The organism is Janthinobacterium sp. PSPC1-1 (genome assembly GCF_049897625.1).
GTDB lineage: Bacteria > Pseudomonadota > Gammaproteobacteria > Burkholderiales > Burkholderiaceae_D > Janthinobacterium > Janthinobacterium tructae.
Genome location: NZ_JAFCWP010000006.1, coordinates 166035 through 223705 on the forward strand (window position 1 = coordinate 166035; position 57671 = coordinate 223705).

A 57671-nucleotide genomic window follows, 5' to 3' on the forward strand; every position below is an offset into this window, starting at 1 on the left:
TTTCAAGCCGAAGGCGGCCCGCTTGCCGTGGTCGCCCGGCTGCATGCCGATGCCGTTGTCGCTGATGCGCAGGACGATGGCGTCCGCATCTTGCGCCAGCGCCACTTCCACTTCGCTGGCCTGGGCGTGGCGCACGATATTCGACAGCGATTCCTGCAGCACGCGGAAGATGGCCGACGTCTGGCGCTGGTCCAGGCCCAGGTCGGGCGCCTCGCTGTCGAGCGTGAGCCGGTAGCGGATGGCGCCACGGCTCTCCATCTGGCGGATCAGCCATTCGGCCGCCGGGCCCAGTCCCAGCTCCAGGGTACTGGGATGCAAGTCATTGATGATGGTGCGCACGGAGCGGATGGTGGCGTCGATGGTGTCGAGCACGCGCTGTGCGTGGCGATGCAGGTGCGGGTGGGTGGTGGCCGTGCGCGCGTGCAGCAGCGACACATCGATGCGCAGCACCATCAGATTCTGGCCCAGGTCGTCATGAATATCGAGCGCGATGCGGCGTCTTTCCTGTTCCTTGATGGTTTGCTGGTGGTCGCTCAGTTCGCGTAATTGCGCCAGGGTGCGCTCCAGGTTTTCCTCGTTGCGCTTGCTGTCGGTGATGTCGACGGCCATGGCGATGATCATCTGCGGCCGTCCTTGCGCGTCAAACACGGGTTTCTTGTGCGTCTGCACCAGACGATTTTCCTGCAACTGCGCGTTCCATACCAGTTCTTCGCGGATCACCACCTGGCGGCTGGCAAACGCTTCCTGGTCGGCCGCGTGGAAGCCCGTGTTCTGATCGCTGGGAAAGTGTTGCAGGTCGCGCCCTTCGGCGATGTCTTGGTGGAGCACGCCCCATTGCTGCTCGCAGGCCTGGTTCATCAGCACGATGCGCGAATCGGCATCTTTCAGGAATAGCGACAGGGGCATCATGGAAATGATGTCCTGCAGCCGCTCTTCGCTGCGCGCCAGGGCCGCTTCCGTTTGTGCGCGCATGGCGATTTCCGCGGAGAGCTGGAGATTGACATCGAGCAATTGGGCCGTGCGCAGGGCCACGCGGCTTTCCAGCTCCGCATGGGCCAGGCTCAACGCGTGTTCGGCTCGCTTGTGTTCGGTGATGTCGCTGGCCAGCACCAGTGCGCCCGTCACAGTGCCGTGCTGGTCGTACAGGCGCCGTCCGCTGAGCATGGCCCAGCGCTGTGTACCGTCGCCATGCTGGTACTGCAATTCGCCCATGCAGCTATCGCTCGCCGTCTGGCGAAGCGGACACAGGCGCAGCAAGGTGGCCTCGTCGTGGAATTCCTCCATGGTGTGGTACAGCAGCTGCCCGGCGGGGACGCCCAGCATGTCGCACAGGCGCTGGTTGACGTACAGGATACGGCCTTGCGCATCCGTTTGCCACATGCCGTCCTGCGCCGTTTCGCTCAGGTGATGGTAGCGCAGGAGGCTGGCGTCCAGTTGCGAACGCGTGCTGGCGAGGTGGGCGCGCAGCCTGCGCATCAGCCACGTGGCCGTGCCGGCGGCGGTCGCCAGCAGCAGGGTCAGCCAGACATGCTCCCAGAAGTCGAGCGCCGGCCAGGCCGCGCCCGCCAGCCAGCCCAGCATGAGCAGGATGAGGGCGGCGCAGGCCGCACTCAGCGTTTCAATCGACCATTTGCTCATCCGCGTCCCTGGCGTCATGGTTGGCCGCTGCGGTATGCATGGGGCCGAAGTGAGGAAGGTGTCAGCCGCTAGTGTAATACCAATTGTTGTTTTATTGAGAATATTTTGCAATTGGGCAAGCAAAAGGGCCGGACCTTGCGGTGCCGGCCCTTGTCTGCCGATGGCAGCCTGGCGCGATCAGCCCGTGTTGCGCAGACCGGCCGCCACGCCGTTGATCGACAGCTGGATGCCGCGGTGGACCCTTTCGTCGATCTTGCTTTCCGCCGACAGGGCGCGGTTGCGCTTGATCAATTCCACCTGCAAGTGGTTCAGCGGGTCGAGATAGGCGAAGCGGTTCTGGATCGAGCGGGCCAGCAGCGGATTGCCCGCCAGGCGCTCCGTGTTGCCGGTGATAAGCTCCAGGCAGCGCAAGGTGTTGCCATGCTCGTCCGTGATGCGCTTGTAGATGCGTTCGCGCAATTCCTGGTCCGCCACCAGTTCCGCATAGCGCGAGGCAATCGCCAGGTCCGTCTTGGCCAGCACCATGTCCATGTTCGACAGCAAGGTGGCAAAGAACGGCCATTCGGCGTACATGGCGCGCAGGGTGGCGATTTTTTCATCTTTCGACGCGCCGTCAGCCTGGTTGATCCATGCCTCGATGGCGCTGCCGAAACCGAACCAGCCCGGCAGCAGCAAGCGGCATTGGCCCCAGGAAAAGCCCCAGGGAATGGCGCGCAAGTCTTCGATGCGCTGGTTGGCCTTGCGCGAGGCGGGGCGCGAACCGAGGTTCAGCTCGGCGATTTCCGCAATCGGCGTGGCCGAGAAGAAATACTCCGTAAAACCCGGCGTTTCATACACGAGGTGGCGGTAGGCGTGATAGGCCAGGTCCGACAGCTGCGCCATGACGGCTTCGAACTGCGCCAACTGGCCGTTGCGGGCCGGATTGGCTTCCTGCGGCGCCAGGCTCGCTTCGAGGGTGGCAGCGACCAGCAATTCCAGGTTGCGCCGGCCGATTTCCGCGTTGGAAAACTTCGAGGCGATGATTTCGCCCTGTTCCGTCAGACGGATCTGGCCGTTGACGGTGCCTGGCGGCTGGGCCAGGATGGCTTCGTAGCTGGGTCCGCCGCCACGACCTACCGTGCCGCCGCGGCCATGGAACAGGCGCAGCTTGACGCCGGCCTTCTGGAAGTCGGACACCAGCGCCAGTTCCGCCTTGTACAGTTCCCAGTTGGACGTCAGGAAGCCGCCATCCTTGTTCGAATCGGAATAGCCGAGCATGACTTCCTGCAACTGTCCCTGCTTGGCGATCAATTGCTTGACCAAGGGCAAGGCCATGACCTCGCTCATGATGCCGGCCGCACGCTGCAGGTCGGGGATCGTCTCGAACAGGGGGATGGCCATCAGCTCGCACGTGCTCTCGCCAGCTTGCCAATCGGTGCGCAGCAAGCCCGTTTCCTTTTGCAGCAGCAACACTTCCAGCAGGTCGGACACGGTTTCCGTGTGCGAAATGATGTAGTTGCGGATGGCCCGCGCGCCGTAGCGCTGGCGGATGTCGCGCGCCGCGCGCAGGATCGCCAGCTCGGAATCCGTTTCCGTGGCGTAGGCGATGTAGGGCGAGTACAGCAAACGCGGCTGGCCCAGTTCGCTCAGCAGCAGTGCCTGCTTGTCTTCCTCGGACAGGGACGTGTAATCGGCGGCCACGCCGCTTTGCGCGAACAGGTCGGCCAGCACGCGCTCGTGCACGTCGGACGTCTGGCGCATGTCCAGCGACGCCAGGTGGAAACCGAAGATGTCGGCCGCGCGCGCCAGCGTGGCCAGGCGCGGACGCACGAGGGCCGCGCCGTGGTGCGACTCGAGCGAGGCGACGATGGTGCGCAGGTCGGCGACAAACGCGGCCGCGTCCGGATAGGCGGCGGCCGGCCCCACTTCCTTGCGCAGGATGTTGGTGGCGCCCAGCGCGCGGGCGGTGGCGGCCAGGCGCGCATAGATGCCGATCAGGGCGCGGCGGTACGGTTCGTCGCTGCGGTGCGGCGAGGCGTCCGGCGACTGGTCGGCCAGTGCCTGCAGTTCGGCGCTCACGCCTATCATCAGGGTCGAGACGGACAATTCCGCGCCCAGCGCGTGCGCTTCGTCGAGGTAAAAATCGAGGATGGTGGTGGCGTGGCGCGCCAGCGCGTGCTGCATGGTGCCGGCGTTGACGTTCGGGTTGCCGTCGCGGTCGCCGCCGATCCAGCTACCCATCTGCACGTAGGCGGCATTGATCGGTTCGATGGTGCCGTCGCCGTTCGGGTACTCGGCGGCGATATCGTCCTCGATGTCGTCATACAGGCCCGGCAGTTCGCGCAAAAAGGTGATGCGGTAGTAGGACAGGGCGTTTTCGATTTCGTCGGCCACCGTCAGCTTCGAGTAGCGCAGCATGCGCGTCTGCCACAGGGTGGCGACGCGCGAGCGCAGCAGCTGCATGTTGGCGTGCCGCTCTTTCGGCGTCTGCGGCAGGTCGCGCTCGGCCAGCAGGCGGGCGATGTCGTGCTCGGCGTCGAGGATGCTCTTGCGCTGCACTTCCGTCGGGTGGGCCGTCAACACGGGGGCGATCAGCGCCTCCTGGAAGAAGGTGTCGACCGTCTTGCGCGGCACGCCGGCGGCGCGCAGTTTTTTCAGCGCGAAGCTGATGCTGCCCTTTTGCGCTGGCGAGCCGGCCAGCAGGTGGGCGCGGCGGCGGCGGATGTGGTGTTGATCTTCCGCAATGTTGGCCAGGTGTGAAAAATAGGAAAAGGCGCGCACCACGGAAATCGTCTGTTCGCGGCTCAGTTCTTTCAGCATGGCGTCGAGTTCCAGCGCGGCGCCGGCGTCCGCTTCGCGGCGGAAGCGCACGGACGTCTGGCGTATGGTTTCCACCACATTGAAGACGGCGTCGCCTTCCTGTTCGCGCAACACGTCGCCCAGCAGGCGGCCCAGCAGGCGGATGTCTTCTTTCAGTGGCGCGTCCTTGTCGGAGCCGGCCGCTGGAACTATTTCTGGTGCTACTGCGTCATTGAGCATAATAAAGAACCAAAGTAAGTGTAAAAGCAAGGGAATGTGGATCGCACCGGGCGTTTGGCCGCAGAGGGGAGGGGGCGCATGATAAAATTTGTGGTCTTCAACATGGACGCTAGCCTGACTTGGCCTTCTAGGCCAAGGGATAACGATTATAGCGACGCCGGGTGCCTTTTCGATATAAATTGATATCGGACGGGCGAATTGGCAACGATAATGACAACGACAGCCACAGCGAAAGAACTTGTTTTGAAAGCATCCGAATTGACCCCGAACGAATTGACTATTCCCGCCCGCCTGGTGATCGCCACGCGCGAGAGCCGTCTTGCCATGTGGCAAGCTGAACATGTGCGCGCGCGCCTGGCCGCCCTGTATCCGCAGTGTAGCGTTGAAATTCTCGGCATGACCACACGCGGCGACCAGATTCTGGACCGCGCCCTGTCCAAGGTAGGCGGCAAGGGCCTGTTCGTCAAGGAGCTGGAAGTGGCGATGGAAGAAGGCCGCGCCGACCTGGCCGTGCATTCGCTGAAAGACGTGCCGATGGAGTTGCCAGAAGGCTACAGCCTGGCCGCCATCCTCGAGCGCGAAGACCCGCGCGACGCGTTTGTATCGAACGATTACGCCAGCCTGGCCGAGCTGCCGCACGGCGCCGTGGTCGGCACCAGCAGCTTGCGCCGCCAGTCGCTGATCGCCGCGCGCTACCCGCACCTGACGATCTTGCCCCTGCGCGGCAACCTCGATACGCGTTTGGGCAAGCTGGACCGTGGCGATTACGCGGCCATCATCCTCGCCGCCGCCGGCCTGAAACGCCTGGGCCTGGCATCGCGCATCCGCGCCGTGCTGGCGCCGGAAGACAGCCTGCCGGCCGCTGGCCAGGGCGCCATGGCGATCGAGATCCGCAGCGGCCGCGTCGACGGCGCCGACCTGGTGCGCCTGCTGGCGCCGCTGAACCACACGGCCACGGCGCAAGCCGTCACGGCCGAGCGCAAGGTGTCGAAGATTTTCGGCGGCAGCTGCCAGATTCCGCTGGCCGCGTTTGCCACCGTCGAGGGCGAACAGATGCGCTTGCGCGCCATGGTCGCCACGCCGGACGGCGCGCGCATGGCCAGCGCCGAGCTCGAAGGCCCGGCCAGCGCACCGGAACAGCTGGGCGAGCAAGTGGCCGAATTGCTGCGCGGCCAGGACGCCGCCGGCATCCTCGCCTCGTGCGCGGTTACACCCGACAACCATGAAGGCCTGGCGCCGCATGCCTGACAGCGTGGTGATCACGCGGCCCGCGGCGCAGGCGGGGCCACTGGCCGCCAAAATTGCGGCGCTGGGCTGGCGCGTGACCCTGCTGCCGCTGCTGGAAATCCACGCGCTTGACGGCGATGACGAATGCGCGCAGCTGCAAGCCGTGCTGGCGCGCCTGATGGAATACGACCTGGTGGCGTTCGTTTCGCCCAACGCCATCGATTGCGTCTTTGCGCACCTGCCCGCCTGGCCGCCAGGCGTGCCGCTGGCCGTGGTGGGCGAGGGCAGCAAGATGGCCTTGGCCGCGCATGGCGTCACGCACGCCAACGCCAGCATCACCAGCCCGTTTGACACGGCGCGCAGCGATTCCGAACATCTGTTGCTGGCGCTGGACTTGCCGGCCCTGCGCGGCAAGCGCGTGCTGATCGTGCGCGGCGACGGCGGACGCGACTACCTGGCTGACGGCTTGCGCGCGGCCGGCGCCGAAGTCGAGTTCGTCACGGCTTACCGCCGCAAGGTGCCAACGCTGACGCCAGCCTTGCGCGCGACCCTGGAAAACCTGTTGCAGCATAATAATGACTGGATCATCACCAGCTCGGAAGCGCTGCGCGGTTTGCTGGCGCTGCTGGGCGAAATGGGCGATGAAAAGATGGCTGTTGCAAAAATGCAACAGCAGCATTTGATCGTGCCGCACGCGCGCATTGCACAAACGGCGGCGGCTCTGGGTTTTGCCCGTGTCACCTTGACAGGATCAGGCGACGCAGGAGTGCTCGCCGCGTTACAATCACGACCATGAACGAAATGCCTACACTCTCCGAACCGAATGCAACGCCTGGCAGCGCCGTGAAGACGGCGCCGCAGGCGGCCGACCAACCTGCTGGCCGCGCGCCGACCTTGCTCGAACAGCTGCAAAAGCCCATGAGCATCGCCGTCATCGTGCTGGCCGTGCTGCTGGCTGCGCAAAGCTGGTCGACCAGCAAGCAGATCCGCAACCTGCGCGAAGAAGTGGCCAAGCGCCTGCAAAAGGGCGATGTCAGCAATGCCGAAACGGGCGTGCTGGCGCGCAACGTGCAAGAAGGCACGAAAGAGCTGCAAATCAAGGTGGGCGCGCTGGAAAACCGCCAGAGCGAAACGCAAAGCCAGCAACTGGCGCTGGAACAACTGTATAACGACTTGTCGAAGAACCGCGACGAGTGGGCGCTGACGGAAATCGAGCAAGTGCTGTCGACGGCCAGCCAGCAGCTGCAACTGGCCGGCAACGTGCCCGGTGCACTGATCGCCCTGCAAAACGCCGACCGCAGCCTGTCGCGTTCCGACAAGCCGCAATTCATCACCATCCGCCGCGCCATTGGCCGCGACATGGAAAAACTCAAGGCCCTGCCCAGCGTCGATTCGACAGGCGTGGCCCTGCGCCTCGATGCCGTGATCGCGCAGATCGACGCCTTGCCGATGCTGTCCGACGAAACGCCGGCTTTGCCGGCCGCGCCGGAAAAGCCGGGCAAGGCCAAGGCCGGAGCCAAGCCCGTGCGCGATGCCAGCGGCAAGCTGGTCGGACCGCCGGCGCCGGAACCGCTGCTGCAAACAGTGCGCGACGGCTTCAATACCTGGAGCGGCGACATGTGGAATGACGTGCGTCAATTGATCCGCATCCGCAGAGTCGATACGCCGGAAGCGCTGATGCTGTCGCCGACGCAATCGTATTTCTTGCGGGAAAACGTCAAGCTGCGCCTGCTGAATGCCCGCATGGCCTTGTTGTCGCGCAATGAAACGGCTTTCCGTAACGACTTGATCGCCGCCCAGGATGCGCTGGCCAAGTATTTCGACACCCGCGCCAAGAGCACGCAGACGGCGCAAGCCTTGCTGCGCCAGGTGCAGGGCAGCAACCTGGCCATCGAAATGCCAACCTTGTCCGACAGCCTGACGGCTGTGCGCAACTACAAAGCGAAGTCCTGAGCCCATGCGTCTATTTCTCTGGTTACTCGCCCTGATGGCCGCGGCGATCGGTATCGCCGTGACGGCCCGTTTCAACCCCGGCAACGTGGTGCTGTTCTATCCGCCGTACCGCATCGATTTGTCGCTCAACTTCTTCCTGCTGCTGCAGGTCGTGCTGTTCGTGCTGCTGTACCTGCTGGTACGCGCCGTGCGCGCCACCGTGCGCATGCCGGCGCAAGTGGCGGCCTACCGCCAGCGCAAGCGTGAGCGCGATGGCAACAAGGGCTTGCGCGAAGCCTTGAAAGCCCTGTTTGAAGGCCGTTTCGGGCATGCCGAGAAGGCTGCCCTGCGCGCCGCCGAGCTGGAAGAAAATGCCGGCCTGGCCGCGCTGATCGGCGCACGCGCCGCGCACCGCATGCGCCAGTCCGAGCGCCGCGACAGCTGGCTGGCCCGTGTCGAAGGCGATGCCAGCCTGAAAACGGCGCGTTTGATGACGGTGACGGAATTGCTGGTCGATGATCACCAGCCGGAAGCTGCCCTGGCCGCCGTGCGCGAACTCAATGCCAGCGGCACGCGCCATATCCACGCGCTGCAATGGTCGCTGAAGGCCGAGCAGCAGGCGAAGAACTGGCCGGAAGTGCTGCGTCTCGTGCGTTCGCTCGACAAGCACCGCGCCCTGCATCCGGCCCTGTCGTCGCGCCTGCGTGAGCTGGCCTACGACCATTTGCTGTCCGACCCATCGCATGATGCCGAATCGCTGATGCGCGTCTGGTCCACCGTGCCCAGCAGCGACCGGGTCAAGCCGTATATCGCCTGCCGCGCCGCCACGGCCCTGAATGCGCGCAGCCTGCACGATGAAGCGCGCCTCGTGTGCGAAGAGTCGCTGGCCGCCGACTGGGACGAGCGCGTCGTGCGCGCCTACCGCGAAGCGGCGGCGCCCGCCGGCACGCCGGCCTTGCTGCTGCAGATCGAGCATTGCGAGCAATGGATGAAACAGCGTCCGCTGGATGCGGAACTGGCGCTGACCCTGGGCACCCTGTGCCTCAAGCAAAAACTGTGGGGCAAGGCCCAGCGCCACCTGGAGCAGGCTTTGTCGGATGCGAACGAGCCGCAAATGGTGCGCGACGCCCACCTGAAGCTGGCGCAGATGCACGATGCCTTGCAGCAGACGGAACAGGCCGCCGCGCATTACCGGCAGTGCGCGCTGGCTACCATCCTGTAAACCATTTCATCAGACGTAAAAAAGCCGTTCAGTGCAGACTGAACGGCTTTTTTTTGCGCTGCTACCTTGCTAATTTACTTCTTAGGTACGGCAGTGCCTTCCGGCAAGGCATACGCGATCAGGGTGTCGCTCATCTTCGTGCCCAGCGAACCGTGGCCGCCAGCCATGACGACGACGAACTGGCGTCCCGACTTGTTCGACACATAGCTCATCGGCGTAGCCTGGCCACCTGCCGGCAAGCGGGCTTTCCAGAGTACTTTACCGTTGCTGACGTCGTAGCCGCGGATGTAGTAGTCGAGCGTGCTGCTGAGGAAGGTCACGCCGCCACCGGTGGTGACCATGCCGCCCAGGCTGGGCACGCCCAGTGGCAAGGGAATCGGCACGGGGCCGCTGTCGCGCGTGGTACCGTTCTTGTGCATCCACACTTTTTTCATGGTGCGCAGGTCGACGGCGGCCACGTAGCCCCACGGCGGTGCCTGGCATGGGAAGCCCAGCGGCGAAAGGAAGGCCTTGATTTCCACGGCGAACGGTACGCCCGTCTGTGGCTGCAAGCCCATTTCGCCGCCCGTGCCGCCCTTGGCCGTCGTTTCGGCGCGTGGCACGAGTTTTTCCAGGAAGCCCATGTAGTCAGGGTTGACGATCAGCAACTGGCGCACGGGATCGATGGCCGCGCCGCCCCATTCGAAGATGCCCAATGGGCCCGGCGAGATGACGGCGCCCTTGCCAGCCGTTTGCGGCGTGAACGGGCCTTCATAGCGGCGTTCCTTGAAGATGATGCGGCAGGCGAGCTGGTCGAACGGCGTGGTGCCCCACATGTCCGCTTCGCTGATATTGCGCTCAGGCAAGAAGGTCAGGGCCGAGAACGGCTGCGTGGGCGACAAGGTGTCGCCAGCGGCAGGATTGCTCGTCGGCACAGGTTTTTCCGGCGCCGGCACGACCAGGCTGCCATCGCGGCGGTCGATCACATAGATGTCGCCCCGTTTTGTCGTGGCAACAACCGAGGGAATTTTGCCTTTTGGCGTGTCGATGTCGACCAGCGAAGGTTGTCCACCGATATCCATGTCCCAGATGTCGTGGTGCACGGTCTGGTACACCCAGCGTACTTTACCCGTCGCCAGGTCCAGCGCGACGATGGCGCTGTTGAATTTCTCGCCATTCTTGTTGCGGTTGCCGCCCCAGGTATCGGGGGTTTCATTGCCCATCGGAATGTACACCATGCCCAGCTTTTCATCGATGCTGGCCACGCCCCACGAGTTGGGCGAGTTGTTGGTGTAGTTCTTGCCTTCAGGGAAGGGCTTGGTGTCTTCCGGCGTGGCCGGGTCCCAGTTCCACAGCAGCTTGCCGGTGACGGGATCGTAACCGCGGATCACGCCCGATGGCTCTTCCGTCGAATGGTTGTCCGTCACGCTGGCGGCGATCACGGCCACGTTTTGCGCCACGGCCGGTGGGGACGTGGGCATGAGGAAACCGCGCTTGATCATGGCCATGTTTTTATACAGGTTGACGACGCCGTTGTTGCCAAAGCTCTTGCACGACTCGCCCGTATCGGCATTCACGGCGATCATGGTGCCGTCCATGGTCGGCGCCAGGATGCGGCGCGGGCATTCCATGCTGGCAGCTTCAGGGGCAGGGTTGTTTTTCGCGCGGCCCGCGTTGACGTCCCAGTACGCCACGCCACGGCAGATCATGTGCTGGTAGCTGGCCGCATCGCGGTTGATCTTCGGATCGTGGCGCCAGATTTCCTTGCCCGTGTCCGGGTTCAGGGCGATGACGATATTGTGCGGCGTGCACAGGTACAGCATGTCATTGACCTTCAGCGGCGTGACTTCGTTGGCGATCTCGCCCGGGTCGCTCAAGCCCTTGAAGTCGCCCGTGTGGTAGGTCCAGGCTTCTTTCAGGCCGGAAATATTCGCGGGCGTGATTTGCGCGGCCGGCGCATAGCGGTCGCCATAGCCGGAGCGGCCGTACGCGGACCAGTCGTTGTGCTCGACGCCGGGCGCCAGGTCGCCGCTGGCGGTGGCGGCCATGTTTTCGACCGGCACCTCGCCATGCAGGTCATGGTAGTCCTGGAACAGGGCGATGACGCCGGCGATGACGGTCAGGGCCACGGCGGCGGAGAGGGCCGTCTTGCCCGCTTGCGGCTGTTTCTCGGCGGCGGGCGGGGCCAGGCGGCGGCTGACGAAGGGCAGCAGCAGCCAGACGGCGGCGGCAAACCAGATGTCCAGGCGCGGCAGCAATTGCCACCAGTCGAATTTCACTTCAATCACGGACCAGATGAGGGTGGCGATCAGCAGCAGCGCCATGAACGCTTGCGCGCTGCGCTTGCCTTTGAAGAGGAGCACGCCTGCGATCAGCATGCCGATGCCGGCCAGCAAGTAGTACCAGGAGCCGCCGAGGGTGGCCAGCCAGATGCCGCCGCCCAGCAGGGCGAGGCCGAACAGAACGAAAATAACGCCGGTGACCTTTAATAAAGGACCGGGCCGGAAAGAGGGAATCATCATATTCCTTTTTGCAAGGATTTATCGGTGGCGCGTTGATGCGCCATATTGAATTCAGGGAGAGCGTCGATTGCAGAATATACAAAGTTTTGAATCACCAGAATGTGACAGTTTATCAGAATTGATGATTGTCTTCTGGTCGCGCCCTTTTTTGGCTGGGCCGCTATTTGAATCAAATACATGCTTCAAATAAGCGCAAATATTATGCTGGAAGATTGGATTGCCGGGCTGCGCAAGCGTTCGGCGTAGCATAGTGAAGCGCCTGCGTCATTATGCGAAGACATCGCGGGATGAATGATAATGAATTTGTTGTTATAAACTGCTGCAATAAATGCAATTCCGAATATAATAACCATGCCTGCTGCATGGGGATATTGAAATGAAAATACACAGGTATTCAAGGTATTATCTCTGGGGTGGTCGTAGTATTACTTAAGTGTTTCTACTTATTGTTGTCGATGGTCTGTTTATTCTTTCGCTGGCAGGCTGCGGGGAGCAGCGGAGCGTGCATGCCACTGTTGTTGGCTTGTTGCGCAAAACGCCGGCGGGCCGCTGCTGCATCGCACAAGCCGCCTGTACTTCGCTATAATTACGCGGTTAAAACACCATCCGCTAATGAGGAACCCCATGAGTTTGAATAAAGTCTCTTCCGGCCGCGACCTGCCGAACGATTTCAACGTCATCATCGAAATCCCGATGAATGCCGATCCGATCAAGTACGAAGTCGACAAGGAAAGCGGCGCGATCTTCGTCGATCGCTTCATGGGTACCGCCATGCATTACCCGTGCAACTACGGCTACGTGCCGAACACCCTGTCGCCGGATGGCGACCCGGTCGACGTGCTGGTCATCACCCCGTTCCCGCTGATTCCAGGCGTGGTCGTGCGCTGCCGTCCTATCGGCGTGCTGAAAATGACCGACGAGTCGGGCGAAGACGCGAAAGTGCTGGCCGTGCCAGTCGACAAGGTCCTGTCGATCTACAGCCACTGGCAAAAGCCGGAAGATCTGAACGAACTGCGCTTGCGCCAGATCCAGCATTTCTTTGAGCACTACAAAGATCTGGAAAAAGGCAAATGGGTCAAGATCGACGGCTGGTATGGTCCTGATGTGGCCAAGGAAGAAATCCTGAATGGCGTCGCTGCCTACAAGGCAGATGCTGCAAAAGCATAAATAACGGGGCGCTTCGCTGCCGCCCACCGTTCAAAACGCTCCCCGCCAGCGATGGCCGGGAGCGTTTTTTTATGCGCGAAACGGGCTGTGCTCGTTCAATTCATCGAGGTAGGCGTCGATGCCGCCCCGTTCGCGCTCGAGGAAGCGCTGCACGGCGTCGGCAAAGGCCGGGTGCGCCAGCCAGTGGGCGGACCAGGTCTTTTGCGGCAGGAAGCCGCGCGCCATCTTGTGCTCGCCCTGGGCGCCCCCTTCGAAGGTGGCGATGCCGTTGGCGATGCAGAATTCCAGCGGCTGGTAGTAGGCCGTCTCGAAATGCAGACAGGGTACGTGCTCGAGCGCGCCCCAGTAGCGGCCATACAGGGTGTCCTTTGTATAGATCACCAGCGAGGCGGCAATGGCCCGGCCTTCGCGTTCGGCGATCACCAATAAAATGTTCTGCGGCATGCTGGCACCGATGCGCTGGAAGAACTCCAGGCTTAAGTACGGCGACGAGCGGTGTTCCGCATAGGTATTGCTGTAGCAGCGGTGGAACAGCTTCCAGTCGGCCTCAACAGCATCCACCCCGCGCACCTGGCGCAGGGTCACGCCTGCTTCCTGTACCTTGCGCCGTTCGGCGCGGATATTCTTGCGTTTCTTGTGTTCCAGGGTGGCGAGGAATTGCTCGAAATCCGTGTAGCCGGGATTGATCCAGTGAAACTGCACGCCACTACGCATCAGATAGCCGGCTTCTTCCAGCTGGCGCGCTTCGCTTTCCGGCGGGAACAGGATGTGGCAGGACGACACCTTGCTGGCTTGCTGCTGCGTCTGCAGGAAGGCCAGCAGGGCCGCGCGGGCTTCCCCATCGCGGGCCAGCAAGCGCGTGCCGCTCACAGGCGTAAAGGGAATAGCGGACAACAGTTTCGGGTAATATTCCAGGCCATGCTGCTGATACGCGTCGGCCCAGGCCCAGTCGAACACGTATTCGCCATACGAGTGCAGCTTCAGGTACAGGGGCAGGGCGGCGGCCAGGGTCTCGCCTTGCCACAGCACCAGGTAATTTGGCTGCCAGCCTGTGTCCGCACTGGCGCAGCCGGACTCGTGCAGCGCGTGCAGGAAGGCGTAGGAGAGGAAGGGCGTGGCGTCCGCCTGGCTGGCCAGCAGTTCAGACCAGGCCGCTTCGCCAATTTCAGCCAGGGTAGTGACGATAGCCGTGCGATAATTCATTGTTGTAGTGTGCATTCATCACTCTCGGGGCGCCGCCATCGGCCTGCGCGCCCCTGTCTTGTTTAATAGAACGAAAATATCCATCATCATCATGACAGTCAAAGTCGCAATTGCTCAAATGAATAGTACGGTCGGCGATCTGGCCGGCAACCGTGCCAAGATCTTCGACCTATCCCGCCGCGCCTTTGAAGCGGGCGCCGATATCGTGCTCACGCCGGAACTGTCGCTGGTCGGCTATCCACCCGAGGACTTATTGCTGCGCAATGCATTCTACGCAAAAACGCAGGAAGCGTTTGCGGGGTTGGCCGCGGACCTGGCCCAGTTCACCGATTTGCACGTGGTGGTGGGCTTGCCCCTGCAGGACGAGAAGGGCGTGCGCCACAATGCCGCCTCCGTGCTGCTGAACGGTGAAGTGCTGGGCACCTATCGCAAGCACGATTTGCCGAATACCACCGTTTTCGATGAAAAGCGTTATTTCACCTCGGCGGACCTGGCTTTCGTGTTTGGCGTGAAGGGTGTGCGTTTCGGCATCAATATCTGCGAAGACACGTGGTTCGAGCACGCGCCGATGCGCGCCCGCGCGGCCGGCGCGCAAGTGCTGCTGGTGCCGAACGGCTCGCCGTATCACATGAACAAGCAGCATCTGCGCTATGAAACCATGCGCAAGAACGTCAGCGCACAAGGCATGGCCCTGGTGTACGCCAACCTGGTCGGTGGCCAGGATGAGCTGATTTTTGACGGCGACTCGTTTGTCATGGACGCGGCCGGCACGATTTGCGCCCAGTTGCGCCACTTCGAGGAAGACTTGCAGCTGGTCGAGTTCGACGGCGCCACGCCCGTGCCGCAGGCCCTGGCCGCCCCGTTGACGACAGAGGCGCAGGTGTACCAGGCGCTGGTGCTGGGCGTGCGCGACTACATCGGCAAAAACGGTTTCCCTGGCGTGCTGATCGGCATGTCGGGCGGCGTCGATTCCGCGCTGACCTTGGCCATCGCCGTCGATGCGCTGGGCGCCGACAAGGTGCGCGCCGTGATGATGCCGTCGCAATTTACGGCCGATATCTCGTGGATCGATTCGCGCGACATGGTAAAACGCCTCAATGTGCGCTACGATGAAATTCCGATCAAGCAAACCTTCGACGCCTTCCGCGCCACTTTGGCTACGGAATTTGCGGGGCTGGCGGAAGACGCGACGGAAGAAAACATCCAGGCGCGCATCCGCGGCACCTTGCTGATGGCCCTGTCGAACAAGCATGGCAGTATTGTGCTGACGACGGGTAACAAGAGCGAGATGGCGGTCGGCTATTGCACCCTGTACGGCGACATGGCGGGCGGCTTTGCCGTCATCAAGGATATCGCCAAGACCCTGGTGTACCGCCTGTGCGCCTGGCGCAACAGCATCTCAAACGTGATTCCCGAGCGCATCCTGACGCGCGGACCGTCGGCCGAGTTGCGCGCCGACCAGCTGGACCAGGATTCCTTGCCGCCGTATGACGTACTCGACGGCATCATGCAGCTGTACATGGAAGAAAACCGGCCGATCGCCGAGATTATCGAGGCTGGCTACCCGCCGGCCGATGTGGCCCGGGTCACACGCCTGATCAAGATCAATGAATACAAGCGGCGCCAGTCGCCGGTGGGCATCCGCGTCACGCACCGTGGCTTCGGCCGCGACTGGCGTTATCCGATTACCTCGAAATTCTACGAATAAGCAGCCATCTGTCCACAATCCAACAATTTTAAGGAGTAGCCATGAAACAGATTACCGCCATCATCAAACCATTCAAGCTCGACGAAGTACGCGAGGCTCTGGCCGATGTGAACGTGACGGGCTTGACCGTGACGGAAGTGAAGGGCTTTGGCCGCCAGAAGGGGCATACCGAGCTGTACCGTGGCGCCGAGTACGTGGTCGACTTCTTGCCGAAAGTCAAAGTCGAAGTGGTGGTGGATGACAGCGTGTCGGAACTGGTGGTCGACGCCATCATCAAGGCTGCCCGCACGGGCAAGATTGGCGATGGCAAGATCTTCGTGCGCGACGTGGAGCAGGTCATCCGCATCCGCACGGGTGAAACGGGTCCGGACGCGGTGTAAGTCTGGGTCAATAATGTTGTCGGATTACGGCTCTTCGAGCCTAATCCGACCTACGCGATGTATCGCTTATCTGGCCGTAGGTCGGGTTAGCGCGCCAGCGCGTAAGCCGACGCTGCTGAGTCACCCAAGCTACCGGATTGCGCAACAGCGCTTCACCGCCCCAAACGCATGTCGAATTTCCAGCATATCAGGCGCAGAATCGTGATGCCGCTGGCGCTGGTCCACAGCGCAAAGTCGTGCTGGGCGCCGAAATGCATTTGCAATAAATAAGCCCAGCAGCCGAAAAAGGCGCAGATGGCGTACGGTTTGCCGTCACGAAACACCATCGGCACTTCGTTGCAGACGATGTCGCGCATCACACCGCCAAAAATCCCCGTAATCACCCCCATCATCGAGGCGATAAAGATCGGCATGCCGGCGCGCATCGCTTCAGCCACGCCGGCGATGGCGAACATGCCCAGGCCAATGGCGTCGGCGATGACGATCAGGCGTTCCGAGACGATTTGCCGCAAATGCTGGATCAATGGCGCGGCCGTCAGGGCCAGCACGAAGATGAGAATCGCGTATTCCTGGTGCGAAACCCAGAACAGGGGCCGCTTGTCGAGCAGGATGTCGCGCAGGGTGCCGCCGCCGAACGCCGTGATGAAGGCCACGACGAATACGCCGACCAGGTCCATGCGCTTGCGGCGCGCTTCGATGAAGCCGGAAAATGCGCCCACCAGGATGGCGATGACCTCGATGATCTTGATCAGCGAGCCAGGCGGTAGTTGGGGTGGCATCATGGGTGGAGCGCTTGAGCAGGAAATAATTGTCACAGGTTAACATGACACGGCCCCGAATGGTGACAAACGGGGCCGTGTGCAGTGCGGAACTTGTTATTGAATTGTGATCTTGCTGTCAAGCCTAACGAATGGGCTGCAGCGCGGAAGAAAGCAAGACCACCAGCGCTCCATCGCCCCCTTCGGAACGGCGCGCCTGGCAAAAGGCGATGACTTCATCCTTTTGCACGAGCCAGCTGTGCACCATCGATTTCAAGACCGGTTCCTGGCCTTTCGAGCCAAAACCCTTGCCGTGGATCACGCGCACGCAGCGCAGCTTGCGCCGCGTCGCCTGGTTCAAAAAGGCGCCGATGCCGTCGCGCGCCTCGTCGCGGCGCAAGCCGTGCAAGTCCAGCTCATCCTGGATAGGCCAGTGGCCCTTGCGCATCTTTTTGACCACGTCCGGTCCCACGCCGGGGCGGGCGTAGTTCAGGGCCGGATCGTTTTCCAGATAATGGTCGACCTCGAACAAGTCCGACAGCGACTCGCGCAGCACGGCCGCATGATCCTCTTCCGGCGTCAGCTTGCGTGCCGGCTGCTGGGCCGCCATGGCGCCCGCCTTGGGTACGCTGGGCACGTAGCGGTCCGACTCGGGCAGGCGCTTGACGCCGCCGATGCTGGCCTTGAACAGATTGCTTTCCACGGCTTGCACCTTGACCTGCTGGGCGCGTTCAGCCGCGGCTTGCGCGCGCGCATCGGCCTGCTCCTTGAGCTGCTTGCTGACCGCTTTCAGGTCGGCAAAGTCTTTCATCGACGCCATGCGACGCTTACTCCTGGCCTTCCAGGTAGCGCTGGGCGTCCAGTGCTGCCATGCAACCCGTGCCGGCGCTGGTGATGGCCTGGCGGTAGATATGGTCTTGCACGTCGCCGGCGGCAAACACGCCCGGTGCGCTGGTGGCGGTGGCCATGCCTTCCAGGCCCGTCTTGGTCTTGATGTAGCCGTTGTGCATTTCCAGCTGGCCTTCGAAGATGCCCGTGTTCGGCTTGTGGCCGATGGCGATGAACACGCCGTGCACGCTCAATGCTTCGACCTTGCCGTCGATGGTCGATTTGATGTTCAGGCCCGTCACGCCGCTGTCGTTGCCCGTCACTTCGTCCAGGGTGTGGTTATATTTCAACACGATCTTGCCTTCGGCCACCTTGGCGTTCAGGCGGTCGATCAAAATCGCTTCGGCGCGGAACTTGTCGCGGCGGTGGATCAGCGTGACTTTATTGGCGATGTTCGACAGGTACAGCGCTTCTTCGACGGCCGTGTTGCCGCCGCCGACAACGGCCACTTCCTGGTTGCGGTAGAAGAAGCCGTCGCAGGTGGCGCAGGCGGACACGCCCTTGCCCATGAAGTGCGCTTCCGATGGCAGGCCCAGGTATTGCGCGGACGCGCCCGTGGCGATGATCAGGGTGTCGCACGTGTATTCGTGGCTGTCGCCCTTCAGGCGGATCGGCTTTTCGTTGAGGAAGGTGGTGTGGATATGGTCAAACACGATTTCCGTATTGAAACGCTCGGCGTGCTGCAGCAAGCGCTGCATCAGGTCCGGGCCTTGCACGCCCATCGGGTCGCCGGGCCAGTTTTCCACGTCCGTGGTGGTCATCAACTGGCCGCCTTGTTCCACGCCGGTGACCAGCATCGGGTTCAGGTTGGCGCGGGCGGCGTAGACGGCGGCGCTGTAGCCGGCTGGGCCGGAGCCGAGGATCAAAACGCGGGCGTGTTTGGTAGTGGTCATGGGAGGCTTCTCTATGAGTGGGGTCTATCCGAATTGGGGACATACGCGCGAAGAACAAGGGCGTATTGCGCTTGCGCAATCAATCCACGATTATAGACCAAGCCGCCTATGGCGACGAATCGTGGGGCCGTCCGGGGCATATATGGCTTAGAATACTTCCTTATTATGGGAAATTCCCTTTCAGAAACATTTATCACCTTGCAGCGCTTCCCAGAATGACTAAACCAGCCCAGGCCAATCAAAATAGCTACACCCGTAAACCGGTCGAACGCCGGCCTCTGCCGAACCGGCTGGTGCGGCTGCTGTCCGAGGCGCGCTGGTTCGCGCTGGCCGCGTTTGCCCTGTATTTCGTGCTGATCCTGGCCAGCTTCAACAAGCTCGATCCGGGCTGGTCGCATGCGACCTCCGTCGACAAGGTGGCCAACCTGGGCGGCAAGCTGGGGGCGACCTTCTCCGATTTGTTGCTGTATATCTTCGGCTTTTCCGCCTGGTGGTGGTGCGTCTGGCTGCTGCGCACGGTATGGAATGGCTATCGCCGCCTGAGCAAGCGCTTCCTGCTGGAAGAGGAAGAGGTGGAGCGCGAACACCATGTCGAGATGCTGATCCGTATCGTCGGTTTCTCCATCATGCTAATCGGCAGCATGGGCCTGGAATACCTGCGCATGGCGAAAAGCCTGCACGTGCAGCTGCCGCGCGAGCCGGGCGGCGTGCTGGGCCAGCTGGTGGGCCACTCGGCCCACGTGGCCTTCGGTTTCACGGGCGCTACTTTATTACTGTTGCTGCTGTTCGGCCTGGGTTTCAGCCTGTTCTTCCATGTCTCCTGGTTGCAAGTGGCCGAGCGCATCGGCGGCACCATCGAAGACGCCTTCAACTGGTTCGTGCTGCGCTACCAGGACCGCGAAGACCGCCGCCAGGGCGAAGTGGCCGCCGTGCGCCGCGACGAAGTGGTGGTCATCGAACGCGCCAAGCATGTGGAAAAACACGTGGCCGCGCCGCCCGTCAAGATCGAGCCGCAGGTGGTGACCGTGGTGAAATCGGAGCGCGTGGAAAAGGAGCGCCAGGCGCATCTGTTTGAAACCCCCGGCGATGGCAAGTTGCCGCCGCTGTCGCTGCTCGATGAAGCGCCGCCCGTGGTGGAAACGGTGTCCGTGGAAACGCTGGAATTTACGAGCCGCCTGATCGAAAAGAAATTGTCCGACTTTGGCGTCGATGCCAAGGTAGTGGTCGCTTACCCCGGCCCTGTGGTCACGCGCTATGAAATCGAGCCGGCCACGGGCGTCAAAGGCAGCCAGATCGTGGGCCTGGCGCGCGACCTGGCCCGTTCATTGTCCCTGACGTCGATTCGTGTGGTGGAAACCATTCCCGGCAAGAATTATATGGCCCTGGAACTGCCGAATAGTAAACGCCAGATCGTGCGCCTGACGGAAATCCTCGGCTCCAAGGTCTACAACGACGGCGTGTCCAGCCTGACGATTGCGCTGGGCAAGGATATCGCCGGCAAGCCCGTCGTGGCCGATCTCGCCAAGATGCCCCACTTGCTGGTGGCCGGCACCACCGGTTCCGGTAAATCCGTGGGCATCAATGCGACGATTTTGTCGCTGCTGTACAAATCCGACCCGCTCGACGTGCGCCTGATCCTGATCGATCCGAAGATGCTGGAAATGTCCGTCTACGAAGGCATTCCGCACTTGCTGGCGCCCGTGGTGACCGACATGCGCCAGGCGGGCCACGCGCTGAACTGGGCCGTGAACGAGATGGAGCGCCGCTACAAGCTGATGAGCAAGATGGGCGTGCGTAACCTGGCTGGCTACAACGCGAAGATCGCCGACGCGAAGAAGCGCGAAGAACACATCCCGAATCCGTTCAGCCTGACGCCGGACTCGCCGGAACCGCTGGATAAACTGCCGACCATCGTCATCATCATCGACGAGCTGGCCGACTTGATGATGGTAGTGGGCAAAAAAGTCGAGGAATTGATCGCGCGTATCGCGCAAAAGGCGCGCGCCGCCGGTTTGCACTTGATTCTGGCCACGCAGCGCCCATCTGTAGACGTGATCACGGGGCTGATCAAGGCCAACATCCCCACGCGTATCGCCTTCCAGGTATCGTCGAAGATCGACTCGCGCACGATTCTGGACCAGATGGGGGCGGAAGCGTTGCTGGGCATGGGCGACATGCTGTACATGCCGCCCGGCACGGGCTTGCCGATGCGCGTGCACGGCGCGTTTGTGTCCGATGAGGAAGTCCACCGCGTTGTCAGCTATTTGAAGCTGCAGGGCGAACCGAATTACATCGAGGGCATCCTCGAAGGCGGCACCCTGGAAGGCGACGGCGCCGAAGGCGGCGCGCCGGGCGAAGGTGGCGGCGAGGCCGATGCCCTGTACGACCAGGCGGTGGCGGTGGTGCTGAAAAACCGCCGCGCCTCGATTTCGCTGGTGCAGCGTCATTTGCGCATCGGCTACAACCGCGCCGCCCGTCTGCTTGAGCAGATGGAGCAGAGCGGGGTGGTATCAACCATGCAATCCAATGGCAACCGGGAAATCCTGGTGCCGGCGGCCAGTGCCGAACAAGGGTAAAAACAGAATGAAGAATACGACTTTCGCAACAAAAATGATCATCGGCGCGGCCAGTGTCGCCTGCAGCCTGCTGTTCGCCGCCAGCGCATCGGCCAGTGCGCTGGAGCAATTCAAGAGCTTTGCGGCCGGCACCAAGTCGGCCAAGGGCGAGTTCGTGCAACGGCAAGTCAAGAAGGCGGACGCCAGCGGCAAGGCGAAAGTGTCGACCCCCGCCAGCGGCACGTTTGAGTTCGCCCGCCCGGGCAAGTTCATCTGGACTTATCTGAAACCGTACGAGCAATTGTTGCAAGCGGACGGCGACAAGCTGTATATCTACGACAAGGACTTGAGCCAGGTGACGGTCAAGAAACTGGGCGACGCGCTCGGTTCCTCGCCAGCCGCCATCTTGTTCGGCAGCAACGACCTGGAAAAGAATTTTACGTTGGCCGAAGCGGGCACGCGTGATGGCCTGGAATGGCTGAAGGCCACGCCGAAAGCCAAGGACACGACCTTCGATGAAATCACCATTGGCCTGCGCAATGGCGTACCGGAAGCGATGGAATTGCGCGATTCGTTCGGGCAGACATCGGTGCTGGCGTTCAAGAATTTCCAGAAAAATCCGGCTTTGTCTGCCAATCACTTTAAATTTGTCATGCCCAAGGGCGCGGATGTGATTAATAATTAATTTTTCGCATACTGTTATTGACCGGCCTCGCACTATGCGGGGCCTTTGCATTCTTACCCGGTAAATATTATGGCGGATCTCTTTTCCACCGCACCGCGCCAGCCCTTGGCCGAAGCCTTGCGGCCTGCTACCCTCAACGAAGTCATCGGCCAGACGCATTTGCTGGGCGTGGGCAAGCCGCTGCGTCTCGCTTTCGAGGCGGGCAAGGCCCATTCGATGATCTTGTGGGGGCCGCCCGGCGTGGGCAAGACCACCCTGGCGCGCCTGATGGCGAATGCTTTCGACAGCGAATTCATCGCCCTGTCGGCCGTGTTTGCGGGCGTGAAAGATATCCGCGCAGCCATGGACCAGGCGCGCCACAGCCTGGACCAGTTCGGCAAGCACACCTTGTTGTTCGTCGACGAGATCCACAGGTTCAACAAGTCGCAACAGGATGCCTTGTTGCCCTTCGTCGAGTCGGGCCTGGTGACGTTCATCGGCGCGACGACGGAAAACCCCAGCTTCGAAGTCAATTCGGCGCTGTTGTCGCGCGCGCAAGTGTATGTATTGAAATCGCTCAACGAAGACGAGATGAAGCTGCTGCTGGCCAAGGCGCAGTCCTCGGCCTTGACGCACCTGACGTTTGACGAGGCGGCCGCTGACACCCTGATCGGCTACGCCGATGGCGATGCGCGCCGCTTTTTGAATTTGCTGGAACAGGCCGAGACGGCCGCCAGCTCGACGGGCACGACCAAGATCGACGCGGCCTTCGTTGACAATGCGCTGACCCTCAATTCGCGCCGCTTCGACAAGGGCGGCGACAATTTCTATGACCAGATTTCCGCCCTGCACAAGTCCGTGCGCGGCTCGAACCCGGACGCGGCCCTGTACTGGTTTTGCCGCATGATCGATGGCGGCGCCGACCCGCGCTATTTGTCGCGGCGCATCGTGCGCATGGCGTGGGAAGACATCGGCCTGGCCGACCCGCGCGCCTTGACCATGGCCAACGACGCAGCGGCAACCTATGAACGGCTCGGTTCGCCCGAAGGCGAGCTGGCGCTGGGCCAGGCCGTGATTTACCTGGCGATTGCCGCGAAAAGCAATGCCGGCTACAACGCATTCAACACGGCGATGGCGTTCGTCAAGAAAGACAAGTCGAAGGAAGTGCCCGTGCATTTGCGCAATGCGCCGACGAAATTGATGAAGGAACTCGGTTACGGCCACGCCTACCGCTATGCGCATGACGAGCCCGATGCGTATGCGGCTGGCGAAACCTATTTCCCGGACGGCATGGCCGAGCCGGGCTGGTACCAGCCCGTGCCGCGTGGTCTGGAAAGCAAGATCGCCGACAAATTGGCCTGGCTGCGCGAACTTGACCGCAAGGCCGGGAAGGGCTGAGGCTACAGGCCCAGCAAGCTAAAACCGTCGTCCTGCGGCGCGTAGCCGACCAGCTGGCGCGTCGCCGTAATCGACAGCCGTTTATAGCGGTTGTCCGACACGCCATGCACGACGTGGTAGCCGGCCGGTACGTCCGCCGCCACGCAGCAAGCCAGCAGCTGCACCACGTCGCGCTCGCTGATGAAGGCGGCGATGTCGCGCGCGCTGTGCTGTTGACCTGGCGCAAAGTCGGCCACGTTGGCGATGCGCACGGCGATCGCCGTCATGCCATGCTGGTGCGCGAAGGCCGAAGCTACGCCTTCACCGAATGCCTTGCTGGCGCCATACATATTGGCGGGCCGGGCCGGCATGTGCTCATGCACTTGCATATCCAGCGGATAGCCCTCGATGGCTTGCGCGCTGCTGGCAAACACCACTCTTTTCACACCTTGCGCCTGTGCCGCGCGGAAGATGTTATGCGTGCCGACAATGTTCGGCTGCAGCAATTGCGCATCGAAATCGGCGCTGGCGTGCGGCACGCCGGCCAGGTGCAGCACGACATCGGTATCCATGCAGGCGGCCAGGCAGGCGGCGTAGTCGCCCACGTCGAGCTGCATGGACGGGCAGGGCGCTTCGGCCAGCTTGCCTGTGTGCAGGTCGGCCAGGCGCAGGGAGAATTCCCCGTGCCGGCGCTTCCAGAAAGCGGTGCCGATGATGCCGGCGGCGCCCGTGACGAGGACGCGCAGTGGTTTTTGAATCATGTATTCCTTGTGATTAATGTTTGAGGGCGGTGCCGATGCAGCCAGCGCAGCAGGGCGGGGCGCGGTGCGGCGGTCCCGTGCACGCGGATGCGTCCGCTACCCACGGCTTCGACCAGCACCAGGCCGTCATTCGGTATCGTGTAGCGCTCGCCGCTGCGCAGCACGCAATCCTCGAACTGGGCGTAGGCCGTGATCCACGCCATGCCGGACAGGCATTCGATGACCCTGGCGTGCGCTTTTTCCAGGCGCAGGGGGAGTTCGCTGCGTAATTCGTGGTCGGTATGCATGGCATCGCTCCTGTTGTGCTGACAGGAACAGCTTAGGCGCTTGCGGTGAACCATGACAGATGCAGGAAAACGAAATTGTGATGCATACAGTACATTTCGTCGTAGACTGTGCTTGTCAAAAAATCGGGCAACTGTATCTGTGCGTGCCGCGCGCGGCAGCCGCATACTGAAGGGATGAACATGAGCGCGCATTTGAATCTGTACGAGCACTTGGCCAACGAGCTGGGCGCCCTGATCGACTCGCGCGTGTTCGCGCCAGGCGACCGCCTGCCGTCGATCCGCCACCTGGCGCAGCAAAAGCGTATTTCCGTCAGCACGGTGATGCAAGCCTTGCGCCTGATGGAAGACCGGGGGCAGGTCGATGCGCGGCCCCAGTCCGGCTATTTCGTGCGCCACCGGGCGCCGCGCCGCCCGTGCAGTGCCGACGCTCAGCATTTGAAGGAGCCGGCCTTTGTCGGCATCAACAATCTGTTGATGCGCGTGCTGAAGGACAACGAAACATCCGATATCGTGCAGCTGGGTACGGCCTGGCCGCCCGATGAAATATTGCCGATCAAGCGCATGCAGCGCACCATCAGCGCGGTGGCGCGGCGCGAGCCCGCTTTGTTGAGCAAGGTCAGCTGCTACGACGTCAGCGAAGGCAATTTCTTGCGCCAGGTGACGCGCCGCGCGCTGGACTGGGGCAAGCTGGACCCGCACGAGATCGTCGTGACGAATTCCTGCACGGAAGCGATCAGCCTGTGCCTGCGCGCCGTCGCCAAGCCGGGCGACACCATCGCCATCGAGTCGGCCACGTATTTCGTGCTGCTGCAGATGATCGAAAGCCTGGGCATGAAGGCGCTGGAAATCCCCACCGACCCGAAGACGGGACCGTCGCTCGATGCGCTCGAGCTGGCCCTGCGCGCCGGCCTCGTGCAAGCGTGCCTGTTCGTGCCGAACGCGAATAATCCGCTCGGTTGCGTCATGCCGGAAGCCAACAAGAAGCGGCTCGCTGGCCTGCTGTCGGAATTCAATATTCCGCTGGTGGAAGATGATGTATATGGCGACCTGTGCTTTGCGCCGCAGCGTCCCTGGCCCGTGAAAGCCTACGATACGAGCGGCAACGTCTTGCTGTGCTCCTCGTTTTCCAAGGCGATTACGCCCGCCTCGCGCGTGGGCTACGTGCTGGCCGGGCGTTTCGCGCAGGAAGTGGCCTTGCTGAAAACCGTGTCGAGCGGCGCCACCAGCCATTTCTTCCAGGCCGTGCTGGCCGATTTTTTGGAAGGCAGCAGCTACGACCAGCAGCTGCGCAAGATGCGGCGCACCCTGGTGCAGCGCATCGCCCGTATGTCCGACGCGGTGGCGGCCAGCTTTCCGGCGGACTGCATGCTGTCCGAGCCGCAGGGCGGTTTCGTGCTGTGGGTGCAGATGCCGCCGCAAGTCGATGCGCTGGCCCTGCATGGCCAGGCCATCGCGGACGGCGTGGCGTATATGCCAGGCCAGCTGTTCTCAGCCTCGGGCAAGTTCAGCAATTATCTGCGCCTCAATTGCGGCAATGCGTGGACGCCGCGCATCGAGCAGGCGATTGGGCGCCTGGGCCGCCTGGTGCATGAGGCCTTGTAACTATTCTTTGCGTTTCAGTGCCTGTTTTTCACCGTTCGCTCCCTGTTTTTCGCCGCTGGTCGCAAGCCGGTGGCGTTGTTTGTCGCCGTTGGCTAAAGTACCACCATACCAGCAGCAGTCAACGACGCAAACCAACCAGGAGTCACATCATGAACGCACTGAAAAACATGGAAATCACCTTTGTCGCCGCCGCCATCATCGCCATCGGCGCCAGCTTCGCCAGCGCCGGCGCGAATACGGTGGAAGTGAGCGCCAGCAGCACCGTGATCGCCCAGGCTGCCAACAGCACCATGCCCGTCGTTACCGTCAGCGCCCGCCGCCTGACCGCTGCCGAAAAAGCCGCCTTTATCTGAACACAAGTTGTAAAGCGGGCGCGAGTGCCCAGCCATGCCGCCATGACGATGGCCAACCATGTGCAAAACTCATAAAGAACTGAACGGGTCTTGGTACAATGAGTGCTTTCGATACATCGGCACCGCCATCCACCCATGATAGATATCCAACTTCTCCGTAAAGACATCGCCACCGTCGCAGAACGCCTGGCGACGCGCAAATTCCAGCTCGACGTGGCAGGTTTCAATGCCCTCGAAGCCGAACGCAAGGCGATCCAGACGCGCACCGAAGAGCTGCAGGGCAAGCGCAATGCGCTGTCCAAGCAAATCGGCATGTTGAAAGGCAAGGGGGAAGACACCTCGGCCGTGATGGCGCAAGTGGCTGGCCTGGGCGATGAATTGAAAGCCGATGAAGCGGCGCTGACCGTGGTACAAGCCAAGCTGAGCGACTTCATCATGGCCGTGCCGAATTTGCCGCACGAATCGTCGCCTGTGGGCACGGACGAGTCGGGCAACGTGGAAGTGCGCAAGGTCGGCACGCCACGCACGTTTGATTTTGAAGTCAAGGACCACGTCGATGTGGGCGCCCCGCTGGGCCTCGACTTTGAAGTGGCCACCAAGCTGACCGGTTCGCGCTTCTCCGTCATGAAGGGCGGCATCGCCCGTTTGCACCGCGCACTGGCGCAGTTCATGCTCAACACGCACGTGGACGAGCATGGCTACACGGAATGCTATACCCCGTACATGGTCAACGCCGACTCGCTGCGCGGCACGGGCCAGTTGCCGAAATTCGAAGCCGATCTGTTCTCGGTGAAAAAAGGCGGCGCGGAAGGCGAGGGCGAGATCTTCTACCTGATCCCTACCTCGGAGGTGACGCTGACCAATATCGCGCGCGATGAAATCCTGGCGCTCGATCAATTGCCACTGAAAATGACGGCCCACACGCCATGCTTCCGCTCGGAAGCGGGCAGCTACGGCCGCGACACGCGCGGCATGATCCGCCAGCACCAGTTCGACAAGGTGGAAATGGTGCAAGTGGTGCATCCGGACACGTCGTACCAGGTGCTCGATGACATGGTCGGCCATGCGGAAGCGATCTTGCAACGCCTGGGCCTGCCATACCGCGTGATGTCGCTGTGCACGGGCGACATGGGTTTCGGCGCCACCAAGACCTTCGACCTGGAAGTGTGGTTGCCGGCGCAAAACACCTATCGCGAAATCTCGTCCCTGTCGAATTGCGAAGCCTTCCAGGCCCGCCGCATGCAGGCGCGTTTCCGCAACGCCGCCGGCAAGCCCGAACTGGTGCACACCTTGAACGGCTCCGGCCTGGCAGTGGGCCGCACCCTGGTCGCCGTTCTGGAAAACTACCAGCAAGCAGACGGCAGCGTCGAGATCCCGGCCGTGCTGCGTCCGTATATGGGTGGCCTGACGCATCTGAAGGCTTAAAAATAGTCCTTTTCTTTTTGTTGCGGGCTGCTATAATCTTGCCTTCCCGCAGCAATGCAGGAAAAGACCGCAGTAAATGGAGAGGTGGCAGAGTGGTCGAATGTACTTGACTCGAAATCAAGCGTACGTTAAATCGTACCGTGGGTTCGAATCCCACCCTCTCCGCCAGAACAAATAGAGAAAGCTCCCGCAAGGGAGCTTTTTTTATTTGTGCCGGCGGAAAGGAGTACGCCCCCTGCGGGGCGTACGCGTGGGATTCGAAGACGAGCGCGTATTCGCGCGAGGCTCCCCGAATCGTCCAATTGGTTTTCACGCGTGCGCCAAGGCGGCGTCTACAAAGACGAGCCGCGTCTTGCGCGAGGCTCCCCGAATCGCCCAAATGGTTTTTGCTTTTCCAAAGCAGGATCAGCAACAAACCCCTACCCAACCCAACAACACCCATGCTAAAATAGCGCCTCGTTCAAACCGGCACGCCAGTTTGAATGAATAGACCGCAGTAAACGGAGAGGTGGCAGAGTGGTCGAATGTACTTGACTCGAAATCAAGCGTACGTTAAATCGTACCGTGGGTTCGAATCCCACCCTCTCCGCCAGAATACATAAAGGAAGCTCCCGCAAGGGAGCTTTTTTTATACCCGCCACATATGCAAGCCACCAGCGCAACAAAGCAGGTAGAAAAACCGCCCAAAGCGCGCAGCGCAAGGCGTTTTTTCCTCCATTCAGGCTTTGAAAGCCAGCGCCGCCACGAACGAAACAAGCTAGTGCACCAGCCGCGCCACCGCGTCTCCTCGTTGCCCACTCCATGCTCCGCGCTTTTTTCAGCGCTGTCAAACCGTGTCCCGAGGGTATCGTGCACGGTCGGCTATTGCGCTGTTGCATATCTGACTTCGACACCTCCGCCCACCTTGACCCCGCTCAGCCTATGGTAATCTACCGTATCCCCATCCTGCCCCCATACCAACGCAAAACAATGAGCCGATTCTGGAGCAACATCGTCAGCGAGCTGACCCCCTACATCCCCGGCGAGCAGCCGAAACTGCCCGACCTGGTCAAACTCAATACCAACGAAAATCCCTACGGCCCGTCGCCGCAGGTGCTGGCCGCGCTGCACGAAGCAGTCAACGACAGCCTGCGCCTGTACCCGGACCCGTCCGCCAGCGAATTGAAGCAAACCCTGGCCGACTACCACGGCTTGAAGAGCGCGCAAGTGTTCGTCGGCAATGGTTCCGACGAAGTGCTGGCGCTGGCCTTCATGGCCTTGCTCAAGCACGATGCGCCGCTGCTGTTCCCCGACATTAGCTACAGCTTCTATCCCGTGTATTGCAAACTGTATGGCATCGATTACCGCACGGTAGCGCTCGACGACGCCATGCGCATCCGCCCGGAAGACTATCAGGGGCCGTGCGGCGCCATCATCTTCCCCAATCCCAACGCGCCCACGGGCGTGGACTTGCCGCTGGCTGGCGTGGAAGCGATGTTGCGCGCCCATCCCGACGCCGTGGTGGTGGTCGATGAAGCGTACGTGGATTTCGGCGGGGAAAGCGCCGTGGCCCTGGTCGAGCGCTATCCGAACTTGCTGGTGGTGCAGACGTTCTCGAAATCGCGCTCCTTGGCCGGCTTGCGCGTGGGTTGCGCCTTCGGGCATGCGGACCTGATCGAGGCGCTGGAAAGAGTCAAGAACAGTTTCAACTCGTATCCGCTGGACCGGCTGGCGCTGGCCGGCGCCGTGGCCTCGTTGCACGACGAAGCGTATTTCCAGCAAACGCGCCAGGCCGTCATCGCCAGCCGCGAGCAGCTGACGGCGGATCTGGCGGCGCTGGGCTTCGAGGTGCTGCCTTCGGTGGCCAATTTCGTCTTTGCCCGCCATCCGCAGCATGACGCGGCGCAACTGGCGGCCGGCTTGCGCGCTCGCTGCGTCATCGTGCGCCATTTCAATGCACCGCGCATCAGCCAGTATTTGCGCATCAGCATCGGCAACCCGGCCGAGTGTGCAGCCTTGATGGCCGCATTGCGCGCCCTGCTGTAATTGCTTCCTCCGAGCGGCCACCGCCCAAGGCGGCGGTGGCGCTGTTTTTCCCGAGCTTATCAAAAAGTGTAGACATGCCGGATTGGCATGTTACTATAGCGCAAGTCGATATATCATTTGACGATATACCGATCTACGCTATATCGGCTATCGCCTTACTGGAGGAATATGGATGCATCGATAGACAAGCTGCTGCCCTTGTCTGAAGCCACCTACTACATTTTGCTGGCCTTGAACGAGCCTGCGCATGGCTACGCCATCATGCAGCAGGTCGAGGCCATCAGCGAAGGTGCCGTGAAGATCGGGCCGGGCACCCTGTATGGGGCGTTTGCCAACCTGGAAAAACAGGGCTTGATCGTGATGGTGAGGGAAGCCGAGCGGCGCAAGGTCTACACCATGACGGACATGGGACGCCATGTGCTGCTGGCGCAATTGCGGCGCCTGCGGGTGATGGTGCGCGTCGGCGAGGCGAGTGCGCCCTTTTTATCAAAATACTGAGGTGAAACAGGATGAGTGAGCAACGGTCGCATGTCTATAAATGGTTCATCGAGCTCGATGACGGCGAGATCGAGCAATGGCTGCGCGCGCAAGCCCTGGCTGGATGGCACTTGCAGCGCTTTCTCGCGCCTTGCCGGTTTAGCTTTGTGCGGGGCGAGCCTGCCGACGAAGTCTACCGCTTCGATTCTTTTCCCGCATGGAAGCGCAGCAGCGATTATGAGCAGCTTTGCCAGGATGCCGGCTGGGAGCTGGTGTTTTGCTGGTGGGGCAGCTATTGCTGGCGCAAGCCTGCGGCAGACGGCAAGCCGAATGACATCTATACGGATACGCCATCGAAGATCGCCAGGCAGCGACGCCTGCTGACGTACTTCGGCCTGACCGGTTTGTTGTTGATGTACAACCTGATGGGCAGCAGCGAGCGCGAGATGGACACGCTGCGGATGGTGCTGACGGGGGTGCAGCTGGCCTTGGTCGTGCCCATGTCCTACCTGATCTGGCGCACCATCAGCCGCTTGCGCCGTCTGCGCCGACACGCGCTCTAGGAGTTTCGGGCCGCTGACTGCTGTCATGCCCGGCCATTTGTGCAACAATAATCGGATTCATACCTCGACAGGACGGACAATATGGCAAAAGTGGCATTCATCGGTTTGGGCGTCATGGGTTTCCCCATGGCAGGTCACTTGGCGGCGGGCGGGCATGACGTCACCGTGTACAACCGCAACCCGGCCCGCGCGGCCGCCTGGCTGGAGCAGCACAAGGGCAGCAGCGCCGCCACGCCGGCCGCCGCTGCCGCGGGCGCCGAGTTCGTGTTTACCTGCATCGGCAACGATAACGACCTGTACCAGGTGATCCTGGAAGAGGGCGGCTTGCTGTCTGCCATGGCGCCGGGCAGCGTCCTGATCGACCATACGACTGCTTCCGCCGAAGCGGCGCGCACCATTCACGCGGCGGCGCAAGAGCAGGGCGTGTTCTTCCTCGACGCGCCCGTGTCCGGCGGCCAGGCGGGCGCGGAAAACGGCAAGCTGACGGTGATGGTGGGTGGCGATGCGGAGGCGTATGCACGCGCCGAGCCTGTCATCGCCCTGTTTGCGCGCGCCGTCACCTACATGGGTGCTTCCGGTTCCGGCCAGCTGACGAAGATGGTCAACCAGATCTGCATCGCCGGCCTGGTGCAAGCCTTGAGCGAAGGCATTGCCTTCGCGGAAAACGCGGGCCTCGATGCGGCGCTGGTGGTGGACGTGATTTCCAAGGGCGCGGCGCAGTCGTGGCAGCTGGAAAACCGCGGCAAGACCATGATCGAACGCAAGTTCGATTTCGGTTTTGCCGTCGACCTGATGCGCAAGGACCTGGGCATCTGCCTCGCCGAAGCCAAGCGCAACGGCAGCGACTTGCCCGTGACGACCTTAACGGACCAGTTCTATGCCGAAGTGCAGCAGGCGGGCGGCAACCGTTACGACACGTCCAGCCTGATTACCCGTTTGAACAAAAAGTAATCTTTCAAGCACCAGCAACGGCGGCGCGTCCCTGCAAAGGGCCGCGCCGCTTGTCGTTTACGGGGGGTGAAAATAAAAAAACGTCAGTTTCCGGAACATCCGGTTTCGATTTTCATGGAAAATCATGGACTTCGCTAGCTCATCGTGTATTATTAAAAAACGAGATGAAATGTCCCAATTTTTAAAACATTATGAGCGGACCCGCATGAAAACCAACTCCTCAGCGATAACACGCGTTGTCGACAAGAACATTCCCTACCTGTCTTCCGCCGTCGCCATCTGGCGTCCCCGCGCCGTGCTGCGCAGCTGGCCCGGCGTGGCCATCGCGCTGGTGATCGCCCTGTCGGCCACCTTTATTTCCAGCAATTACGGCGGCCCGCAATTGCTGTATGCCTTGTTTTTCGGCCTGGCCTTCCACTTCCTCGCATCCGATCCCACCTGCAAGCCCGGCATCGAATTTTGCAGCAAGGTGCTGCTGCGTACGGGCGTGGCCCTGCTGGGTGCGCGCATCACCTTCAATCAGATCGCATCCGTAGGCGTAACGCCACTCTTGATCGTCGTCGGCGGCCTGGTGGCGACTTTAGGCTTCGGCTACCTGCTGGCCAAGTGGCTGAAACGCCCCATCACGGAAGGCATTCTGTCGGGCGGCTCGGTCGCCATCTGCGGCGCCTCGGCCGCGCTGGCCATCTCGGCCGTGCTGCCGCAAACCAAGGAAAACGAAAAGTTCACGCTGCTGACGGTGGTGGGCGTGACGTCGCTGTCGACCCTGGCCATGATCGTCTACCCGCTGCTGGTCAAGCTGCTGGGCTTTGACCCCACGGAAGCGGGCGTGTTCATCGGTGGCACCATCCACGACGTGGCGCAAGTGGTGGGCGCCGGCTATCTGGTGAGCAACCATACGGGCGACGTGGCCACCTTCGTGAAACTGACGCGCGTGGCTTGCCTCGTGCCCGTCGTGCTGGGCCTGTCGATCATGTTCAAGCGCAAGGATGGCAAGAGCGAAGTGGATGCGCCGCCACTGGTGCCGTTTTTCCTGATCGGCTTTGTCTGGCTGGTGATTACCAACAGCCTGGGCCTGATTCCGCAGGAAGTGAATGGCTGGATCAACAATGCCTCGCGCGCCTGTCTGGTCATTGCGATTGCCGCGCTGGGCGTGAAAACCTCGTTCCAGTCGCTGGCCTCGCTGGGCTGGCGTCCCGTCATCATGTTGGTGATGGAAACGGTGTGGATCGCCGCCTTCGTCGCCATCGCCGTCCTGCTGACGCGCTAAGCGAGCCGGGCCCGCCATGAAGATCCTTGTCCTCGGCGCCGGCGTGGTCGGCACGGCATCGGCCTGGTACTTGCGCCAGGCGGGCCACGATGTGCGCGTGCTGGAACGCCAGGCGGGCGCCGCGCAGGAAACTAGTTTTGCCAACGGCGGGCAGATTTCCGTCTCGCATGCGGAACCGTGGGCCAATCCCGCGACCCTGCGCAAGGTGCTCACGTGGCTGGGCAAGGACGATGCGCCGCTGCTGTTCCGTCCCCGCCTGGACCCGCTGCAATGGCAGTGGGCCTTGCACTACCTGCGCGAATGTCTGCCGGCCAGGGTGTCGCGCAATATGCGCCAGATCGTCGCCCTGGCCGAGTACAGCCGGCAGAGTTTGCAGGCGCTGCGGCGCGAGACGGGCATAGCCTACGACCACCTGGAGCGGGGCATCTTGCATTTCTATACGGACGAGCAGGAGTTTGACAAATCGCAAGCGGGTGCCGCGCTCTTGCGTGAGCTGGGTTGCCCGCGTAACACCGTCAGCGCCGATGAAGTGATACGGCTGGAACCGGCTCTGCGCAACGCGCGCAGCCGCATCGTCGGTGGCGATTTTACGGCCAGCGACGAGTCGGGCGACGTGCATCTGTTTACCACGGCCTTGGCCGCGCGCGCCGCCAAGGCCGGCGTGGATTTTCAGTTCAGCACGACGGTGACGCGCTTGCTGTCCGATGGCGAGCGCATCACGGGCGTGGAATGCATCGATGCGCAAGGGCGCCACCGCCTGGAGCACGCGGATGCCGTGGTGGTGGCCATGGGCAGCTTTTCCGCACCGCTGCTGCAGCCGCTGGGCATCCGCTTGATGCTGTATCCGGGCAAAGGTTATTCCGCTACCTATCCGATCATCGACCCCGTCAGCGCGCCGTCCGTATCGCTGACGGACGATGGCCATAAATTGGTCTTTTCGCGCCTGGGCGAGCGCCTGCGCGTGGCGGGTACGTGCGAGCTGAACGGCTACACGCGCGAACTCAATCCCGTGCGCTGCGCCGCCATCACGCGCCGCGTGCAGGCGCTGTTTCCCCACGCCTGCGATTACAGCGCCCCCGTCTACTGGGCCGGCCTGCGCCCGCTCACGCCGTCGAACGTGCCGTATATCGGTGCCACGCGCTACCGCCAGCTGTTCCTCAACACGGGCCACGGCACCCTGGGCTGGACCATGGGCTGCGGCGCGGGCAGGGCGATCGCCGACCTGGTGTCGGGACGGCGGCCCGACGTCGATTTTGCGTTTTGCGGGGATCGCCTGGCGCCGCAGTCTGCGGCAGAGGAGTTCCGGGGTCAGACCCGCCGGGGAAATGTCCCCCAATGGGGCACATTTCGATCCCGACGGGACTGACCCCAGCTTTATAAATGAATTGCACAGGAGATCAAGATGAGAGACGACGCCCCACCCAGCCAACCACCGGCCGGCCTGACCCTGGCCGGCACCACCTACCAGTCGCGCCTGCTGGTAGGCACGGGCAAATACAAGGATTTCGAAGAAACCCGCCTCGCCATTGAAGAGAGCGGCGCCGAGATCGTCACCGTCACGATCCGCAGGGTCAACATTGGCCAGGAGAAGGGCGAGCCGAATCTGCTCGACTTCATTCCACCGTCGAAATACACGATTCTGCCCAACACGGGCGGCTGCTACAACGCGCGCGACGCCGTCTACACCCTGCAACTGGCGCGCGAACTGCTGGGCGGGCACCCGCTGTGCAAGCTGGAAGTGCTCGGTGACGAAAAGACGCTGTTTCCGAACATGCCGGAAACGTTAAAAGCGGCCGGGGAGCTGGTGCGCGACGGCTTCCAGGTGATGGTGTATTGCAGTGACGACCCCATCCAGGCGCGCATGCTGGAAGATCTCGGCTGCATCGCCGTCATGCCGCTGGCGTCCCTGATCGGCTCGGGCATGGGCATTCTGAATCCGTGGAATCTATCCTTGATCATCGAGCAAGCCCGCGTGCCGGTGCTGGTCGATGCGGGTGTCGGCACGGCGTCGGACGCGGCCATCGCCATGGAACTCGGCTGTGACGGCATCCTGATGAATACCGCCATCGCGGCGGCGCGCGAACCGATCCGCATGGCGCGCGCCATGAAACTGGCAGTGCAGGGCGGACGCGAGGCTTACCTGGCCGGACGCATGCCCCGGAGAGCGAACGCCATGAGCGCCTCGCCCTCGTCGCCGATGGTCGGGCTGATCGCCTGAGCCAGATTTGTAGCAAGGTAGTTGATTATCGTTTCAATCGTTTATAAAAACCACAATACCTGGAGATGACATGAAACACACACTCGTAGCGGCAGCCATCCTGGCTTCCTTCTTCGCCGGCAGCGCCAGCGCCCAATCGTCCGTCACCGTGTACGGCTTGCTGGACGCGGGCCTGACGTCCGAACACGGCGGCACGGAAGGTTCCGTCACCAAGCTGGCCACCGGCGTGCAGTCGGGTAGCCGCATCGGCTTCAAGGGCACGGAAGACCTGGGCAACAATCTGAAGGTCAACTTCTTGCTGGAAAATGGCCTGGACCTCGATACGGGCGCCAACCGCCAGGGAGCGCTGTTTGGCCGCAAGGCCTATGTGGGCCTGTCCGGCGACTTCGGCACCGTCAACCTGGGCTTGCAACACAACCCGCTGTTCACTGCGCTGGACAATATTGACCCCTTCGAGACGGGCCTGACGGGCGCCTCGCTCAACCTGATGAGCGTGGCCAGCCTGCGCACGAAAAACTCCATCATGTACGAAACGCCCAAGGTGAAGGGCTTGTCGGCTGCCATCATGGTTGGCCTTGGTGAAAAGCCGGACAGTGCCAGCCTGGGCCGCACCATCGACTTTTCCATCGACTACGCCAACGGCCCGCTGGTGCTGACCCTGGCGCACGACAACCGCAAGGATAGCGAGCTGAACACAGCCAAGGTGACTTTGCTGGGCGGCACCTACGACTTCGGCCCCGCCAAGCTGCACGCCGCATATGAGACGGACAAGGATGATGCGGGCACGGATTTCCGCAACTACATGCTGGGCGTGTCCGCGCCGGTCAGCGCGGCGGGCAGCGTGATGGCGTCGTACATCAAGAAGGATGACCGCACGAATGCGCGCCGCGGCGGGCGCCAGCTGGCCATCGGCTACACGTATGCCTTGTCCAAGCGCACCAATCTGTACACCTCGTACGGGCGCATCAGCAACGATGGCGCGGGCACCAACTTCGTTGGTGACGCTTCCAGCGGCGGCAGCGTGCCCTTGCCTGGGCATGACTCCAGCGCCTTCACGGCGGGCATGCGCCTGAAGTTCTAAGCCGCAGCGCAGCAGGTATCGATGGCGGGCTGTCTGTTGCGGATAGTCCGCCATTGTTGTTTCAGAAATGGGGCAAAGTCACGAATTCCGGATTCAGGAATGAAACAGTCCGATTTTTCATGAATTTTCATTGACAGCGCATTTCGCAACCGTTAAATTGAACACGTATTTCAAATATCGGAACAAAATATACCGATTTTTTATAAAACCGTGAGGAGACTGAGCCATGACTGATTTGTCCGACCAAAAAGCCGCCGCAGCCGCGACCACCGCAGCAACCCCGGTAGGCCCGCAAAAGATGACGCCTTCCGAAGCGTTCGTGGAAACCCTGGCCGCCAATGGCGTGACCGACATGTTCGGCATCATGGGCTCGGCCTTTATGGACCCGATGGATATCTTTGCCCCGGCCGGCATCCGCCTGATCCCTGTCGTGCACGAACAGGGCGCCGGCCACATGGCCGACGGCTATGCCCGCGTCTCGGGCCGCCACGGCGTGGTCATCGGCCAGAATGGCCCCGGCATCAGCAATTGCGTCACGGCGATTGCCGCCGCCTACTGGGCGCACACCCCCGTCGTCATCATCACGCCGGAAACGGGCACGATGAGCATGGGCCTGGGCGGCTTCCAGGAAGCGAACCAGTTGCCCATGTTCGAGGAATTTACGAAGTATCAAGGCCACGTGACCAATCCGGCCCGCATGGCGGAATTTACGGGCCGCTGCTTCGACCGCGCCATGTCGGAAATGGGTCCGACGCAACTGAACATCCCGCGCGACTATTTCTATGGCGAAATCAAGGCCGAAATCCCCAAACCGAACCGCCTGGACCGTGGCGCCGGCGGAGAACACAGCCTCAATGAGGCGGCGGAACTGCTGGCCAAAGCCAAGTTCCCCGTCATCATCTCGGGCGGCGGCGTGGTCATGGGCGAAGCGATCGAGGAATGCAAGGCGCTGGCCGAACGCCTCGGCGCGCCAGTCGTCAACAGCTACCTGCACAACGATTCCTTCCCCGCCAGCCACCCGCTGTGGTGCGGCCCATTGGGTTATCAAGGCTCGAAAGCGGCCATGAAACTGATCGCCCAGGCCGACGTCGTCGTCGCCCTCGGTTCGCGGTTGGGACCGTTCGGCACCTTGCCGCAGCACGGCATGGATTACTGGCCGAAAAACGCCAAGATCATCCAGATCGATGCGGACAACAAGATGCTGGGCCTGGTGAAAAAGATTTCGGTGGGCATCTGCGGCGATGCCAAGGCGGCCGCCAAAGCGATTCTTTCGCGCCTGGATGGCAAGACGCTCGATTGCGACGCGACGCGCGAGGAGCGCTTTGCCACCGTGCAAGCAGAAAAAGCCGCGTGGGAAAACGAACTGGACAACTGGACGCACGAAAAAGATGCGTACAGCCTGGACATGATCGAAGAGCAAAAGAAAGAGCCGGGCAATTACTTGCACCCGCGCCAGGTCTTGCGCGAGCTGGAAAAAGCCATGCCGGAAGACGTGATGGTGTCGACCGACATCGGCAACATCAACTCGGTGGCCAACAGCTATCTGCGCTTTGAAAAACCGCGCAGCTTCTTTGCGGCGATGAGCTTTGGCAACTGCGGCTACGCGTTTCCGACCATCATCGGCGCGAAAGTGGCCGCACCGCACCGTCCGGCCGTGTCGTATGCGGGTGACGGCGCCTGGGGCATGAGCTTGATGGAAACCATGACCTGCGTGCGCCACAATATTCCCGTCACGGCCGTGGTGTTCCACAACCGCCAGTGGGGCGCGGAAAAGAAAAACCAGGTGGATTTCTACAACCGCCGCTTCGTCGCCGGTGAACTCGACAACCAGAGCTTCGCGGAAATTGCACGCGCCATGGGCGCCGAAGGCATCACGGTCGACAAGCTGGAAGACGTGGGGCCGGCCTTGAAGAAGGCCATCGACATGCAGATGAATGAAGGCAAGACGACCATCATCGAAATCATGTGCACGCGCGAGCTGGGCGACCCGTTCCGCCGCGATGCGCTGAGCAAACCTGTGCGGCATCTGGATAAATATAAAGACTACGTTTGATTTGCTGCTGGAGTGTTGGATTACGCCTTTCAGGCTAATCCAACCTACCCAACCTACCCAACCTACGCGTGGTGCTGGCGTAATCCGACACCACCCTGACCGATCCTTGTATGACCCCGGCAATCGCGCCGGGTTTTATGTGCCGGAACCATTGCTTTATATTTCCTACCTGATGCTGCCATGGTTCCGGCACTTTTTTTACCGAATTGGAGTACCCATGAAAGCCCTGCACCGCATCATCGAGCAAGCCCGCGCCGTGCCGAAAAACATCGTCTTGTGCGAGGGCGACGATGCGCGCGTATTGCAGGCGGCCGCGCGGGCGGCAAACGAAGGCCTGGCGCATATCACCCTCGTCGGCAAGCCGGCCGCCATCCTGGCCCTGGCGCGCGAACACGCGCTGGACCTCGATGCCGTGCGCCTGGTCGATCCGGCCACTTCCGAAGAGTCGGAGCACTATGCCCAGCAATTGTTCGTGCTGCGTCAAGCCAAGGGCATGACGGTGGAGCAGGCGCGTATCGCCGTGCAAGACCCGCTGTGCTACGCCAACCTGATGGTGCGCCTGGGCGACGCGGACGGCTGCGTGGCGGGGGCCGTGCACACGACGGCCGACGTGGTGCGCAGCGCCATCCAGATCATCGGCGTCGATCCCGCCTTCAAGCTCGTGTCCAGCTTTTTCCTGATGATGCTGTGCGAGCCGTTTCACAGCCTGAAGGGCGGCTTCATCTTTTCCGATTGCGCCCTGGTGGTCGACCCGAAGGCGGAAGAGCTGGCCGACATCGCCATGGCCGCCGCCGACAGCGCGCAAGCGTTGTTGATGGAAGAGCCGCGCGTGGCCATGCTGTCGTTTTCTACCAGTGGCAGCGCCCATCACGCGGCCGTCGACAAGGTGCATGCGGCCACGGACCGGGTCAAGGCCCAGCGTCCGCTGCTGGCCATCGATGGCGACGTGCAGCTCGACGCGGCCATCGTGGCCGAAATTTCGCAGAGAAAAGTCAAGGATTCCGTCGTCAACGGCCGCGCGAACGTGCTGGTGTTCCCGAACCTGGATGCGGGCAATATCGGCTACAAGCTGGCCGAGCGCATGGGCGGCGCCGTCGCCATCGGCCCGCTGCTGCAAGGCTTGAACAAGCCAGCCAACGATTTGTCGCGCGGTTGCTGCGCCGACGATGTGTATAACGTCATTGCGGTCACGGCCGTGCAGGCCCAGGGTGGACGCTGACTTCCTGTTCAGCTTGCCCGTGCTGGCGCTGCTGGGCGTGGTGGCGGCGGGCACGTATTTCCAGACCGTCACGGGTTTTGGCCTGGGCATGATCGTCATGGGCGTGGCCAGCGGACTGGGCCTGGCGCCCGTGCCCGCGCTGGCGGCCCTCGTCAGTTTGTTGTCGCTGGCCAATTGCCTGGTGGCCTTGCCGGGCGCCTTGCATCACCTGGACTGGCGCGCCATCCGCGCGGCCAGCATCGGCTTGCTGCCGGCCATGGCGGCCGGCGTATTGCTATTGGGATACCTGGACCAGGCGTATGCACCCGTCTTGAAACTCTTGCTGGGCGCGGCCATCGTGTACGGCGGCGTCAGTATTTTGCTGCAGGCGCCGCCGGGACCGGGCGCGGCGGACAAGCGCAGCTTTTTCATCAGCGGCGTGTGCGGCGGCCTGTTCTCGGGCCTGTTTTCGCTGGCGGGCCCGCCGCTCGTATACCAGTTCTACCGCCAGGAAATGAGTTTAAAGACCATCCGCTACAGCTTGATCTTTTTGTTTGCCATCAGCGCGGGCGGGCGCTCCCTGATGGCGGGCAGCCAGGGCCAGCTCGATGCGAAAGTGTTACTTTTGTGCATGCTGGCCCTGCCCGTCGGCGTGCTGGCCACCATGGCCGGCAAGCGCTATCCGCCACCGATCGCCCAGCGCGGCATGCGCCGCATCGCGTTTGCCGTGCTGAGCGCCATTGGCCTTTCCTTGATGGCGGCGGCTGTGCCGCAATTGCTGGGTTAATCGTGCGGCGCTTGCAAAATATGCAAACAGCCTTTATATTCCCCGTTCTTTCTCGAACCTCTTCCTTATTGGAGCCAAAAGTGCCTCGCTTCTTCGCCATCACCTGCTAACGCTGACGAAATGCTCTTGCAGCATCGTTCGGCGCGTTGACGCCCCCGATTGCTGCGGCACTGCTCTTTCTGCACACGTATCCAGGACCACTGTCCTGATCGTCCACGCCCGAACACGTCGTCAGCACCCCTGACCCTGTATGGACACGCCCCGGTGAACGCGGCGTGGGACGCTATGTTTTTACAATCTTTGCCTTTATTTAAATACCCGCGCACGCCGCACCTGGAAGGCTCGCGCCTGCAGGACGGCGACGACGGCTCCGACCAGATGCCCCTGAAAAAGCTGGCCGGCCAGTACGTCGTCATCGAGGAAAAAATCGATGGCGCCAACTCCGCCGTGTCGTTCAGCGATGCGGGCGAGGTGCTGCTGCAGTCGCGCGGCCACTACCTGGCGGGCGGCGGCAGCGAACGCCAGTTCAACCTCTTGAAACCGTGGGCGCAGGCGCATGAATACGCCTTGCTGCATCTGCTGGAAGACCAGTATGTGCTGTTTGGCGAATGGTCGTACAGCAAGCATTCCGTGTTTTACGACCGCCTGCCCCATTACTTCAACGAGTTCGACGTGTACTGCCGCCGTACGCAAATGTTCCTGTCCACGGCGCGCCGCCACGCCATGCTGGCCGGCTCGCCCGTGTTATCGGTCCCCGTGCTGTATGCGGGCGCCATGCCCGCGTCGCCGAAGCAGCTGTGGCAGCTGCTGCGCCATTCGCTGGCCAAGTCCCGCCTGTGGCGCGACGCTTTCGAGGGTGTGGTGGCGCGCGAACGCTTGCCGCTGGACCTGTGCTGGAAGCAGACGGACAAGTCCGACCACGCCGAAGGCCTGTACCTGAAAGTGGAAGACGACGCGCAAGTGCTGGCCCGCTACAAGCTGGTGCGGCATGACTTTACGCAAACCATCCTCGACAGCGGCTCGCACCACAGCACGCGTCCTCTGATCCCGAATCTGCTGGCCGAGGGCGTGGACTTGTACGCGCCGCAGCCGCTGGTCACGTGGGAAAGCCTGGGCTTGCACACTTGCCGATCGCTCGACGAACTGGCAGCTTACTCAAGGAGTATGAAATGATGAATTGGAAAACCCTGCAACAACTGGTGCCGGCAGCGGGCCAGTCGCCCGATTTCAATGCCTGCCTGGCCGCCTTCCCGCAGCTGGAACTGGCCAAGACGACGCCGCAAAACCCCGTGTATCACGCGGAAGGCGACGTGTGGACGCATACGATGATGGTGGTGGAATCCTTGCTGGGCATGCCCGACTACCAGCAAGCCACGCGCGCGGAACAGGAAATCGTCTTTCTGGCCGCCTTGCTGCACGATGTGGCCAAGTGCAGCACCACGGTGATCGACCCGGTCACGGGCGCCATCGGCCAGCCTGGCCATTCGCGCAAGGGCGCGCTCGATGCGCGCATTGCCTTGTGGGATTGCGACGTGCCGTTTGCCGTGCGCGAGGAAATCTGCCGCCTGATTAACGTGCACCAAGTGCCGTTCTTTGCGCTGGAACAATCGCGGCGCGGCGTCACGCCGGAATTCACCGTGCGCGAACTGTCGTGGCAGGTCGATATCCGCCTGCTGGCCATGCTGGCCGAGGCCGACATCCGAGGCAGGATTTGCCCCGATCCGCAGCGCATCCTTGACGCCATCGAGCTGTTCCGCGAATTGGCGCGCGAGGAGGGCTGCTATGGCCAGCGGCGCGCCTTTGTCGACGACCACACGCGCGTGAAATACTTTCGCGGCGCCGAGGCGCATCCCGATTATTCCCTGTTCCAGGAGCCGGGTTCGCACGTGATCGTCATGTCGGGTTTGCCCGCCTCCGGTAAAAACACGTGGGTGGACAAGCACCATCCGCGCCTGCCCGTCGTGTCCTTCGACGACGCGCGCACGGCCCTGGGCTTGAAGCATGGCAAGAACGAGGGGCAGGTGGGCGATTATGCGGAAGAGCGGGCACGCGAACTGTTGCGCAAGAGCGAGCCGTTCGTATGGAACGCCACGCATCTGTCCAAGCTGATGCGCGAAAAGACGCTCAACCTGCTGTATAAATACCATGCGCAGGTGGAGTTGGTGTACCTGGAGCAGCCGCGCAAGGAATTACTGCGGCGCAATGGCCAGCGCGACACCTCGCTCAGTAACAAGAAGCTGCAGGGAATGCTGTGGAACTGGGAAATCCCGCTGCCGATGGAAGCGCACACCGTGCGTTACTGTGTGGATTAGCCCCGCAGCGCTCAAGCGCCGTTGAAAGCGCTTGACCGGGTGAGCGCCACGGGCCATGCTGGGCGCATGACACTTGTTTTCCCTTCTTTCCTGTAAGCCAGCCGCAGCGCCGCCCCGCAGGGGGCGGGCCGCCGCATGGCCATCTTTGATCTCATCACATCATCTGCGAGCGATGCCGCCCCGGCATGGGGCTTGCCTGCGCTCGCCACAAGGAAAAGAACATGAAAACAATGCATCTCGCCGTCGCCGGCGCCTCCGGCCAACTGGGCTCCCTCGTCGTCAATGAACTCATCGAGCTGCGCGCCAGCCGACCCGGCATGACGCTCACCGCCATCACCCGCACACCCGACCGCCACCAGGCTTGGCTGGAGCAGGGCATCTGCGTGCGCTTCGGCGATTACGACCAGCCGCAGGATCTGGCTGCAGCCTTTCACGGCGTCGAGCGTCTGTTGCTGATCAGCACGAATACCATCGACGGCACGGGTCGGCGGCTGGAACAGCACCGCCATGCCATCGAAGCGGCGCGCCAGGCCGGTGTCGGGCATATCGTCTACACCTCGTTCCTGCAGCCGGAAGAGGGCAAGAGCTCGCTGCTGAACGACGACCACCGGGCCACGGAAGCGTTGCTGAAAGAGGGCGGCATCGGCCACACGATCTTGCGCAATGCGTTTTACCAGGACTTGCTGCTGGTAGTGCTCGGCACCGCGGCCGCGGATGGCCAGTTGTGCACGGCCATGGGACAAGGCCATGTGTCGTACGTGGCGCGCGAGGATTGCGCCCATGCGGCTGCCGCGGCGCTATCGGATGGCTACCTTGGCAGCCGCATCCTGGACATTACCGGTCCCGCCGCCCTCGATGTGCAGGCGCTGGCCGCCATCGCCGCCCAGGTATTCGGCAGGTCCGTCCAGGTCGTGGCTCTCGATGCGGAAGAGCGCGTGCGCCATTTCATTGCCGGCGGCATGCCGGCGCCGATGGCGCAGATGCTGGCGGGCATCGAGCGCTGGCTGGCCACCGATGCGATGCACATCGTCAGTGACGACTATGGCGCGTTGACGCGCAGGCAGGCATCATCCGTGCAAGCCTTCCTGCAGGCACTTCCGCCGGCATAACGATTACTTTTTCCGCCCACCGAGCAACTGCGCGATCTCGCTGAACAACTCATTGTTCAGCGAGGCGGGCAGGGTGGTGGCCAGGCTGCGGCTGTAGTAGGCGCCCAGGTCCAGGCCCAGGCCCAGCCCGCAGATTTCCACGGCGCCCTGCGCTTCGCGGCGCGCCACCACTTGTTTTAAATGCTGGGCCAGGTAAAAATCGTCGTTGGCCAGATTCGTGGCCGTATCCATCGGGCAACCGTCGGAGACGACGAGCAGGATGCGCCGCCGCTCCGGGCGCGCCAGCATGCGCGTGCAGGCCCAGTCCACGGCTTCGCCATCGATGCCTTCGCGGTACAAGTCCGCTTTCAGCAGGGCTGCGATATCGGGCCGCGCGCGGCGCCAGCGCGTGTCGCCATCCTTGAACACCATGTGCACGAGTTCATTTAAACGCCCCGGATTCGCCGGCGAGCGGGCGCGCATCCAGTCGCGTTTTACTCTTCCCCCGTTCCACGCGCCCGTCGTAAAGCCCAGCAACTCCGTGGTGATCCCCGCCTGGTCCAGCGCGCGCAGCAGAATATCGAGCAGTACGGCCACGGATTCCGCATGCGTCTTCATGGAGCCGGAGCAGTCGACGAGAAAGGTGACCAGGCAATCGGCCTGGGGCAGGAATTGTTCCTTGCGGAATAGCCTGCGCTCCGAAGGCGAGCTGATCAGCTGTGCCAGGCGCCGGCCATCGATGTATCCCTCTTCCTCGCCAAACGACCAGCCATCGCGCCGGGGCACGGCCAGCAATTGCGTGAAACGCCGCGCCAGGCGGGCCGTGTTGATGCCCAGGCTGGCGATGCGACCATCCATGCGCTCGCGGTATTCGAGCAGCAGGGCGCGGCGCACCAGTTCGTCCGCTTTTTCTTCGCGGTCGTAGGCCGTGGAGTAAGCGTGGTAGGCGCCATCGCCGTCGCTGAAGGCGCGGCTCTCGCCCAGCGGGGCGGCATCGGGAAGGTGGTCGTTGTCGCTGTCGAAATCGAGCAGCAGCTTGAACGCTGCCTGCGCTTTCGCGTCCCCGGCCTCGCCCTGGCTACCGTCGCGCGCCGCCTGCGCCTCTTTCAGCATGGCGTCGACGGCGTGGGCGATGGCCAGCGCGTGGCGCGCAAAGGCGGCTTGATCCAGGCGGTGGCGGCGCAATCCCGCCAGGTCGCCGCTCAATTGTGAAGAGACTGACCAGCGCGTGGCTTCGATAAAATCTTCCGTCTTTTCCAGCACGGGCCTGGCCGTCAGGCGTGACCAGCTCATCTGGAACACTGTATACAAGAGCAAGCCCGAAGCGCCTTCGGCCAGGCCGGAATCATAAAACGCGTGCGACCATGCCGTAAAACGGTGGCGCAGGTTGGCGATGACGCCAGCGTGCTGATCTGGCGCAAGCGTTTCCACCCTTAACTGTTCCAGCAGCTCGAAGACGAGGCGCGCCACGGCTTCGGGCGGACACAGCGACTTGTGCAGGGCCGCATCCGTATGCAGCAGGCGCAGGGCCACGCTGTCGGCCGCGCCGCGCAGCGAGGGCAAATCCTGCAGCGCCGCATCGGGCTGCAGATGGGCGGCGTGGATGGGCAGGGGGCGGTGGCCGTCGTGCAGGCGCCGGCCCCGGTAGCGTATCGAGGGAGAACCACTGAGCGCGCGGATGGCGCCCGCGCACAGTTCCTCCGTTTCCTGCTGCTCGCGCGTGTAGGCGGCAGGAACAGTTGCTTCGGCGCTCATGCCTGGCTCGCCAGCAATTCCTCGTTAAAACAGCGCTGGTAATACTCGGCCACCATGGGCCGCTCGGCCTCGTCGCATTTGTTGAGGAAGGACAGGCGGAAGGCCAGCGCCGGGTCGCGGAAGATCTGGCAATTTTCCGCCCAGGTGATCACCGTGCGCGGCGACATCAGACACGCCAGGTCGCCTGCCGCATAACCGTGGCGCGTGAGGCTGGCCACGGCCACCATGGCGGCCGCCAGCTGGCGGCCCGCTGCATCGTTCATGGCAGGGACTCTGGCCAGCACGATTTCCGTTTCTTCCGCCTGCGGCAAATAGTTCAAGGTGGCAACGATGTTCCAGCGGTCGATCTGCGCGTGATTCAGCACTTGCGTGCCGTGGTACATGCCGTTCAGGTTGCCCAGGCCCACCGTGTTCGAGGTGGCGAACAAACGGAAGTGCGGGTGCGGCGTGATGACCCGGTTCTGGTCGAGCAAAGTGAACTTGCCGTCGCGCTCGAGGATGCGCTGGATGACGAACATCACGTCGGGGCGGCCCGCGTCGTACTCGTCGAAGATCAGGGCCACAGGGCGCTGCAATGACCAGGGCACGATGCCTTCCTGGAATTCGGTGACTTGCTGCTGTTCGCGCAGCACGATGGTGTCCTTGCCGACCAGGTCCAGGCGGCTGATGTGTCCGTCCAGATTGACGCGCACGCAAGGCCAGTTCAGGCGCGCCGCCACTTGCTCGATATGCGTGGACTTGCCCGTGCCATGCAAGCCCTGCACCATCACGCGGCGGTTATGCGTGAAGCCGGCCAGGATCGCCAGGGTCACATCCTGGTTGAAGCGGTAGGCGGGATCGATGTCGGGCACGTGCGCGTCGCGCTCCGTGAAGACGGGCACGAGCAGGTCGCTGTCGATATGGAACAGGCTGCGCACGGACTGCATGGTTTGAGCCGCTGCGGCGGGGGGATGTTGGCGTGAATCTGGCACCTTGTTCTCCTGTGAAACCGCAGCGGGGACGCTACGGCGGTTATGAATGACCGGTTTGTAATGCGGCGTCGTCGTCCCCGCCCGTCGTCGGCATGGTTTCCGATTCGATGGCGGCCAGGGCTTGCGCGGCGCGTTGTAATGCTGGCAAGAAATGTAAAGCCTTGTCGTGCGTCAAACGGATGATGGGCGCCTGGATCGCCACGGCCAGGTTCGAGCGGCCGTTCGGGTTCGGCACCAGCACGGCCACGCACAGCAGGCCGGGCAGGAATTCCTCGTCGTCCAGCGCGTAGCCGTTGCGGCGCACCAGTTCCAGTTCGCGTTCCAGCTTGACGGGGTCCGTTTCCGTCTTGTCCGTAAAGCGCGTCAATTCCATGTGGCCCAGCAGGCGGCGCCGTTGCACGGGCGTCATTTGCGCCAGGAACAGCTTGCCGCTCGACGAGCAGTGGGCCGGCACCCTCGAACCTGGGTGCAGATAGAAGCGCAGCGGCGCCGCCGTTTCTACCCGGTCCAGGTACACCACTTCGCTGCCGCTGAAGGCCGTCAGGTTGCAGCTTTCGCCTACTTCCTCGACCAGCTGGCGCAAGACCATGCGGCGGGCGCCATGGAACGTGTTGTTAATCAAGAGGTTCGACGCCAGGCGGCGCAAGCGCACGCCCGTGCTGTAGTGGCGGCCATCGCTTTCGCGCTGCAGCACGCCCACGCTTTCCAGCTGTTGCAGCATGCGGTGCAGGGTGGGTTTTGGTAGCCCCGTTTCTTCCACCAGCGCTTGCAGCGACAGCAACTGGTCTTTCTCGGCAATCACTTCCAGCAAGGCAAACAAACGCATCGTGGGCGTGTCGCCTTCCAGTTTTTCCGGCTCAAGTTTTGGGGATGAAATCATGTCCATGGTGGCCTCGGTGTGGTGTCTGTCGTGTTATTTCATTTTCGAACTCAAATTGTACCGTTTCCTTGAAAATCTGTTTGACTTTTGAATCCTCAGCGCTTAAATTGAATTGTATATCAATTTTCGGAACAAAATATACCGTTTTTTAGTAAATAAGTGCCACATCATTCAATGACAGACCAGGAGACACCCATGAACGACCTGACAGACCAAAAAGCAGCCGCCGCACTGAAAGTACATATTGATATCCCCACCGGCCCGCAAAAGATGACGCCGTCCGAAGCGTTCGTGGAAACCCTGGCCGCCAATGGCGTGACCGACATGTTCGGCATCATGGGCTCGGCCTTCATGGATCCGATGGACATTTTTGCGCCCGCCGGCATCCGTTTGATTCCCGTCGTGCACGAGCAGGGCGCCGGCCACATGGCCGACGGCTATGCCCGCGTCTCGGGCCGCCACGGCGTGGTCATCGGCCAGAACGGCCCCGGCATCAGCAATTGCGTCACCGCCATCGCCGCCGCCTACTGGGCGCACACCCCCGTCGTCATCATTACGCCGGAAACGGGCACGATGAGCATGGGCCTGGGCGGCTTCCAGGAAGCGAACCAGTTGCCCATGTTCGAGGAATTTACGAAATATCAAGGTCATGTGACCAATCCGGCCCGCATGGCGGAATTTACGGGCCGCTGCTTCGACCGCGCCATGTCGGAAATGGGCCCGACGCAACTGAACATCCCGCGCGACTATTTCTATGGCGAAATCAAGGCCGAAATCCCCAAACCGAACCGCCTGGACCGTGGCGCCGGCGGCGAACACAGCCTCAATGAGGCGGCGGAACTGCTGGCCAAAGCCAAGTTCCCCGTCATCATCTCGGGCGGCGGCGTGGTCATGGGCGAAGCGATCGAGGAATGCAAGGCGCTGGCCGAACGCCTCGGCGCGCCAGTCGTCAACAGCTACCTGCACAACGATTCCTTCCCCGCCAGCCACCCGCTGTGGTGCGGCCCATTGGGTTATCAAGGCTCGAAAGCGGCCATGAAACTGATCGCCCAGGCCGACGTCGTCGTCGCCCTCGGTTCGCGGTTGGGACCGTTCGGCACCTTGCCGCAGCACGGCATGGATTACTGGCCAAAGAATGCCAAGATCATCCAGATCGACGCGGACAACAAGATGCTGGGTCTGGTGAAAAAGATTTCGGTGGGCATCTGCGGCGACGCCAAGGCGGCGGCGAAGGCGATTCTTGCACGCCTGGATGGCAAGACGCTCGATTGCGACGCCACGCGCGACGCGCGCTTTGCCACGGTGCAAGCAGAAAAAGCCGCGTGGGAAAACGAACTGGACAACTGGACGCACGAAAAAGATGCGTACAGCCTGGACATGATCGAAGAGCAAAAGAAAGAGCCGGGCAATTACTTGCACCCTCGCCAGGTCTTGCGCGAGCTGGAAAAAGCCATGCCGGAAGACGTGATGGTGTCGACCGACATCGGCAACATCAACTCGGTGGCCAACAGCTATCTGCGCTTTGAAAAACCGCGCAGCTTCTTTGCGGCGATGAGCTTCGGCAACTGCGGCTATGCATTTCCGACCATCATCGGCGCGAAAGTGGCCGCACCGCACCGTCCGGCCGTGTCGTATGCGGGTGACGGCGCCTGGGGCATGAGCCTGATGGAAACCATGACCTGCGTGCGCCACAACATTCCCGTGACAGCCGTGGTGTTCCACAACCGCCAGTGGGGCGCGGAAAAGAAAAACCAGGTGGATTTCTACAACCGCCGCTTCGTCGCCGGTGAGCTCGACAACCAGAGCTTTGCCGAGATTGCGCGCGCCATGGGCGCCGAAGGCATCACGGTCGACAAGCTGGAAGACGTGGGGCCGGCCTTGAAGAAGGCCATCGACATGCAGATGAATGAAGGCAAGACGACCATCATCGAAATCATGTGCACGCGCGAGCTGGGCGACCCGTTCCGCCGCGATGCGCTGAGTAAACCTGTGCGGCATCTGGATAAATATAAAGACTACGTCTGATGTAGCGGGTGTTGTTGGATTACGCCCTCTGGGCTAATCCAACCTACCCAACCTACCCAACCTACGCGTGGTGCTGGCGTAGGTCGGATTAGCCGGGCCTCGGCCCGGCGTAATCCGACAAAGCGCTGTGACCAAATTCTCACAGATTGTCACCAAAACATCACAGTTTCATTAAAGAATACAAGGCGTCCCGTTTTTTGGATTATTTGATTTGACAAGGCCATGCTTAAGGCTTAAATTCAATAAAAGACAAAAAACGGAACGTAGCGTATCAAAAACGATTTACGGAGACCACCATGAACCACCCTGTACCGCACACCGACGCCGTCACTACCGCTGTTACTACGGATTTCCTGCAAGCGTTCGGCGATGCCTGGAACCGCCACGATATCGAGGCCCTGATGGCCGCCATGGCCGACGATTGCGAATTTCACGCCGTAGCCGGTCCTGACTTGCTGGGCAAGAGTTTCATTGGCCGCGACGCCGTGCGCGCCGGCTTCGAGCTGGCCTGGCAAACTTTCCCCGACGCGGCCTGGCTCAATCCCCAGCACTTCGTCAGCGGCGAGCGCGGCGTGACTGAATCGACGTTTGCCGGCACCAAGGCGGATGGCACGCGCATCGAGGCGCGCATGGTCGACATCTTCACTTTCCGCGATGGCAAGATCGCCGTGAAGAATGCCTTCCGCAAGGATCGCCCACCGGTCGCTACCGGCAACAAAGCCTGAGCCAGCACGTTCACCGGGAATGATCATGAACAAACCTGTCGACACTCCATCTGACGTACTGGGCAACGGCACCGCAGCCCGCACGCCTTACGATCCCGCCTTCGATCCGCTGGTGGCCCAGCGTCCCGGCCACGGCAATGCCTACGCGCCCACCTACTGGATCGGCACGGCCGGCGAGCCGCCCGCCGACGACGGCCCCATCACGCATGACATCGACGTCGACGTGGCCATCATCGGCTCGGGTTTTACCGGTCTCTCCTGCGCCATCTTTCTGGCCCAGGAACACGGCATCAAGGCCACCGTGCTGGAAGCGAACCGGGTCAGCTGGGGTTGCAGCACGCGCAACGGCGGCCAGGCACAATGCACGACGGGCCGCCTGAAGCGTTCGCAGTGGATCGACCGCTATGGGCTGGACACGGCCCTGAAACTGCACACGGAAGTGTGCGACGCGATGCAAACGTTCAAGAAGATCACGGCCGACATCGATTGCGAGCCGCAGCCGGGCGGCCACCTGTACATCGCCCACAAGGCGAAAGCCATGCCCGCCCTGGTCAAGGAAGCAAAGCTCATGCGCGATGTCTTCAAGTACGACGCCCGCATCCTCGACGCCGACACCGTCAAGCGCGAATTCGTTGACGACAAGGAAGCGGCCGGCGCGCTGCACGAGCCGGAAGGCATCGGCATCCACGCGGGCAAGCTGGCTTTCGGCTACCTGCGCAAGGCGCGCGCGCTGGGCGCCAAGGTGCATCCGTCCAGCCCAGTGATGGGCTGGGAAACGCGCAACGGCGTGCATTATCTGCAAACGCCGGGCGGCGTGGTGCGTGCCCGTGCCGTGGCCGTGGCCACGGGCGGCTACACCTCGCCCCATCTGCATCCGCAAGTAAAAAACCGCTTGTTGCCGATTTTGTCGAATTCGCTCGTCACGCGTCCGTTGACCCCGGCGGAAATCGAGGCGTGCAACTTCCGCACCCACCAGGTGATCACGGATACGCGTATTTTGCGCCACTACTACCGCTTGATGCCGGACAACCGCGTGCAGATCGGCAGCCGCAGCGCCATCACAGGCGCCGACGCGCCGGACGACAAATACAAACAGTTTTTGATCAACGATTTGCACCGCAAGTTCCCTGCGCTGACCGGTATTCCCATCGATTACTCGTGGTGGGGCTGGGTCGACGTCAGCCACGACATGATGCCGCGCATCGTGCAACCAGACCCGAAGCAATCGATCTTCTATTCGCTCGGTTACGGCGGCAACGGCGTCATGTACTCGGCGCAGGCAGGGCGGCGCATGGCCGAGCGCATCGCGGGCAAGGCCAGCGACACGGGCTTGCCGATCTTCAATTCGAAACTGCCGTATCCCAACATGATGGAACTGGTCGAGTCGCAAGCCTTCGCCCCATTCCGCCGCCTGGGCCAGCGCTTTCTGTATCGCTGGTATCACTTGAAGGATGAAGTGTTTTAAATAGCAGTAGCCGTACTAAGCCGCCGGATGGTTGACAAAGAGCAACCAGCGGCGCCTCCCGCAAGGGATGAGAATGCCCGCACGTTCACACATAACAATAAACTTGGAGTGAGACATGAACACAAATACGAGCAAAACCCCGAGCAAAACGGTTTTTTCAACGATGCGCCGCGCCGTCCTCGGCACCCTGGTGCTGGGCGTGGCCCTTGCCTCCAGCGGTACGGTCTTTGCGCAAGGCAAGGAAGTGACGATTGCCTACCAGGAAATCAACGGTCCCTTCCTGGTGGCGATTGCCAGCGGCGAAGTGGAAAAAACCACCGGCTATAAAATCAACTGGCGCAAGTTCGATTCGGGCGCCAAGGTGGCCACCGGTATGGCGTCGGGCGACGTGCAGATCGGCGTCATCGGTTCCAGCCCCCTGACGGCGGCCGTCAGCCGCGGCGTCGATCTGCAGCTGTTCTGGATCATCGACGACATCAACGAAGCCGAAGCGATGGTGGCCCGCAATGGCGCCGGCATCAGCAAGCCCACGGACTTGCGCGGCAAGAAGATCGCCGTGCCGTTTGTTTCCACCACACACTTCCATACCATGTTCGCGCTGGAAACCTGGGGCATCAAGCCCACGGAAGTGAAATTGCTCAACATGCAGCCGAACCAGATCGCCGCCGCCTGGGAACGGGGCGACATCGATGCGGCCTTCGTGTGGGACCCGGCCTTGAGCAAGCTCAAGCAAAACGGCAAAGTGCTGGTGACCTCCGGCGAACTGAGCAAGAAGGGCAAGGCCACGTTTGACGGCATGGCCGTCGAGCGCGCCTGGGGCGAAGCGAACGCCGACTTCATGGCCAAGTTCGTCAAGGTGATGGCCGCTTTTGATGCCGACTACCGCGCCAATCCGAAGGCGTGGACCGTCGATTCGCCGCAAGTCAAAGCCAATGTCAAGCATTCCGGCGCGGCTGCCAAGGACGTGGCCGCTTCCGTGGCCCTGTACGCCTACCCATCGTTGCAGGAGCAGGCCTCGCCTGCCTGGCTCGGTGGCGGCGCGAAGGGTGGCGTGGCGCAAGCCTTGCTGGCCACGGCACAGTTTTTGAAGACGGAAGGCAAGATCGACACCCTGGCAAGCGATTACGCCAAGTATGTGACACCCAAATATGCACAGGCCGCCGGCCTGCTGAAGTAAACGTTGTGCGATGGCGCGCCTGCGGGCGCGCTGAATGAACAGAATGCGTTGAACTGAAGTACTACATATGCGGGGACATCATGGAAAATCTGTACGTCAAGGATGTCAGCGTGATTTATCCGGGCAAGACGGCCGGTGAACGCGTACATGCCTTAAATAACATCAACCTGACCATCAATAGCGGCGACTTCGTCGTCGCGCTCGGTGCTTCCGGTTGCGGCAAGACAACCTTGCTGAGCCTGATGGCGGGCTTTATTGCCCCGTCCAAGGGCGAAATCATGCTTGGTGAGAATAAAGTGGAAGGGCCGGGCGCCGACCGTGGTGTCGTATTCCAGAAACATGCCTTGCTGCCGTGGCTGAACGTGATGGAAAACGTGGAATTCGGCCTGAAGCTGCAAGGCGTGGCGAAAGCCGTGCGGCGCGAACAGGCGGCGAAGAACCTGGCGCTGGTGGGCTTGAAGGACTTTCACGACAATATGATTTATCAATTGTCGGGCGGCATGCAGCAAAGGGTGGGCATCGCCCGTGCCCTGACCAGCAATCCCGCCATGCTGCTGATGGATGAACCGATGGCGGCGCTCGACGCGCTGACCCGTGAAACCATCCAGGAATTGCTGCTCGATATCTGGGCCAAGTCCAGCACCATGTTCTTCTTCATTACCCACAGCGTCGACGAGGCGCTGTTCCTAGCGAACCGGCTGATCGTCATGTCGCCCCGTCCGGGCCGCATCACGCACACGTATGAACTCGATTTCAACAAGCGCTTCCTCGAATGCCGCGATGCGCGTGCCGTGAAATCGAGCCCGGACTTCATCAAGATGCGCGAAACCGTGCTCAACATCATTTATGGCGACGAGCGCGCGGTCAACAAAGAGCTGGAGGTGTCCCATGCATAGCCCATCCGTCGTGGGATTTCCTCCCGCCCGCGCCAAGCGCGCCGGTTTCTTTGGACGCCTGTTCGCTCCCCGCTGCGCCATGCCCGGCGAAGCGTTCGGCGCGCCGGGGCAGGGCAATTCCAGCCGCATCGCCAGCGTCACCGTCATCGTCGTGCTGTTGCTGTGGTTTGGCGTGACGGCCAGCGGCATGGTGAAACCGCTGTTCCTGCCGTCGCCGCAAGCCGTGTACGAGAAATTCATCATGGCGGCCACGACCGGTTTCGGCGGCGCCACTTTGTGGGAACACACGGTCGCCAGCCTGGTGCGCGTCTTCGGCGCCTTCGGCCTGGCTTGCGTGCTGGCCATTCCCATTGGCGTGATGATGGGCGTCAATCGCGTGGCACGCGGCATCTTCGATCCCTTGATCGAGTTCTACCGTCCGCTGCCGCCGCTCGCTTACTTGCCACTGGTTATCATCTGGTTCGGCATCGGCGAATTCTCGAAGGTTTACCTAATCTTCCTGGCCATCTTCGCGCCGATGGCGATCGCTGCCCGCGCCGGCGTCAGTTCGGTGTCGCTGGAGCAGATCCACGCGGCCTATTCGATGGGTGCCACGCGCTTCCAGGTCATCGTGCATGTGATTCTGCGTGCCGCCATCCCGGAAATTCTCACCGGCATGCGCATCGGCATCGGCGTGGGCTGGACCACGCTGGTGGCGGGCGAGATGGTGGCGGCCACGCGCGGCCTCGGCTACATGGTGCTGAGCGCCTCCGAGTTCCTCGCCAGCGATGTGGTGATCATGGGCATTATCGTGATCGGTTTCTTTGCTTTCCTGTTTGATTTGATGATGCGCTACCTCGAACGTACCCTCGTGCCATGGAAGGGCAAGGTGTAAGACGTTCCCGGGAGTGGCGCGCATGCCACAAGTGTTGCCGCCGCTCCCTCTTTTCAACCGCCATACCCCGTACGTATTCTCCAGCGCGCTTGCCCTACGGCTGCCGCGCCGGGCCGCTGCATTTCCAGATTGACTTATGGCATGCAGCCAACCAGACTGATTTGATGATGTATCGATGCTGCTTGACGGTGTTGCTCAAATAAAACAAAGCCGCGCGGCAGGAACAAGTCGCAGCAGGCGAGGGCGCACCGAGCTTCAGATATTACTAGGAGACACACATGATTAGCGACAACCACAATAATACCGGCTTGCAACACTCGCTGAAGCAACGCCACATGAGCATGATCGCCATCGGCGGCGTGATCGGCGCCGGCCTCTTTGTCGGCAGCGGCGTCATCGCCAAGGCCGCCGGCCCGGCCGCCATCCTTTCCTTCCTGCTCACGGGCGGCCTGGTCGTCCTGATCATGCGCATGCTGGGCGAGCTGGCCTCGTCCCTGCCCGTGGTCGGCTCCTTTTACGAATATGCGCGCCTGGCCTTCGACGACAAGCCGAAAGTATCGAAATTCCTCGGCTTCATGAGCGGCTGGATGTACTGGTATTTCTGGGTCGTCGTCGTCGCCCTGGAAGCCATCGCCGGCGCCAAGCTGGTCAACTTCTGGCTGCCCGAGGTGCCATCGTGGGCTATCAGCCTGGTCTTGCTCGTTTCCATGACGGTGCTCAACCTGTTCTCGGTGAAAGCGTTCGGTGAGTTCGAATTCTGGTTCGCCTCAATCAAGGTGGTCGCCATCGTCGTCTTCCTGTTTGTGGGCGCCTTGTTCATCACGGGCAGCTTGCCCAACAGCATCCCAAGCCTGGGCTTTTTGACCAGCAATGGCGGCTTCATGCCGCACGGCTGGGGTCCCGTGCTCAGTGGCGCCGTCGCCGCCACGGCCTTTTATTCGGGCGCCGAGATCGTCACCATCGCCGCCGCCGAAACGTCGGACCCGGCCAAGGCCATCGCCCGCGCCACCAATTCCGTCATCACACGCGTGCTGATGTTTTATGTGGGATCCATGTTTGTCGTCGTCTGCATCGTGCCCTGGGATTCGCCGGCCATCGCCACTCCCTTTGTCAGCGCCCTGAAAGTGATGAACATCCCATACGCGGCCCACATCATGAACGCCATCATCCTGACGGCCGTGCTGTCGGCCCTCAATTCCAGCCTGTATGCGTCTTCGCGCATGATTTTCGCGCTGACGCGCCGCGGCGATGCGCCGACCGGTCTGGTCAAGCTGAGCAAGAACGGCGTGCCCATTCGTGCCATCCTGTTCAGCACCCTGTTCGCCTACTTCGCCATTGCCGTATCGTATGTGTCGGCCGACCTGGTCTTTCCCTTCATCGTCAATTCCTACGGCATCCTGATCCTGTTTGTCTACCTGCTCATTGCGATATCTCAATTGCGCCTGCGCCGCCGCCTGGAACGCGAATGTCCCGAACGCATCAAAGTGCGCATGTGGCTGTTCCCCTACCTGACGTATTTCACCATCATCGCCATGCTGGTGATCCTGGGCGCCATGAGCGTGTCGTCCGATACGGAGCAGCGCGTGTCGTTCTGGTTCGGCCTGTTGAGCGTGGTCATCATGAGCGTCATGTACTACATCAAGAAACTGGTCAACGATGACCGCAACGGCGGTGCCTCCGCCGACACCAAAGTGGAGCTCAAACATGTCTGACACGACCTTGTTGCCTGCAAGCCGGCGCCGCTTTCTGCGCACCACGGCCACCCTGGGCGCCGCCGTCGTGGCCGGCCCAGCCTTGGCGGAGTCCGTCACTTTGCCGTTTGAAAATGGCGAGCGCGAACTGGTGGCCTTCCCGCAAAAGCGCCCGCTGATCTTGCTGACCAGCCGTCCGCCCCAGCTGGAAACGCCGTTCAGCGTCTTCAATGAAGGCGCGATTACTCCCAACGATGCGTTTTTCGTGCGCTATCACTGGAGCGGCTTGCCTACCAGCATCGATGGCGACAGCTACCGCTTGCGCATCGCCGGCCTGGTGAAAACGCCGCTGGAGCTGTCGCTGGCCGAGCTGAAAAAACTGGCCGAGCCCGTCGATGTGGTGGCCGTGACGCAATGCTCGGGTAACAGCCGCGGCTTCTTCGCCCCGCGCGCGAATGGCGGGCAGCTGGGCAATGGCGCCATGGGCAATGCCCGCTGGACCGGCATCCCCCTGAAAACCGTGCTGGAAAAGGCCGGTATCGCCGCCGGCGCCGTGCAGGTGGCCTTCAATGGCCTGGAAACGCCACCCGTGGGCGATGGCCCCGACTTTCAGAAAGCCTTGTCCGTCGAGCACATCATGGCCGGCGACGTACTGCTGGCCTGGGCCATGAATGGCGAAGACATTCCTTTCCTCAACGGCTATCCGCTGCGCCTGATCGTGCCTGGCTACTACGGCACTTACTGGGTCAAGCACCTGAGCGACATCACCGTGCTGGACAAACCCTTCGACGGCTTCTGGATGAGCACGGGCTACCGCATCCCCGACAACGGTTCCGGTTTCATTGAGCCGGGTACACCGGTGGGCAAGACGGCCCCCATCAGCCGCCTCAACGTGCGCTCCTTTATTACCAGCGTGCAAGATGGCGCGCAAGTGAAGGCCGGGCGCGACCTGGCTTTGCGCGGCATCGCTTTTGATGGCGGCCAGGGCATCAGCGAAGTGGCGATTTCAGCCGATGGTGGCCACAGCTGGCAGGAAGCAAAGCTGGGCAAGGACCTGGGGCGCTTCTCTTTCCGGGAGTGGAGCATGGTCCTGAAGGCGCCGCGCAAGGGCAAGCATGTGCTGATGGTGCGCGCCGTCAACCGCATCGGCCAGAGCCAACCGATGAAAGCCCTGTGGAATCCCATGGGTTATATGCGCAACGTGGTGGAAACCACGCGCATCCAGGCAGTGTAAGGAGAACCATATGAAGATCTTATTTGCCGTGCTGGCACTGTCGGCGGCGGGCAGCGCATGCGCGCTGGAAATCCATTTGCCACCGGAAACGGCGACTTACAAACCCAGCGAATTGCCCGGCTACCAGCTGGTGCAGCGCAACTGCATGACGTGCCACGCGGCCCAGTATGCATCGAGCCAGCCGCCTGCCTCGCCGCGCGCCTACTGGGAAGCCACCGTCAAGAAGATGAAAAAGCCGTTCGGCGCCCAGTTTGCCGATGAGGACATGCCCGCCATGGTCGACTACCTGGTGAAAACCTATGGAGCGGAGCGGGGCGCCGCCGCACCTGCCGCAGCCTTGGCCAGGCCAGTCGCAGCGTCTGTCCCGGCCGCCAGCGGCAAGGATGCCAAAACCTT

48 protein-coding genes and 2 tRNA genes (2 of these 50 cut by a window edge) are annotated in these 57671 nt (G+C 62.0%); 38 read left to right on the forward strand and 12 right to left on the reverse strand.

The window, feature by feature from the left end; translation table 11 throughout:
• Both ACP7EG_RS19635 and ppc read right to left on the reverse strand, forming a co-directional pair.
• On the reverse strand, positions 1-1638 hold the 5' portion of the coding sequence (locus tag ACP7EG_RS19635; protein WP_426088961.1) for a PAS domain-containing sensor histidine kinase. The gene continues 159 nt to the left of window position 1, outside the view; the window shows 1638 of its 1797 coding nt (coding positions 1-1638); its start codon is at positions 1636-1638; its stop codon lies beyond the left edge, outside the window.
• A 177-nt stretch (positions 1639-1815) separates the two neighbouring features.
• Complete coding sequence (gene ppc / locus ACP7EG_RS19640) at positions 1816-4656, reverse strand: phosphoenolpyruvate carboxylase (protein WP_426088962.1); 2841 nt, start codon at positions 4654-4656, stop codon at positions 1816-1818.
• Between the two features lie 243 nt (positions 4657-4899).
• Between ppc and hemC the strand changes: the two genes are divergently transcribed.
• Genes hemC through ACP7EG_RS19660 form a run of 4 tightly spaced genes read left to right on the forward strand, consistent with a single transcriptional unit; the run spans position 4900 to position 9037 of the window.
• Entirely contained in the window at positions 4900-5904 is a 1005-nt protein-coding gene (hemC, locus tag ACP7EG_RS19645) for a hydroxymethylbilane synthase (RefSeq protein WP_426088963.1), read from the forward strand.
• Positions 5897-6679: a uroporphyrinogen-III synthase gene (locus tag ACP7EG_RS19650; RefSeq protein ID WP_426089119.1), complete on the forward strand. Its 783-nt coding sequence runs from the start codon at positions 5897-5899 to the stop codon at positions 6677-6679. Before hemC ends, ACP7EG_RS19650 begins: the two co-directional genes overlap by 8 nt.
• Positions 6676-7836, forward strand: a complete 1161-nt coding sequence (locus tag ACP7EG_RS19655; RefSeq protein ID WP_282408573.1) for a uroporphyrinogen-III C-methyltransferase — start codon at positions 6676-6678, stop codon at positions 7834-7836. Before ACP7EG_RS19650 ends, ACP7EG_RS19655 begins: the two co-directional genes overlap by 4 nt.
• A 4-nt stretch (positions 7837-7840) precedes the next feature.
• A complete protein-coding gene (locus ACP7EG_RS19660) occupies positions 7841-9037 on the forward strand; it encodes a heme biosynthesis protein HemY (RefSeq protein ID WP_426088964.1) in 1197 nt (398 codons plus the stop codon).
• Positions 9038-9111: 74 nt separating this feature from the next.
• Here the strand turns inward: ACP7EG_RS19660 and ACP7EG_RS19665 are convergent, their stop codons facing one another.
• Entirely contained in the window at positions 9112-11538 is a 2427-nt protein-coding gene (locus tag ACP7EG_RS19665; RefSeq protein ID WP_426088965.1) for a membrane-bound PQQ-dependent dehydrogenase, glucose/quinate/shikimate family, read from the reverse strand.
• A 624-nt stretch (positions 11539-12162) separates the two neighbouring features.
• Between ACP7EG_RS19665 and ppa the strand changes: the two genes are divergently transcribed.
• Positions 12163-12705, forward strand: coding sequence for an inorganic diphosphatase (gene ppa / locus ACP7EG_RS19670; RefSeq protein ID WP_426088966.1), 543 nt, complete (start codon positions 12163-12165; stop codon positions 12703-12705).
• A 69-nt stretch (positions 12706-12774) separates the two neighbouring features.
• Here the strand turns inward: ppa and ACP7EG_RS19675 are convergent, their stop codons facing one another.
• Positions 12775-13908 carry a GNAT family N-acetyltransferase gene (locus tag ACP7EG_RS19675; protein ID WP_426089120.1) on the reverse strand — a complete coding sequence of 378 codons (1134 nt, stop codon included), beginning with the start codon at positions 13906-13908 and terminating at the stop codon, positions 12775-12777.
• A 91-nt stretch (positions 13909-13999) separates the two neighbouring features.
• Between ACP7EG_RS19675 and ACP7EG_RS19680 the strand changes: the two genes are divergently transcribed.
• Both ACP7EG_RS19680 and ACP7EG_RS19685 read left to right on the forward strand, forming a co-directional pair.
• The gene (locus ACP7EG_RS19680) at positions 14000-15616 is read left to right on the forward strand and encodes an NAD+ synthase (RefSeq protein ID WP_426088967.1); all 1617 of its coding nucleotides are present in this window, start codon (positions 14000-14002) and stop codon (positions 15614-15616) included.
• Positions 15617-15657: 41 nt separating this feature from the next.
• Positions 15658-15996 (forward strand): P-II family nitrogen regulator, encoded by a 339-nt coding sequence (locus tag ACP7EG_RS19685; RefSeq protein WP_034758685.1) that lies wholly within the window; start codon positions 15658-15660, stop codon positions 15994-15996.
• Positions 15997-16148: 152 nt separating this feature from the next.
• Here ACP7EG_RS19685 and ACP7EG_RS19690 read toward each other — a convergent pair whose 3' ends face one another.
• From ACP7EG_RS19690 to trxB, 3 genes are all read right to left on the reverse strand, one after another.
• The gene (locus ACP7EG_RS19690; RefSeq protein ID WP_071078511.1) at positions 16149-16778 is read right to left on the reverse strand and encodes a trimeric intracellular cation channel family protein; all 630 of its coding nucleotides are present in this window, start codon (positions 16776-16778) and stop codon (positions 16149-16151) included.
• Between the two features lie 121 nt (positions 16779-16899).
• Positions 16900-17574, reverse strand: coding sequence for a Smr/MutS family protein (locus tag ACP7EG_RS19695; RefSeq protein WP_116743709.1), 675 nt, complete (start codon positions 17572-17574; stop codon positions 16900-16902).
• Between the two features lie 7 nt (positions 17575-17581).
• Positions 17582-18535 (reverse strand): thioredoxin-disulfide reductase, encoded by a 954-nt coding sequence (trxB, locus tag ACP7EG_RS19700; protein WP_426088969.1) that lies wholly within the window; start codon positions 18533-18535, stop codon positions 17582-17584.
• 215 nt (positions 18536-18750) lie between these two features.
• Between trxB and ACP7EG_RS19705 the strand changes: the two genes are divergently transcribed.
• The 3 genes from ACP7EG_RS19705 to ACP7EG_RS19715 all read left to right on the forward strand — a co-directional run bounded on the left by ACP7EG_RS19705 (position 18751) and on the right by ACP7EG_RS19715 (position 23152).
• Complete coding sequence (locus tag ACP7EG_RS19705) at positions 18751-21111, forward strand: DNA translocase FtsK (RefSeq protein WP_426088970.1); 2361 nt, start codon at positions 18751-18753, stop codon at positions 21109-21111.
• A 7-nt stretch (positions 21112-21118) separates the two neighbouring features.
• A complete protein-coding gene (lolA, locus tag ACP7EG_RS19710) occupies positions 21119-21775 on the forward strand; it encodes an outer membrane lipoprotein chaperone LolA (RefSeq protein WP_257224860.1) in 657 nt (218 codons plus the stop codon).
• 69 nt (positions 21776-21844) lie between these two features.
• Positions 21845-23152 carry a replication-associated recombination protein A gene (locus ACP7EG_RS19715; RefSeq protein ID WP_219890520.1) on the forward strand — a complete coding sequence of 436 codons (1308 nt, stop codon included), beginning with the start codon at positions 21845-21847 and terminating at the stop codon, positions 23150-23152.
• 2 nt (positions 23153-23154) lie between these two features.
• Here the strand turns inward: ACP7EG_RS19715 and ACP7EG_RS19720 are convergent, their stop codons facing one another.
• Both ACP7EG_RS19720 and ACP7EG_RS19725 read right to left on the reverse strand, forming a co-directional pair.
• Positions 23155-23892, reverse strand: a complete 738-nt coding sequence (locus ACP7EG_RS19720; protein ID WP_426088971.1) for an NAD-dependent epimerase/dehydratase family protein — start codon at positions 23890-23892, stop codon at positions 23155-23157.
• Positions 23889-24179 (reverse strand): DUF2917 domain-containing protein, encoded by a 291-nt coding sequence (locus tag ACP7EG_RS19725; RefSeq protein ID WP_426088972.1) that lies wholly within the window; start codon positions 24177-24179, stop codon positions 23889-23891. Before ACP7EG_RS19725 ends, ACP7EG_RS19720 begins: the two co-directional genes overlap by 4 nt.
• A gap of 180 nt (positions 24180-24359) precedes the next feature.
• Here ACP7EG_RS19725 and ACP7EG_RS19730 point away from each other — a divergent pair, with 180 nt between their 5' ends.
• The 19 genes from ACP7EG_RS19730 to ACP7EG_RS19820 all read left to right on the forward strand — a co-directional run bounded on the left by ACP7EG_RS19730 (position 24360) and on the right by ACP7EG_RS19820 (position 43603).
• On the forward strand, positions 24360-25781 hold the full coding sequence (locus tag ACP7EG_RS19730; protein WP_426088973.1) for a PLP-dependent aminotransferase family protein: 1422 nt from the start codon (positions 24360-24362) through the stop codon (positions 25779-25781).
• Between the two features lie 149 nt (positions 25782-25930).
• Positions 25931-26134, forward strand: coding sequence for a hypothetical protein (locus ACP7EG_RS19735; RefSeq protein ID WP_426088974.1), 204 nt, complete (start codon positions 25931-25933; stop codon positions 26132-26134).
• 135 nt (positions 26135-26269) lie between these two features.
• Entirely contained in the window at positions 26270-27559 is a 1290-nt protein-coding gene (serS, locus tag ACP7EG_RS19740; protein WP_426088975.1) for a serine--tRNA ligase, read from the forward strand.
• Positions 27560-27637: 78 nt separating this feature from the next.
• Positions 27638-27727, forward strand: a tRNA-Ser gene (locus tag ACP7EG_RS19745).
• Between the two features lie 334 nt (positions 27728-28061).
• Positions 28062-28151, forward strand: a tRNA-Ser gene (locus tag ACP7EG_RS19750).
• A 377-nt stretch (positions 28152-28528) separates the two neighbouring features.
• The gene (hisC, locus tag ACP7EG_RS19755) at positions 28529-29584 is read left to right on the forward strand and encodes a histidinol-phosphate transaminase (protein ID WP_426088976.1); all 1056 of its coding nucleotides are present in this window, start codon (positions 28529-28531) and stop codon (positions 29582-29584) included.
• A 168-nt stretch (positions 29585-29752) separates the two neighbouring features.
• Positions 29753-30082, forward strand: a complete 330-nt coding sequence (locus ACP7EG_RS19760) for a PadR family transcriptional regulator (protein ID WP_096234664.1) — start codon at positions 29753-29755, stop codon at positions 30080-30082.
• A gap of 11 nt (positions 30083-30093) precedes the next feature.
• On the forward strand, positions 30094-30624 hold the full coding sequence (locus ACP7EG_RS19765) for a DUF2812 domain-containing protein (RefSeq protein WP_426088977.1): 531 nt from the start codon (positions 30094-30096) through the stop codon (positions 30622-30624).
• 81 nt (positions 30625-30705) lie between these two features.
• Complete coding sequence (locus ACP7EG_RS19770; RefSeq protein ID WP_426088978.1) at positions 30706-31575, forward strand: NAD(P)-dependent oxidoreductase; 870 nt, start codon at positions 30706-30708, stop codon at positions 31573-31575.
• A gap of 205 nt (positions 31576-31780) precedes the next feature.
• Positions 31781-32845, forward strand: coding sequence for a YeiH family protein (locus ACP7EG_RS19775; RefSeq protein WP_096234667.1), 1065 nt, complete (start codon positions 31781-31783; stop codon positions 32843-32845).
• A 16-nt stretch (positions 32846-32861) separates the two neighbouring features.
• Positions 32862-34211, forward strand: a complete 1350-nt coding sequence (locus tag ACP7EG_RS19780) for a D-amino acid dehydrogenase (protein WP_426088979.1) — start codon at positions 32862-32864, stop codon at positions 34209-34211.
• Between the two features lie 36 nt (positions 34212-34247).
• On the forward strand, positions 34248-35063 hold the full coding sequence (locus tag ACP7EG_RS19785; protein ID WP_426088980.1) for a thiazole synthase: 816 nt from the start codon (positions 34248-34250) through the stop codon (positions 35061-35063).
• A 70-nt stretch (positions 35064-35133) separates the two neighbouring features.
• On the forward strand, positions 35134-36144 hold the full coding sequence (locus ACP7EG_RS19790; RefSeq protein WP_426088981.1) for a porin: 1011 nt from the start codon (positions 35134-35136) through the stop codon (positions 36142-36144).
• Positions 36145-36370: 226 nt separating this feature from the next.
• Positions 36371-38197, forward strand: coding sequence for a sulfoacetaldehyde acetyltransferase (gene xsc, locus ACP7EG_RS19795; RefSeq protein ID WP_426088982.1), 1827 nt, complete (start codon positions 36371-36373; stop codon positions 38195-38197).
• Positions 38198-38414: 217 nt separating this feature from the next.
• Positions 38415-39416, forward strand: a complete 1002-nt coding sequence (gene pta, locus ACP7EG_RS19800) for a phosphate acetyltransferase (RefSeq protein ID WP_426088983.1) — start codon at positions 38415-38417, stop codon at positions 39414-39416.
• The gene (locus tag ACP7EG_RS19805) at positions 39406-40182 is read left to right on the forward strand and encodes a TSUP family transporter (RefSeq protein WP_426088984.1); all 777 of its coding nucleotides are present in this window, start codon (positions 39406-39408) and stop codon (positions 40180-40182) included. Before pta ends, ACP7EG_RS19805 begins: the two co-directional genes overlap by 11 nt.
• 285 nt (positions 40183-40467) lie before the next feature.
• On the forward strand, positions 40468-41355 hold the full coding sequence (locus ACP7EG_RS19810) for an RNA ligase family protein (protein WP_426088985.1): 888 nt from the start codon (positions 40468-40470) through the stop codon (positions 41353-41355).
• Entirely contained in the window at positions 41352-42494 is a 1143-nt protein-coding gene (locus tag ACP7EG_RS19815) for an AAA family ATPase (RefSeq protein ID WP_426088986.1), read from the forward strand. Before ACP7EG_RS19810 ends, ACP7EG_RS19815 begins: the two co-directional genes overlap by 4 nt.
• A 221-nt stretch (positions 42495-42715) precedes the next feature.
• Complete coding sequence (locus ACP7EG_RS19820; protein ID WP_426088987.1) at positions 42716-43603, forward strand: NAD(P)H-binding protein; 888 nt, start codon at positions 42716-42718, stop codon at positions 43601-43603.
• A 3-nt stretch (positions 43604-43606) separates the two neighbouring features.
• Here the strand turns inward: ACP7EG_RS19820 and ACP7EG_RS19825 are convergent, their stop codons facing one another.
• The 3 genes from ACP7EG_RS19825 to ACP7EG_RS19835 all read right to left on the reverse strand — a co-directional run bounded on the left by ACP7EG_RS19825 (position 43607) and on the right by ACP7EG_RS19835 (position 47188).
• Positions 43607-45337 (reverse strand): cobaltochelatase CobT-related protein, encoded by a 1731-nt coding sequence (locus ACP7EG_RS19825; protein ID WP_426088988.1) that lies wholly within the window; start codon positions 45335-45337, stop codon positions 43607-43609.
• Complete coding sequence (locus ACP7EG_RS19830; protein ID WP_426089121.1) at positions 45334-46263, reverse strand: AAA family ATPase; 930 nt, start codon at positions 46261-46263, stop codon at positions 45334-45336. The genes ACP7EG_RS19825 and ACP7EG_RS19830 overlap by 4 nt, the downstream gene beginning before the upstream one ends.
• A gap of 85 nt (positions 46264-46348) precedes the next feature.
• The gene (locus tag ACP7EG_RS19835) at positions 46349-47188 is read right to left on the reverse strand and encodes an IclR family transcriptional regulator (protein ID WP_373629721.1); all 840 of its coding nucleotides are present in this window, start codon (positions 47186-47188) and stop codon (positions 46349-46351) included.
• Positions 47189-47383: 195 nt separating this feature from the next.
• Here ACP7EG_RS19835 and xsc (ACP7EG_RS19840) point away from each other — a divergent pair, with 195 nt between their 5' ends.
• From xsc (ACP7EG_RS19840) to ACP7EG_RS19880, 9 genes are all read left to right on the forward strand, one after another.
• On the forward strand, positions 47384-49213 hold the full coding sequence (gene xsc, locus ACP7EG_RS19840; protein ID WP_426088989.1) for a sulfoacetaldehyde acetyltransferase: 1830 nt from the start codon (positions 47384-47386) through the stop codon (positions 49211-49213).
• A gap of 296 nt (positions 49214-49509) precedes the next feature.
• A complete protein-coding gene (locus ACP7EG_RS19845) occupies positions 49510-49938 on the forward strand; it encodes a nuclear transport factor 2 family protein (RefSeq protein ID WP_426088990.1) in 429 nt (142 codons plus the stop codon).
• Positions 49939-49963: 25 nt separating this feature from the next.
• Positions 49964-51403, forward strand: coding sequence for an NAD(P)/FAD-dependent oxidoreductase (locus tag ACP7EG_RS19850; RefSeq protein WP_426088991.1), 1440 nt, complete (start codon positions 49964-49966; stop codon positions 51401-51403).
• 115 nt (positions 51404-51518) lie between these two features.
• On the forward strand, positions 51519-52580 hold the full coding sequence (gene tauA / locus ACP7EG_RS19855; protein WP_426088992.1) for a taurine ABC transporter substrate-binding protein: 1062 nt from the start codon (positions 51519-51521) through the stop codon (positions 52578-52580).
• An 80-nt stretch (positions 52581-52660) separates the two neighbouring features.
• Positions 52661-53476, forward strand: coding sequence for a taurine ABC transporter ATP-binding protein (locus ACP7EG_RS19860; protein WP_096234679.1), 816 nt, complete (start codon positions 52661-52663; stop codon positions 53474-53476).
• Between the two features lie 79 nt (positions 53477-53555).
• Positions 53556-54350, forward strand: a complete 795-nt coding sequence (locus ACP7EG_RS19865; RefSeq protein WP_243136601.1) for an ABC transporter permease subunit — start codon at positions 53556-53558, stop codon at positions 54348-54350.
• Positions 54351-54628: 278 nt separating this feature from the next.
• Entirely contained in the window at positions 54629-56062 is a 1434-nt protein-coding gene (locus ACP7EG_RS19870) for an amino acid permease (RefSeq protein WP_426088993.1), read from the forward strand.
• Positions 56055-57275 carry a molybdopterin-dependent oxidoreductase gene (locus ACP7EG_RS19875; protein ID WP_426088994.1) on the forward strand — a complete coding sequence of 407 codons (1221 nt, stop codon included), beginning with the start codon at positions 56055-56057 and terminating at the stop codon, positions 57273-57275. Before ACP7EG_RS19870 ends, ACP7EG_RS19875 begins: the two co-directional genes overlap by 8 nt.
• A gap of 10 nt (positions 57276-57285) precedes the next feature.
• Positions 57286-57671: the 5' portion of a c-type cytochrome gene (locus ACP7EG_RS19880; protein ID WP_426088995.1), read on the forward strand. 229 nt of this gene lie beyond the right edge of the window; 386 of the gene's 615 nt are visible here — the first part of the coding sequence; the start codon lies at positions 57286-57288; its stop codon lies off the right edge, out of view.

What these genes read in the sequence shown, in the direction of transcription:
- ACP7EG_RS19810 (WP_426088985.1), top strand. Translation starts at nt 40,468, where the DNA reads ATGTTTTTACAATCTTTGCCTTTATTTAAATACCCGCGCACGCCGCAC.
- ACP7EG_RS19735 (WP_426088974.1), top strand. Translation starts at nt 25,931, where the DNA reads ATGAACGCACTGAAAAACATGGAAATCACCTTTGTCGCCGCCGCCATC.
- hisC (WP_426088976.1), top strand. Translation starts at nt 28,529, where the DNA reads ATGAGCCGATTCTGGAGCAACATCGTCAGCGAGCTGACCCCCTACATC.
- ACP7EG_RS19655 (WP_282408573.1), top strand. Translation starts at nt 6,676, where the DNA reads ATGAACGAAATGCCTACACTCTCCGAACCGAATGCAACGCCTGGCAGC.
- ACP7EG_RS19860 (WP_096234679.1), top strand. Translation starts at nt 52,661, where the DNA reads ATGGAAAATCTGTACGTCAAGGATGTCAGCGTGATTTATCCGGGCAAG.
- ACP7EG_RS19660 (WP_426088964.1), top strand. Translation starts at nt 7,841, where the DNA reads ATGCGTCTATTTCTCTGGTTACTCGCCCTGATGGCCGCGGCGATCGGT.
- ACP7EG_RS19695 (WP_116743709.1), bottom strand. Translation starts at nt 17,574, where the DNA reads ATGGCGTCGATGAAAGACTTTGCCGACCTGAAAGCGGTCAGCAAGCAG.
- ACP7EG_RS19790 (WP_426088981.1), top strand. Translation starts at nt 35,134, where the DNA reads ATGAAACACACACTCGTAGCGGCAGCCATCCTGGCTTCCTTCTTCGCC.
- ACP7EG_RS19850 (WP_426088991.1), top strand. Translation starts at nt 49,964, where the DNA reads ATGAACAAACCTGTCGACACTCCATCTGACGTACTGGGCAACGGCACC.
- ACP7EG_RS19865 (WP_243136601.1), top strand. Translation starts at nt 53,556, where the DNA reads ATGCCCGGCGAAGCGTTCGGCGCGCCGGGGCAGGGCAATTCCAGCCGC.
- ACP7EG_RS19690 (WP_071078511.1), bottom strand. Translation starts at nt 16,778, where the DNA reads ATGATGCCACCCCAACTACCGCCTGGCTCGCTGATCAAGATCATCGAG.
- ACP7EG_RS19730 (WP_426088973.1), top strand. Translation starts at nt 24,360, where the DNA reads ATGAGCGCGCATTTGAATCTGTACGAGCACTTGGCCAACGAGCTGGGC.
- ACP7EG_RS19715 (WP_219890520.1), top strand. Translation starts at nt 21,845, where the DNA reads ATGGCGGATCTCTTTTCCACCGCACCGCGCCAGCCCTTGGCCGAAGCC.
- ppa (WP_426088966.1), top strand. Translation starts at nt 12,163, where the DNA reads ATGAGTTTGAATAAAGTCTCTTCCGGCCGCGACCTGCCGAACGATTTC.
- pta (WP_426088983.1), top strand. Translation starts at nt 38,415, where the DNA reads ATGAAAGCCCTGCACCGCATCATCGAGCAAGCCCGCGCCGTGCCGAAA.
- ACP7EG_RS19835 (WP_373629721.1), bottom strand. Translation starts at nt 47,188, where the DNA reads ATGATTTCATCCCCAAAACTTGAGCCGGAAAAACTGGAAGGCGACACG.
- trxB (WP_426088969.1), bottom strand. Translation starts at nt 18,535, where the DNA reads ATGACCACTACCAAACACGCCCGCGTTTTGATCCTCGGCTCCGGCCCA.
- ACP7EG_RS19675 (WP_426089120.1), bottom strand. Translation starts at nt 13,908, where the DNA reads ATGAATTATCGCACGGCTATCGTCACTACCCTGGCTGAAATTGGCGAA.
- ACP7EG_RS19870 (WP_426088993.1), top strand. Translation starts at nt 54,629, where the DNA reads ATGATTAGCGACAACCACAATAATACCGGCTTGCAACACTCGCTGAAG.
- ACP7EG_RS19665 (WP_426088965.1), bottom strand. Translation starts at nt 11,538, where the DNA reads ATGATGATTCCCTCTTTCCGGCCCGGTCCTTTATTAAAGGTCACCGGC.
- ACP7EG_RS19780 (WP_426088979.1), top strand. Translation starts at nt 32,862, where the DNA reads ATGAAGATCCTTGTCCTCGGCGCCGGCGTGGTCGGCACGGCATCGGCC.
- ACP7EG_RS19770 (WP_426088978.1), top strand. Translation starts at nt 30,706, where the DNA reads ATGGCAAAAGTGGCATTCATCGGTTTGGGCGTCATGGGTTTCCCCATG.
- ACP7EG_RS19725 (WP_426088972.1), bottom strand. Translation starts at nt 24,179, where the DNA reads ATGCATACCGACCACGAATTACGCAGCGAACTCCCCCTGCGCCTGGAA.
- ACP7EG_RS19705 (WP_426088970.1), top strand. Translation starts at nt 18,751, where the DNA reads ATGACTAAACCAGCCCAGGCCAATCAAAATAGCTACACCCGTAAACCG.
- ACP7EG_RS19785 (WP_426088980.1), top strand. Translation starts at nt 34,248, where the DNA reads ATGAGAGACGACGCCCCACCCAGCCAACCACCGGCCGGCCTGACCCTG.
- ACP7EG_RS19815 (WP_426088986.1), top strand. Translation starts at nt 41,352, where the DNA reads ATGATGAATTGGAAAACCCTGCAACAACTGGTGCCGGCAGCGGGCCAG.
- ACP7EG_RS19845 (WP_426088990.1), top strand. Translation starts at nt 49,510, where the DNA reads ATGAACCACCCTGTACCGCACACCGACGCCGTCACTACCGCTGTTACT.
- ACP7EG_RS19825 (WP_426088988.1), bottom strand. Translation starts at nt 45,337, where the DNA reads ATGAGCGCCGAAGCAACTGTTCCTGCCGCCTACACGCGCGAGCAGCAG.
- serS (WP_426088975.1), top strand. Translation starts at nt 26,270, where the DNA reads ATGATAGATATCCAACTTCTCCGTAAAGACATCGCCACCGTCGCAGAA.
- ACP7EG_RS19760 (WP_096234664.1), top strand. Translation starts at nt 29,753, where the DNA reads ATGGATGCATCGATAGACAAGCTGCTGCCCTTGTCTGAAGCCACCTAC.
- ACP7EG_RS19830 (WP_426089121.1), bottom strand. Translation starts at nt 46,263, where the DNA reads ATGCAGTCCGTGCGCAGCCTGTTCCATATCGACAGCGACCTGCTCGTG.
- ACP7EG_RS19875 (WP_426088994.1), top strand. Translation starts at nt 56,055, where the DNA reads ATGTCTGACACGACCTTGTTGCCTGCAAGCCGGCGCCGCTTTCTGCGC.
- ppc (WP_426088962.1), bottom strand. Translation starts at nt 4,656, where the DNA reads ATGCTCAATGACGCAGTAGCACCAGAAATAGTTCCAGCGGCCGGCTCC.
- tauA (WP_426088992.1), top strand. Translation starts at nt 51,519, where the DNA reads ATGAACACAAATACGAGCAAAACCCCGAGCAAAACGGTTTTTTCAACG.
- xsc (WP_426088989.1), top strand. Translation starts at nt 47,384, where the DNA reads ATGAACGACCTGACAGACCAAAAAGCAGCCGCCGCACTGAAAGTACAT.
- xsc (WP_426088982.1), top strand. Translation starts at nt 36,371, where the DNA reads ATGACTGATTTGTCCGACCAAAAAGCCGCCGCAGCCGCGACCACCGCA.
- ACP7EG_RS19685 (WP_034758685.1), top strand. Translation starts at nt 15,658, where the DNA reads ATGAAACAGATTACCGCCATCATCAAACCATTCAAGCTCGACGAAGTA.
- ACP7EG_RS19820 (WP_426088987.1), top strand. Translation starts at nt 42,716, where the DNA reads ATGAAAACAATGCATCTCGCCGTCGCCGGCGCCTCCGGCCAACTGGGC.
- ACP7EG_RS19650 (WP_426089119.1), top strand. Translation starts at nt 5,897, where the DNA reads ATGCCTGACAGCGTGGTGATCACGCGGCCCGCGGCGCAGGCGGGGCCA.
- ACP7EG_RS19720 (WP_426088971.1), bottom strand. Translation starts at nt 23,892, where the DNA reads ATGATTCAAAAACCACTGCGCGTCCTCGTCACGGGCGCCGCCGGCATC.
- ACP7EG_RS19680 (WP_426088967.1), top strand. Translation starts at nt 14,000, where the DNA reads ATGACAGTCAAAGTCGCAATTGCTCAAATGAATAGTACGGTCGGCGAT.
- ACP7EG_RS19765 (WP_426088977.1), top strand. Translation starts at nt 30,094, where the DNA reads ATGAGTGAGCAACGGTCGCATGTCTATAAATGGTTCATCGAGCTCGAT.
- ACP7EG_RS19775 (WP_096234667.1), top strand. Translation starts at nt 31,781, where the DNA reads ATGAAAACCAACTCCTCAGCGATAACACGCGTTGTCGACAAGAACATT.
- lolA (WP_257224860.1), top strand. Translation starts at nt 21,119, where the DNA reads ATGAAGAATACGACTTTCGCAACAAAAATGATCATCGGCGCGGCCAGT.